The 57,671-nt window shown below is 54.4% G+C and carries 57 protein-coding genes, 1 riboswitch and 1 other annotated feature (2 of these 59 running past the window's edge); of the genes, 10 read left to right on the forward strand and 47 right to left on the reverse strand.

The features are described 5' to 3' along the window. A protein-coding gene (locus E5161_RS07630; RefSeq protein ID WP_136777126.1) for an ABC transporter substrate-binding protein/permease crosses the window boundary here: on the reverse strand, positions 1 to 1,457 show its 5' portion. It extends 31 nt beyond the left edge of the window; the window shows 1,457 of its 1,488 coding nt (coding positions 1-1,457); the start codon lies at positions 1,455 to 1,457; its stop codon lies off the left edge, out of view. Between the two features lie 95 nt (positions 1,458 to 1,552). Between E5161_RS07630 and E5161_RS07635 the strand changes: the two genes are divergently transcribed. Further along, positions 1,553 to 2,737, forward strand: coding sequence for a M20 family metallopeptidase (locus E5161_RS07635; RefSeq protein WP_211246707.1), 1,185 nt, complete (start codon positions 1,553 to 1,555; stop codon positions 2,735 to 2,737). Positions 2,738 to 3,651: 914 nt separating this feature from the next. Here the strand turns inward: E5161_RS07635 and E5161_RS07640 are convergent. Further along, positions 3,652 to 4,605: an aldo/keto reductase family protein gene (locus tag E5161_RS07640; protein WP_136777127.1), complete on the reverse strand. Its 954-nt coding sequence runs from the start codon at positions 4,603 to 4,605 to the stop codon at positions 3,652 to 3,654. 188 nt (positions 4,606 to 4,793) lie between these two features. Between E5161_RS07640 and E5161_RS07645 the strand changes: the two genes are divergently transcribed. Then, complete coding sequence (locus tag E5161_RS07645) at positions 4,794 to 6,524, forward strand: methyl-accepting chemotaxis protein (protein ID WP_169306613.1); 1,731 nt, start codon at positions 4,794 to 4,796, stop codon at positions 6,522 to 6,524. A gap of 48 nt (positions 6,525 to 6,572) precedes the next feature. On the opposite strand, the gene E5161_RS07650 is transcribed toward E5161_RS07645, so the two are convergent. From E5161_RS07650 to E5161_RS07705, 13 genes are all read right to left on the reverse strand, one after another. After that, positions 6,573 to 7,076, reverse strand: coding sequence for a GNAT family N-acetyltransferase (locus E5161_RS07650; protein ID WP_136777129.1), 504 nt, complete (start codon positions 7,074 to 7,076; stop codon positions 6,573 to 6,575). After that, complete coding sequence (locus tag E5161_RS07655; RefSeq protein WP_136777130.1) at positions 7,048 to 8,283, reverse strand: MDR family MFS transporter; 1,236 nt, start codon at positions 8,281 to 8,283, stop codon at positions 7,048 to 7,050. Before E5161_RS07655 ends, E5161_RS07650 begins: the two co-directional genes overlap by 29 nt. A 30-nt stretch (positions 8,284 to 8,313) precedes the next feature. Then, complete coding sequence (locus E5161_RS07660) at positions 8,314 to 8,787, reverse strand: GNAT family N-acetyltransferase (RefSeq protein ID WP_169306614.1); 474 nt, start codon at positions 8,785 to 8,787, stop codon at positions 8,314 to 8,316. Positions 8,788 to 8,998: 211 nt separating this feature from the next. After that, on the reverse strand, positions 8,999 to 9,400 hold the full coding sequence (locus tag E5161_RS21390; protein WP_211246717.1) for an Abi family protein: 402 nt from the start codon (positions 9,398 to 9,400) through the stop codon (positions 8,999 to 9,001). Further along, a complete protein-coding gene (locus E5161_RS21280) occupies positions 9,397 to 9,960 on the reverse strand; it encodes an Abi family protein (RefSeq protein ID WP_211246708.1) in 564 nt (187 codons plus the stop codon). Before E5161_RS21280 ends, E5161_RS21390 begins: the two co-directional genes overlap by 4 nt. A gap of 173 nt (positions 9,961 to 10,133) precedes the next feature. After that, positions 10,134 to 11,765, reverse strand: coding sequence for a chaperonin GroEL (gene groL / locus E5161_RS07670; RefSeq protein ID WP_136777132.1), 1,632 nt, complete (start codon positions 11,763 to 11,765; stop codon positions 10,134 to 10,136). A 63-nt stretch (positions 11,766 to 11,828) separates the two neighbouring features. Next, the gene (groES, locus tag E5161_RS07675; protein WP_136777133.1) at positions 11,829 to 12,113 is read right to left on the reverse strand and encodes a co-chaperone GroES; all 285 of its coding nucleotides are present in this window, start codon (positions 12,111 to 12,113) and stop codon (positions 11,829 to 11,831) included. Positions 12,114 to 12,379: 266 nt separating this feature from the next. Beyond that, complete coding sequence (gene tatC, locus E5161_RS07680; RefSeq protein ID WP_211246709.1) at positions 12,380 to 13,171, reverse strand: twin-arginine translocase subunit TatC; 792 nt, start codon at positions 13,169 to 13,171, stop codon at positions 12,380 to 12,382. Positions 13,172 to 13,260: 89 nt separating this feature from the next. After that, positions 13,261 to 13,491, reverse strand: a complete 231-nt coding sequence (locus E5161_RS07685; protein WP_136777134.1) for a twin-arginine translocase TatA/TatE family subunit — start codon at positions 13,489 to 13,491, stop codon at positions 13,261 to 13,263. Positions 13,492 to 13,515: 24 nt separating this feature from the next. Next, entirely contained in the window at positions 13,516 to 14,583 is a 1,068-nt protein-coding gene (locus tag E5161_RS07690; RefSeq protein WP_136777135.1) for a molybdopterin-binding protein, read from the reverse strand. Next, positions 14,580 to 15,074, reverse strand: a complete 495-nt coding sequence (locus E5161_RS07695) for a MogA/MoaB family molybdenum cofactor biosynthesis protein (protein WP_136777136.1) — start codon at positions 15,072 to 15,074, stop codon at positions 14,580 to 14,582. Before E5161_RS07695 ends, E5161_RS07690 begins: the two co-directional genes overlap by 4 nt. A gap of 34 nt (positions 15,075 to 15,108) precedes the next feature. Next, positions 15,109 to 15,612, reverse strand: a complete 504-nt coding sequence (gene moaC / locus E5161_RS07700) for a cyclic pyranopterin monophosphate synthase MoaC (RefSeq protein ID WP_136777137.1) — start codon at positions 15,610 to 15,612, stop codon at positions 15,109 to 15,111. After that, a complete protein-coding gene (locus E5161_RS07705; RefSeq protein WP_136777138.1) occupies positions 15,609 to 16,241 on the reverse strand; it encodes a 5-formyltetrahydrofolate cyclo-ligase in 633 nt (210 codons plus the stop codon). The genes moaC and E5161_RS07705 overlap by 4 nt, the downstream gene beginning before the upstream one ends. Positions 16,242 to 16,459: 218 nt before the next feature. On the opposite strand from E5161_RS07705, the gene E5161_RS07710 reads away from it, so the two are divergent. Continuing rightward, positions 16,460 to 18,382, forward strand: coding sequence for an ABC-F family ATP-binding cassette domain-containing protein (locus E5161_RS07710; protein WP_136777139.1), 1,923 nt, complete (start codon positions 16,460 to 16,462; stop codon positions 18,380 to 18,382). Positions 18,383 to 18,685: 303 nt separating this feature from the next. On the opposite strand, the gene E5161_RS07715 is transcribed toward E5161_RS07710, so the two are convergent. The 14 genes from E5161_RS07715 to E5161_RS07780 all read right to left on the reverse strand — a co-directional run bounded on the left by E5161_RS07715 (position 18,686) and on the right by E5161_RS07780 (position 32,623). Next, complete coding sequence (locus E5161_RS07715) at positions 18,686 to 20,269, reverse strand: 2-isopropylmalate synthase (RefSeq protein WP_136777140.1); 1,584 nt, start codon at positions 20,267 to 20,269, stop codon at positions 18,686 to 18,688. Positions 20,270 to 20,696: 427 nt separating this feature from the next. Then, positions 20,697 to 20,976, reverse strand: a binding site (T-box leader). Between the two features lie 275 nt (positions 20,977 to 21,251). Then, positions 21,252 to 22,781: a carboxypeptidase M32 gene (locus E5161_RS07720; protein WP_136777141.1), complete on the reverse strand. Its 1,530-nt coding sequence runs from the start codon at positions 22,779 to 22,781 to the stop codon at positions 21,252 to 21,254. 249 nt (positions 22,782 to 23,030) lie between these two features. Continuing rightward, the gene (gene tsaD, locus E5161_RS07725) at positions 23,031 to 24,095 is read right to left on the reverse strand and encodes a tRNA (adenosine(37)-N6)-threonylcarbamoyltransferase complex transferase subunit TsaD (protein ID WP_136777142.1); all 1,065 of its coding nucleotides are present in this window, start codon (positions 24,093 to 24,095) and stop codon (positions 23,031 to 23,033) included. After that, on the reverse strand, positions 24,092 to 24,625 hold the full coding sequence (gene rimI, locus E5161_RS07730) for a ribosomal protein S18-alanine N-acetyltransferase (protein ID WP_136777143.1): 534 nt from the start codon (positions 24,623 to 24,625) through the stop codon (positions 24,092 to 24,094). Before rimI ends, tsaD begins: the two co-directional genes overlap by 4 nt. A 1-nt stretch (position 24,626) precedes the next feature. Next, complete coding sequence (tsaB, locus tag E5161_RS07735) at positions 24,627 to 25,406, reverse strand: tRNA (adenosine(37)-N6)-threonylcarbamoyltransferase complex dimerization subunit type 1 TsaB (RefSeq protein WP_136777144.1); 780 nt, start codon at positions 25,404 to 25,406, stop codon at positions 24,627 to 24,629. Continuing rightward, positions 25,406 to 25,912 carry a tRNA (adenosine(37)-N6)-threonylcarbamoyltransferase complex ATPase subunit type 1 TsaE gene (gene tsaE / locus E5161_RS07740; RefSeq protein WP_246042143.1) on the reverse strand — a complete coding sequence of 169 codons (507 nt, stop codon included), beginning with the start codon at positions 25,910 to 25,912 and terminating at the stop codon, positions 25,406 to 25,408. The genes tsaB and tsaE overlap by 1 nt, the downstream gene beginning before the upstream one ends. Positions 25,913 to 25,917: 5 nt before the next feature. Next, positions 25,918 to 26,934, reverse strand: a complete 1,017-nt coding sequence (thiL, locus tag E5161_RS07745; protein WP_136777145.1) for a thiamine-phosphate kinase — start codon at positions 26,932 to 26,934, stop codon at positions 25,918 to 25,920. 107 nt (positions 26,935 to 27,041) lie between these two features. Beyond that, positions 27,042 to 28,121, reverse strand: coding sequence for a hypothetical protein (locus E5161_RS07750; RefSeq protein ID WP_136777146.1), 1,080 nt, complete (start codon positions 28,119 to 28,121; stop codon positions 27,042 to 27,044). Between the two features lie 265 nt (positions 28,122 to 28,386). Continuing rightward, positions 28,387 to 28,908, reverse strand: a complete 522-nt coding sequence (locus tag E5161_RS07755; RefSeq protein WP_136777147.1) for a GyrI-like domain-containing protein — start codon at positions 28,906 to 28,908, stop codon at positions 28,387 to 28,389. After that, positions 28,908 to 29,702, reverse strand: coding sequence for a VOC family protein (locus E5161_RS07760; protein ID WP_136777148.1), 795 nt, complete (start codon positions 29,700 to 29,702; stop codon positions 28,908 to 28,910). Before E5161_RS07760 ends, E5161_RS07755 begins: the two co-directional genes overlap by 1 nt. 19 nt (positions 29,703 to 29,721) lie before the next feature. Next, positions 29,722 to 30,519 carry a VOC family protein gene (locus tag E5161_RS07765; RefSeq protein ID WP_169306615.1) on the reverse strand — a complete coding sequence of 266 codons (798 nt, stop codon included), beginning with the start codon at positions 30,517 to 30,519 and terminating at the stop codon, positions 29,722 to 29,724. A gap of 75 nt (positions 30,520 to 30,594) precedes the next feature. Continuing rightward, a complete protein-coding gene (locus E5161_RS07770; protein WP_136777150.1) occupies positions 30,595 to 31,311 on the reverse strand; it encodes a hypothetical protein in 717 nt (238 codons plus the stop codon). Next, positions 31,308 to 32,201 (reverse strand): PhzF family phenazine biosynthesis protein, encoded by an 894-nt coding sequence (locus E5161_RS07775; RefSeq protein WP_136777151.1) that lies wholly within the window; start codon positions 32,199 to 32,201, stop codon positions 31,308 to 31,310. The genes E5161_RS07770 and E5161_RS07775 overlap by 4 nt, the downstream gene beginning before the upstream one ends. Continuing rightward, on the reverse strand, positions 32,198 to 32,623 hold the full coding sequence (locus tag E5161_RS07780; protein ID WP_136777152.1) for a GNAT family N-acetyltransferase: 426 nt from the start codon (positions 32,621 to 32,623) through the stop codon (positions 32,198 to 32,200). Before E5161_RS07780 ends, E5161_RS07775 begins: the two co-directional genes overlap by 4 nt. Positions 32,624 to 32,754: 131 nt before the next feature. Continuing rightward, positions 32,755 to 32,892: riboswitch (cyclic di-AMP (ydaO/yuaA leader) on the forward strand. Between the two features lie 6 nt (positions 32,893 to 32,898). Here E5161_RS07780 and E5161_RS07785 point away from each other — a divergent pair. Then, on the forward strand, positions 32,899 to 33,567 hold the full coding sequence (locus E5161_RS07785) for a CAP domain-containing protein (protein ID WP_246042144.1): 669 nt from the start codon (positions 32,899 to 32,901) through the stop codon (positions 33,565 to 33,567). Between the two features lie 68 nt (positions 33,568 to 33,635). On the opposite strand, the gene E5161_RS07790 is transcribed toward E5161_RS07785, so the two are convergent. The 3 genes from E5161_RS07790 to E5161_RS20725 all read right to left on the reverse strand — a co-directional run bounded on the left by E5161_RS07790 (position 33,636) and on the right by E5161_RS20725 (position 34,667). Beyond that, positions 33,636 to 34,199, reverse strand: coding sequence for an FAD-dependent oxidoreductase (locus E5161_RS07790; protein WP_136777153.1), 564 nt, complete (start codon positions 34,197 to 34,199; stop codon positions 33,636 to 33,638). Between the two features lie 121 nt (positions 34,200 to 34,320). Continuing rightward, a complete protein-coding gene (locus E5161_RS07795; RefSeq protein ID WP_136777154.1) occupies positions 34,321 to 34,506 on the reverse strand; it encodes an H-type small acid-soluble spore protein in 186 nt (61 codons plus the stop codon). Further along, positions 34,503 to 34,667: a hypothetical protein gene (locus E5161_RS20725; RefSeq protein WP_169306616.1), complete on the reverse strand. Its 165-nt coding sequence runs from the start codon at positions 34,665 to 34,667 to the stop codon at positions 34,503 to 34,505. Before E5161_RS20725 ends, E5161_RS07795 begins: the two co-directional genes overlap by 4 nt. A 154-nt stretch (positions 34,668 to 34,821) precedes the next feature. Here E5161_RS20725 and ku point away from each other — a divergent pair, with 154 nt between their 5' ends. Then, a complete protein-coding gene (gene ku / locus E5161_RS07800) occupies positions 34,822 to 35,742 on the forward strand; it encodes a non-homologous end joining protein Ku (RefSeq protein WP_136777155.1) in 921 nt (306 codons plus the stop codon). 624 nt (positions 35,743 to 36,366) lie between these two features. Here ku and E5161_RS07805 read toward each other — a convergent pair. After that, a complete protein-coding gene (locus tag E5161_RS07805) occupies positions 36,367 to 36,606 on the reverse strand; it encodes a hypothetical protein (protein WP_136777156.1) in 240 nt (79 codons plus the stop codon). 111 nt (positions 36,607 to 36,717) lie between these two features. Between E5161_RS07805 and E5161_RS07810 the strand changes: the two genes are divergently transcribed. Continuing rightward, entirely contained in the window at positions 36,718 to 37,404 is a 687-nt protein-coding gene (locus tag E5161_RS07810; protein WP_136777157.1) for a hypothetical protein, read from the forward strand. Positions 37,405 to 37,482: 78 nt separating this feature from the next. Next, complete coding sequence (ligD, locus tag E5161_RS07815) at positions 37,483 to 38,370, forward strand: non-homologous end-joining DNA ligase (protein WP_136777158.1); 888 nt, start codon at positions 37,483 to 37,485, stop codon at positions 38,368 to 38,370. Positions 38,371 to 38,375: 5 nt separating this feature from the next. Here the strand turns inward: ligD and cls are convergent, their stop codons facing one another. The 3 genes from cls to E5161_RS07830 form a co-directional block, all read right to left on the reverse strand. Beyond that, on the reverse strand, positions 38,376 to 39,803 hold the full coding sequence (cls, locus tag E5161_RS07820) for a cardiolipin synthase (protein ID WP_136777159.1): 1,428 nt from the start codon (positions 39,801 to 39,803) through the stop codon (positions 38,376 to 38,378). Positions 39,804 to 39,979: 176 nt separating this feature from the next. After that, positions 39,980 to 41,119 (reverse strand): glycosyltransferase, encoded by a 1,140-nt coding sequence (locus E5161_RS07825; RefSeq protein WP_169306617.1) that lies wholly within the window; start codon positions 41,117 to 41,119, stop codon positions 39,980 to 39,982. Between the two features lie 2 nt (positions 41,120 to 41,121). Then, a complete protein-coding gene (locus tag E5161_RS07830; RefSeq protein WP_136777161.1) occupies positions 41,122 to 42,060 on the reverse strand; it encodes a glycosyltransferase family 8 protein in 939 nt (312 codons plus the stop codon). 106 nt (positions 42,061 to 42,166) lie between these two features. On the opposite strand from E5161_RS07830, the gene E5161_RS07835 reads away from it, so the two are divergent. Both E5161_RS07835 and E5161_RS07840 read left to right on the forward strand, forming a co-directional pair. After that, complete coding sequence (locus E5161_RS07835; protein ID WP_169306618.1) at positions 42,167 to 43,468, forward strand: DUF4910 domain-containing protein; 1,302 nt, start codon at positions 42,167 to 42,169, stop codon at positions 43,466 to 43,468. Then, positions 43,465 to 44,334, forward strand: a complete 870-nt coding sequence (locus tag E5161_RS07840; RefSeq protein ID WP_136777163.1) for an aldo/keto reductase — start codon at positions 43,465 to 43,467, stop codon at positions 44,332 to 44,334. The genes E5161_RS07835 and E5161_RS07840 overlap by 4 nt, the downstream gene beginning before the upstream one ends. Before the next feature lie 170 nt (positions 44,335 to 44,504). On the opposite strand, the gene E5161_RS07845 is transcribed toward E5161_RS07840, so the two are convergent. From E5161_RS07845 to E5161_RS07875, 7 genes are all read right to left on the reverse strand, one after another. Then, complete coding sequence (locus E5161_RS07845) at positions 44,505 to 44,882, reverse strand: type II toxin-antitoxin system PemK/MazF family toxin (RefSeq protein WP_136777164.1); 378 nt, start codon at positions 44,880 to 44,882, stop codon at positions 44,505 to 44,507. Then, positions 44,883 to 45,161 (reverse strand): AbrB/MazE/SpoVT family DNA-binding domain-containing protein, encoded by a 279-nt coding sequence (locus tag E5161_RS07850; protein ID WP_169306619.1) that lies wholly within the window; start codon positions 45,159 to 45,161, stop codon positions 44,883 to 44,885. It abuts the gene before it with no gap. A 248-nt stretch (positions 45,162 to 45,409) separates the two neighbouring features. Then, positions 45,410 to 46,357 (reverse strand): GDP-L-fucose synthase family protein, encoded by a 948-nt coding sequence (locus tag E5161_RS07855; protein WP_136777363.1) that lies wholly within the window; start codon positions 46,355 to 46,357, stop codon positions 45,410 to 45,412. 187 nt (positions 46,358 to 46,544) lie between these two features. Then, positions 46,545 to 47,339 (reverse strand): ABC transporter permease, encoded by a 795-nt coding sequence (locus E5161_RS07860; protein WP_136777166.1) that lies wholly within the window; start codon positions 47,337 to 47,339, stop codon positions 46,545 to 46,547. Next, positions 47,332 to 48,255: an ABC transporter ATP-binding protein gene (locus tag E5161_RS07865; RefSeq protein WP_136777167.1), complete on the reverse strand. Its 924-nt coding sequence runs from the start codon at positions 48,253 to 48,255 to the stop codon at positions 47,332 to 47,334. Before E5161_RS07865 ends, E5161_RS07860 begins: the two co-directional genes overlap by 8 nt. A gap of 154 nt (positions 48,256 to 48,409) precedes the next feature. Continuing rightward, positions 48,410 to 48,904 carry a VanZ family protein gene (locus tag E5161_RS07870; RefSeq protein WP_136777168.1) on the reverse strand — a complete coding sequence of 165 codons (495 nt, stop codon included), beginning with the start codon at positions 48,902 to 48,904 and terminating at the stop codon, positions 48,410 to 48,412. Positions 48,905 to 48,959: 55 nt separating this feature from the next. Further along, entirely contained in the window at positions 48,960 to 49,967 is a 1,008-nt protein-coding gene (locus tag E5161_RS07875) for a copper amine oxidase N-terminal domain-containing protein (RefSeq protein WP_169306620.1), read from the reverse strand. Positions 49,968 to 50,188: 221 nt separating this feature from the next. Here E5161_RS07875 and E5161_RS21285 point away from each other — a divergent pair, with 221 nt between their 5' ends. Continuing rightward, positions 50,189 to 54,532 (forward strand): S8 family serine peptidase, encoded by a 4,344-nt coding sequence (locus tag E5161_RS21285; RefSeq protein ID WP_136777170.1) that lies wholly within the window; start codon positions 50,189 to 50,191, stop codon positions 54,530 to 54,532. Positions 54,533 to 54,719: 187 nt separating this feature from the next. On the opposite strand, the gene E5161_RS07885 is transcribed toward E5161_RS21285, so the two are convergent. From E5161_RS07885 to E5161_RS07900, 4 genes are all read right to left on the reverse strand, one after another. After that, a complete protein-coding gene (locus E5161_RS07885) occupies positions 54,720 to 55,322 on the reverse strand; it encodes a hypothetical protein (RefSeq protein ID WP_136777171.1) in 603 nt (200 codons plus the stop codon). Between the two features lie 210 nt (positions 55,323 to 55,532). Continuing rightward, positions 55,533 to 56,096, reverse strand: a complete 564-nt coding sequence (locus E5161_RS07890; protein ID WP_136777172.1) for a serine O-acetyltransferase — start codon at positions 56,094 to 56,096, stop codon at positions 55,533 to 55,535. A gap of 139 nt (positions 56,097 to 56,235) precedes the next feature. Beyond that, complete coding sequence (locus tag E5161_RS07895) at positions 56,236 to 57,075, reverse strand: polysaccharide pyruvyl transferase family protein (protein WP_136777173.1); 840 nt, start codon at positions 57,073 to 57,075, stop codon at positions 56,236 to 56,238. Beyond that, positions 57,029 to 57,671, reverse strand: partial view of a lipopolysaccharide biosynthesis protein gene (locus tag E5161_RS07900; protein WP_136777174.1) — the 3' portion only. The gene runs 674 nt beyond the window's last position; only the last 643 of its 1,317 coding nucleotides appear in the window; its start codon lies beyond the right edge, outside the window; it ends in the stop codon at positions 57,029 to 57,031. Before E5161_RS07900 ends, E5161_RS07895 begins: the two co-directional genes overlap by 47 nt.

Genomic DNA, 57,671 nt, shown 5'->3' on the forward strand with positions numbered 1-57,671 from the left:
AGACCGAGCAGCTTGGAGAGCGTGAAGGTAAGCACGAAATAAATCGCCGCGGCCACCAGCAACGGTTCCAGAGGCTGATACGTCGCCGCCCGGATCGCGTTGGCCTGATAAATGATCTCGCCAAACCCGATGACCGACAAAATCGACGATTCTTTCACGACGACCACGAACTCGTTGCCCAGCGCAGGGAGCACAGTTTTGAACGCTTGGGGAAGGATGATGAGCCGCAGCGCCATTCCTCTCGGCATGCCGAGCGAGCGCGCCGCCTCCATTTGTCCGCGGTCCACGCCCTGGATGCCGGCCCGCATAATTTCGGCGATATAAGCGGAGCTGTTGACGATCAGCGTCAGACAGGCGGCCCCGAACAGGCCGATGTCGAGACCCGCGAAGAGTGGCAGTCCGTAGTAAAAGAGCAGCAGCTGCACCAGCATCGGCGTACCGCGAATAATTTCCACATAGGCGCTGCCGATGAATTGTACGAGCCACAGGCTCGACAACCGAAGCAATGAAATCAGCGTACCGAAAATAAACCCGCCGATCACCGCAACCGCCGACACTTCGAGCGTTAACCGGATGCCGGTCCAGAAGTACGAACCGTACTCTTTTAAAAATGTGAAATTCCAGTTGTACGCGGGCCGGGCCGCTTGGCCGGTGCCCGTGTCGGGCGATTCCGCCAGCTCCGTCATCTCGGCTACCCATTGATCGATTTTCCCCTCGGCCGTCAGCCGGTCCAACGTCGTCTGGATGGCCGAAAGCAGCGAGGTTTCTCCTTTGTTCACGGCCACGGCGGATCCGCCGGCCTCGCTTTGCGGCTGAATCGCAGACAGGGCGAGATCCGGATTGTTCCGCACGTAGCCTTGGGCAACCGGAAGCTCCACAATCAGCGCGTCGACTTTCTTCGATTTCAGCTCCAGCACGAGTTCGGTCGTTCTTCCGAGGGCTCTTATTTTCGCGTTCGGAACAGCTTTGGCAATCGTTTCTTGGGTCGTCCCGATTTGCACGCCGAGCGTCTTGCCCTCGAGATCTTTCATGGTTTTGAATTTGCCTTGGTCGTCGGCGCGGACGAAAACCGCCTGCTTCGCTTCATAATAGATGTTGGAGAAATCGACGCTTTTTCTGCGTTCTTCATCCGGCGTCATACCGGCAATGACGAAATCGACACCGCCCGTCTTCAGCTCGGTAAGCAGGTTGCCGAACTCCATATCTCGAATGACCAGCTCCACGCCTAAGTCTTTTGCAATTTCTTTGGCAATGTTAATGTCGAATCCGACGATTTGATCCTTGCCATTTATTTTTTTGTGAAACTCATACGGGGCGTACTCCGCGCTCGTGCCCACTGTGATTTTGCCGGATTTCCGGATATGGTCGAGTTTTGCGCCTTGTTGTGCGCCGGCATGAGGATGCCCGAATACCGTTACGCAGGCTGCTAAGATGACAATCATCCACCATTTTTTCATGCTGCTGCACTCCGTTCTTCCCTAAAGCCTCCTCTTGATTGTTCCCCAGCGAAAACGATACGATGAAGATATTGTGAAAGAAGGAGTGCGGAGCCATGAACCCATTGAAAAACAAAATTCGTGAAACGATTGAAGCCCATGCGCCGAAACTGAAGGAGATCGCCGCTTTTATCGGTTCCCATCCGGAATTGGGACATGAAGAGAAACTCGCCTCGGCCAAGCTGACGGAAGTTCTGGAGCAGCTCGGCTATCATGTGGAACGCGGAACGCTCGGCTTGTCCACCGCGTTTATCGCGGAATACCGTTCTTCCAAGCCAGGACCGGTCATCGGCTTGCTGGCCGAATACGACGCCCTGCCGGAAATCGGCCATGCCTGCGGTCATCACCTCATTTGCACGATGGCGTTGGGCGCCGCAGCCGGACTTCGTGCGGTAGCCGACGAAACCGGCGGCACCATCCGTGTATACGGTACACCGGCCGAGGAAACCAAAGGCGCGAAAGTCGATATGGCGGCTGCCGGCCTGTTCGACGACTGCAGTGTGGCCATGATGATCCATCCGTACCATCAACACGAAAAGTCCGGCTCGTCGCTTGCCATGGATGCGCTGAAATTCGAGTTTTTCGGGAAAGCCGCCCACGCGGCCGCCAATCCGGAGCTTGGCATCAACGCGCTGGATGCCGTCATTCAGCTGTTCAATTCCGTCAATGCGCTCCGTCAGCAGACCCCGAGCCATGCTCGGATCCACGGGATTATTACGGACGGCGGACAAGCGCCGAACATCATTCCCGATTATGCCGCCGCCAGATTTTATACGCGTTCCGCCACCAGAGCCTATACCGACGAGTTGACCAACCGCGTGAAGGCTTGCGCGGAAGCCGCCGCATTGGCAACCGGGTGCCGGTTCACAGTCACCAACGATGAATATTCCTACGATGAACTCCGGACCAACCAAGCGTTGTCCGACGCATACACCGCCAATATAGTGGCGACCGGCGTTGCACCCGAGGACATCCATTCCGCGAACGACCACGGCTCACTCGATCTCGGCAACGTATCACTTCGCTGTCCGGCGGTGCATCCGTACATTCCCGTGGTGGATCAGCCTTACAACCTGCACACCGTGGAATTCCGCGACGCCGCTCAACTGGACCGCGCCTACGACGCCATGGTGTTCGGCGCCACGATGCTCGCCTTCACCGCCTGCGATGTGCTCACCGACCCGGACCTGGCGCGCCGCATTCGCGAAGAATTCGAATCCACGGTTGCCAGCGCTCGATAGTAGCGGAGAGCTACTTGTGAGCGGGCGATCAGGTGAAAGGCACGCGATTAGGTAGCGGAGAGCTACTTGTGAGCGGGCGATCAGCGAGGGGGCACGCGAATAGGTAGCAGAGAGCTACTTAAGGGCGGGCGATCAGCGATGGGGTACGCGAATAGGTAGCGGAGAGTTACTTAGGAGCAGGCGGTTACTGAAGAGGTACACGAACAGGTAGCGGAGAGCTACTTCTAGCAGGGGGCTACAAAAGCATCAAACAGATTTGTTAGTGAGCAAAGCCCAAGCGAAGGCGCGGGAGCCTAAGTAACTCCAACTCTCTGACTCCTTTCTCGGATCATCCGCCACTTCGCACCTTTTCTCGTTATCCCCTTCGCTCAGACGGCCGGGAGCCTTACTGCCACGCGAACCTGAGCGAAGGGGATATCGATAAAGCGACAAACTCATGATTGCACACCACAGGTTAAGCCGACGGCACCGGCTTAACGCCCACACACGAGACTGCGCAACACCCGGTTAAGCCGACGGCACCGGCTTAAAGCCCACACACGAGACTGCACACCACGGGTTAAGCCGACGGCACCGGCTTAAAGCCCACACACGAGACTGCACACCACGGGTTAAGCCGGCGGCACCCGCTTAAAGCCCTCGCACGAGACTGCACACCACGTTTTAAGCCGACGCCACCCGCTTAAAGCCCTCGCACGAGAATGCGTACCACGGGTTAAGCCGGCGGTACCGGCTTAAAGCCCACGCACGAGACTGCGTACCATGGGTTAAGCCGACGGCACCGGCTTAACGACCACGCACGAGGCTGCGCACCACCGGGATAAGCAGACGCCACCGGCTTAAACCCCTCGCGCGAGGCCGCGCTCCCAACAAAAAACAACCGGTTCCGCCCTGCGGAACCGGTTGTTTTTGCATTAAACTGCCTTGCCCCCGCCCACGATCTCTTCGATCGCGGCCAGCGTGTCGGCGGACAATTCTACGCCGGACGCCTTCACGTTTTCCTCCACTTGCTCCGGACGGCTGGCGCCAATCAAGGCGCTTGCCACGTTCGGCTGACGGAGAATCCACGCGAGTGCCAACTGGCCGGTCGTCAACCCGTTGTCTCGCGCCAACGCCGCCAGCTTCTGCACTTTGTCCAACTTTTCCTGCGTAATGCCTTTACGCACCCATTCCAGCTGTGCCGCGCGGCTGTCCGCCGGGATATTGTCGACCGAGTCGTATTTGCCGGCGAGCAAGCCTTGGGCAAGCGGCGAGAACACGATTTGGCCGATGCCTTTGGCTTCGCCGAGCGCGATGATGTCCTTCTCTATGTAGCGCTCGAAAAGGTTATACTGCGGCTGGTTGACGACAATCCGATCCAGCAAATAACGGTCGGCCACGCCGAGCGCTTCCGCCATTTGCGCGGCCGTCCATTCGCTCACGCCGGCGTACAGCACCTTGCCCTGCCGAATCAAGTCGTCGATGGCCCGCAGCGTTTCATCCACCGGAGTTTCCGGATCGAAACGGTGACAGTAATAGATGTCCACATAGTCCGTGCCCAGCCGCTTCAAGCTTGCATGCGCCTGCTCCATGACGTGTTTGCGGGACAGTCCGCGGTCGTTTGGCCCTTCTCCCATCGGCCAGAACACTTTGGTCGCGAGCACATAGCTGTCGCGCGGATACTCTTTCAAGATTGCGCCCATTACCTTCTCCGCTTCACCCCGGTGATACACGTTGGCGGTGTCGAAGCTGTTGATGCCCAACTCGTACGCTTTGCGAATCGCGGCGGCGGAACGTTCTTGTTCCACGTAGCCTCCGTACGTCAACCAGCTTCCCAGACTGATTTCACTTACCTTCAAGCCTGTGCGGCCCATGCGGCGATACTTCATTTTCGTTTCTCCTCCTTTTATGCTAGCTGTCTAACGAATTATTAAGCCCTAGGTGACATTTTAACGAATCGCATATAAAATGGAAAGGAACGAAACTTGTCTGATTTTGCCAAATGAGTCCTATTACTATGGCACCAATTTTTGCCGATATAATCTAGTACATAATGATGAAGGAGCCGACCCCCCACATGATAAGCCGCCTGTCCGTACGAAGCAAGTTGCTGACGATGCTTCTCATTCCGCTGTTGTTGTACGCCGCTACCGCCGTATATCTAATTCAAACACAAAACTCGAACATCGACAAACTTACAAAACTTTTGTATGACACCACGTACCAAACCGACTCCCTTGTGCTCAATGCCGACCGCGATATGTATCAGGCGCTCTCCGCTTACCAGACCATTCAAGCACAGCCAGCCGCTGCGGATCGCGACGCCGCCGTGAAAGACTTCAAAGAGAACGCCGCACAGGTGAATGACAGGCTGAAAAAGACGATCAACCTTCTGAATGAATACGGATTATCCGACGTCATCAAAGCAAGCAACGGAGCCACCGTCAAAGATACGATCACTCAGGTGGTCTTGAACTTCAACCAGTGGACGTTTGCAGTAACCGAACATATTGATAAAAATGAGTTCCCGGCCGACCAAGAAAAAGAATTGCTCGCAAAGTTCATGACTGCGCGAGAAGGAGTCAACCAGTTCGGCGACATTATCGATTTATATGCGACAAGCAAAGTTGACGAAATCAATAAGCAAAAAAATACGACCAGCATATCCACGCTCAGCTTTATTGTTCTTGCATCGGTCCTGCTGATCGGATTGGGATCCGTCATCATCCGTCAAATCAACCGCGTCGTGAGAGCCGTTCTGGAACGGACGCGCCGCGTTTCAGAAGGCGACCTGCAAACGCCGCCCGAAACCCGTTATCCGGAGGACGAGCTTGGCCAAATTTTGCAATCCGTCGATACGATGACCGGCAACATGCGCGAGCTGATCGGACAAATCTCGGACAACGCCCGCACGGTTGCGGCGGCCTCCGAAGAAATGTCAGTCGGAGCCCGCGAATCCGCGGCTTCCTCCGAACATGTCGCGCAGAACATCCAAGAAGTGACCTCGCTGGTCGAAGTCCAGTCCACCATTGCGGAAGAATCCGGCCGCGCTATGGAACAAATGACGATCGGCGTGCAACGGATTGCCGAAAGCACCGGCGTCATCTCGGAGCACGCCTCGCAGACGAACCGCAAAGCCGACGAAGGTCACGAAAAGCTGCTTGAATTGAAACATCAGCTGGACCAGATGACGCAATCAATCGAGGATCTGAGCCGCAGCATTACCGTGCTGAACGAGAAATCCGGCCAAATCGGAGAAATTACCGAGCGCATCACCGAGTTCGCCAATCAGACCGGCATTCTGTCGCTGAACGCCTCCATTGAGGCCGCACGCGCCGGTGAACAAGGCAGAGGCTTCGCCGTCGTTGCCGCGGAAATCCGCAAGCTCGCGGCCGGCTCCCTGGAGTCCGCTAACGTCATCAACTCCTTGATTGCCGATACCCGCAAAGAGATCAACCGGACATCGTCCCATATGCAAACGACAACGAAACAAGCGTCACAAAGTGCGGTAATCATGGAAGATGTGGCACAGGGATTCCAAACGATCGTAGAGTCCATTCAACAAGTCGCAGCGCAAATCCAAGACACATCGGCTGTGACGGAGCAAATGTCCGCCAGCTCGGAGGAAGTGTCCGCGAGCCTGGAGCAGCAGTCCAACTCCGCCCGCGAAATCGCCGGCAAAGCGCAAAACGTGGCCGCATCCACGGAAGAGCAGCTTGCATTGGTTGACAACATTGCGCGCACATCGGAACGTCTGCAAGACATCGTCGGCCAGTTGAACCGTTCGGTCGAATCGTTCAAGCTTTAATCCGAATCGCTACGAAGAACCCCGGATCTCCAGATCCGGGGTTCTCTGTTAATGCAGCGATTTTTCAAAGCAGTAATATGGCTTTTCCCGCCTGGTAAAATGAACTTCTCCACGCTTCTCATACCCGATCTTCGGATAAAAGGGGATCGCCCGGTGATTGCCGCTGTACGCGTCCAGCCGGATGGCATCATACCCCCGGTCCCGTCCGTACATTTCCGCAAACGCCATCAGCTCCCGGGCTGCACCTTGCCGCTGATAGTCCGGATGCACCGCCAACCGGTGAAGCATGAGCACTTTTCCTTCATGGCGCCAGGGCACTTCCGCGTATTCGGCGGCCTGATTTTCGTCCATCGTCAGACACCCCATCACGCCCCCCTGGTCGTTCCGCGCTACAAACAACGAGCCATCGGCACAATCCTGGCGGCTGATTTCGGGATTCGGATACGACTCGTCCCACTGATCGATTCCTCGATCCAACATATCCCGTACACAAGCCTTGAACACATCCGCCACCGCCGGCAAATCATCCTTGGACGCTTGTTCGATTCTCAATTTGGACAGCGCTCCTTTCGGTAAATTCGCGTGTTCCCACTCTATAGAAGATGGATGCGCACAATACAACGATGGCGATAACCGTGAACATGAACGCTCCGTTCGTGTGACCCAACAAATAACCCCCGGCCCATGGTCCGATAAATTGCCCCAGATTGCCGAACGTTTGCGCGCCGAAATACGTCCCTCTCATTCCCGCAGGGGCTAAGCGATCCATCAACACGCTTCCCGCGGGATAATTCAGGATCTCTCCAATTGTAAACACAATCATCGCGATGAACAACAACAGCCAGTGTCGGGAAAACGCAAACCCAAGCAACCCGGCCGCAAATAGAATGTTGCCGGCGTGAATCCCAATCAGCGGGGACCGTTTCTCGGCCCAGTGGCTGATCGGAATTTGCAGAGTAATCACGGTGATCGCATTCGCCGACATCAATGCGGCGAACAATCGAACGCTGTTTGCAAACGTCATGTCCAAATACTGCGACAACGTCACCATCACTTGAGAATAGCCGATCCCGACCGCGATAGCGCCGAGCAGAAACATTTTCAGGCAAAAATCCCGACGTGTCACTTGCCATGCCGAGCCGAGTGTAATCTTTTCTTTTTTGACACCTTCGATATTTTTGATGCCGAACGATACGAGAAGCAGATAAAGCACGGCGCCATAAGTCAAGTAGGTAAAACCCGTGATCCAAAAAGGAACCGGTCCATGGCCGACTCCGAGCCACGCGCCCAGCAGCGGACCGACCGAAACTCCGATATTGGAAGCCATGTAGCGCATCGAGAACACTTTATAACGCTTCTCCGGCACCGTTAAATCCGCCATCAAGGCTTGCGACACGGGTTCGAACCACGATTTGCACAACCCGTTTAACAAGTTGAGCAGCAAGAAAACCGCCGGCAGTTTCGCAACGGCGAATCCAATAAAGACGACAGTCCATAAAAAGAGCGCCGAGAACATGATGACCCGCCGTCCCACGCGGTCCGACAACGCGCCGCCGATGAACCCGCCGAAGGTGCCCGCGAGAGCGCCCGCCCCGGCGACAACACCGATCATCGTATAACTCATGTCGGTCGTGTTGGCCAGATACAGCGCAAGAAACGGCAAACTCATGGAAGAGCCGGTACGCCCTAAAACGTGCCCGATAAGCAGCGTGACAACGATTGGATGATAAGTCTGCGTAAAACTTCGGATGGCATTCATAGAAACACCTGCGGCTAATGAATTTTACCCTTATTCCATGACTTTCTCGTAAATCACAACCGGCCTTCCCTCGAAGCTGCTGCCGCCCTGAAGCGGCTGAAATCCTTGCTTCTTCCAAAAAGCGTGCGCCGGCGTGTTATCCGCGATGACACCGATTCGGAACGACTTGACTTTCCGCTCTCGCATGATCTCGTAAACCCACTCCAGCGCGCGGCTTGCGTAACCTTTGCCTTGCTCGGATTTCCGAATCTGAAGCAGCCCGAGCCAGGTACAACCGTCGGCAGGATTGCGCATGAGGAATCCCAACGTGCCTACGTACCGTCCGTCCGTCTCCTGGATTAAATATCTCTCGGCCCCGATTTCGGCATCGCTGCGAAGGTCTTCTTCCACTTCGTGCAATTCCAGCTTCTCTTTACCTTTGGACACTTGGTTAAAGAAAGGATCTGAATTGACGATCTCCAGCTCGACCGCCGCCAGCTCGAGTGAACTTTTTACGAAAATCATAAGTCTGCTCCTTGTGCAGCATGGTCTTTGACGTTTCACAGAGCGAAACGAAGTTTCAATATATGTATGATATTCCCATTCTACACCATCATTGAAAGATGCGCTAGGTAAATTGCCATATAACGAAATAAAGGACCCCGCCTGGTTTCCCTGGCAGAGTCCTTCGGTGCCGGCCGTGCGCGAGGCGCAGCTAGCCTGTAATTTATTCATGTCATTTTTGCGGCTTATTTTGTTGATTGATTCGTAACCGATAGGCTGCTGAACTAAATCGGCGTGTGATTACCGTGTCTCGAAGTAAGTTTCTCCAATCGAGGGGAAATCCGATCCGACCCAGTTCGATTACAGCGGCATACTCGTCAATCAGAGCTTCCAATGCTATTACAAAAGACGACCAGTCAGAGGAGGAAGGACACAGAATACCCGACACAAGAATTGACGCAAAGACTCGGGAGTTATCGATTCGAGCATTATCATCCGAATATAGTTTTGGCGTCACTGTCAGTCTCTTGTTATAAAAACGGGAATAATGTGCGCAAATGTTCCTCACAAGAGTAAGCGCCCGCAGCCAGCTTTGGAGATAGAAATCTGGAACACCATAGAAAGTTCCTGCTATCGTCTTTTCTTTCTATCTTTAGCCCTTAGATTTGAGTAAAAAATGGACAGCGTACTAAACGACATTAATTCCACAACCGACCAAATAGGTATCTTTCCAGCGTATTTTGCAACATGATGTTCAACAAATAATTCATGGCCTTTTCGAGCGTCTTCGATTGCCTTGCTCACTGTTGCAATAAACGCTTGATGCCGGGAAGGATCCTCAAAGACGTTACTGTCTTCGTAACATAAGGGTCCATATGTATGTGACATGTGGTACGCAATAGACGTTCTAGCTGAAATCTCTATGAGTTCTAAAATGCCCGAAAGAAGGTCTCGTAATTTGCGATCAAATTCGTAGACCTGAAATATCTGCTCAAAGGTTGAGCCGTTCTTAAACACATCATTTTCTTTAAAGGATAGCATGTATCCGGATAATCTATAGTAATTAATGCGCTGCAAAACCTTTAAAGCTGATTCTTCACTGTTTATGGTTAAATTCCTGCTTTTCAATAATTGAATTTGTTCTTGAAATGTTGTTGGAGGTTTAAGTGGTGGGGGGGTATCCAAAACATCCATATGAAAACCTCGAGAAATGAAAATGGCTCACCCTGGTTCGCATTGTTAAGAGGCGCGGTGAGCTCTGTTACCTGAATATTACACAATTTTGATTAAGTATGTCAAATACATTTTCTTATGGTTGAAGGAATAAAAAAGGAGGAGCCCTAAAATCGCGGGTTCCTCCTGTTTGATTACATCATGTCCATGCCGCCCATGCCGCCCATGCCCGGTGCGCCGCCGGCAGCCTTGTCTTTCTCCGGCTTGTCGGCGATGACCGCTTCGGTCGTGAGGAACATGGCTGCAACGGATGCAGCGTTTTGCAGAGCATAACGGGTAACTTTCACCGGATCGATGATGCCGGCGTCGAACATGTTGACCCACTCGCCGGTAGCGGCGTTGTAGCCCGTACCGATCGATTCTTTCTTCAGGCGCTCGACGATAACGGATCCTTCTTGTCCTGCATTCGCAGCGATCGTACGGATCGGCTCTTCCAGTGCGCGAAGCACGATGTTCACGCCTGTTTTCTCGTCGCCTTCCGCTTTCACTGCGGTAACTGCGTCAAATACGTTCACGAGTGCCGTACCGCCGCCGGAAACGATGCCTTCTTCTACTGCGGCGCGAGTTGCGTTCAGAGCGTCTTCGATGCGCAGTTTGCGCTCTTTCAGCTCGGTTTCGGTAGCCGCACCGACTTTGATAACCGCTACGCCGCCGGCCAATTTAGCCAGACGCTCTTGCAGCTTCTCGCGGTCGAAGTCGGAAGTCGTTTCTTCGATTTGTGCTTTGATTTGGCCGACACGTGCTTTGATGTCGTTCGGGTTACCCGCGCCATCGACGATGATCGTGTTTTCTTTGTTGACGCGCACTTGACGAGCGGAACCGAGTTGGTCCGGAGTCGTCGATTTCAGCTCGAGACCGAGCTCTTCCGTGATCACTTGGCCGCCGGTAAGAGCAGCGATATCTTGCAGCATTGCTTTGCGGCGGTCGCCGAAGCCCGGAGCTTTAACGGCCACGCAAGTGAATGTACCGCGCAGACGGTTAACGATCAAGGTAGCTTGCGCTTCGCCCTCAACGTCTTCCGCAATGATCAGCAGCTGTTTACCCGTCTGAACGACTTTCTCCAGCACCGGCAAAATCTCTTGGATGTTGGAAATTTTCTTGTCGGTGATTAGGATGTACGGGTTATCGAGCACAGCTTCCATTTTGTCGGTATCCGTAATCATGTAAGGGGAGACGTAGCCGCGGTCGAACTGCATCCCTTCTACGACTTCCATCTCGGTCAAAAATCCTTTGGACTCTTCGACGGTGATGACGCCGTCTTTGCCGACTTTCTCCATCGCATCGGCGATCAGCTGGCCGACTTCATCGTCCGCGGCGGAGATCGCAGCGACTTGCGCGATGTTGTTGCGGCCTTCCACTTGCTTGGAGATCGATTTCAGCTGCTCGACAGCGGCGCGAACGGCTTTGTCGATACCTTTGCGCACGACCATCGGGTTTGCGCCCGCCGTAACGTTTTTCAGGCCTTCACGGATCATGGCTTGCGCCAGAACCGTTGCCGTCGTCGTACCGTCACCGGCTACGTCGTTCGTTTTGGTGGCGACTTCTTTCACCAGTTGAGCGCCCATGTTCTCGAATGCGTCTTCGAGTTCGATTTCCTTCGCGATCGTCACACCGTCGTTGGTGATGAGCGGAGAACCGAATTTCTTCTCGAGCACGACGTTGCGGCCTTTCGGTCCGAGCGTCACTTTCACGGCATTCGCCAGGGCGTCTACCCCGCGAAGCATCGCGCGGCGCGCGTCTTCGCTGAATTTGATTTCTTTCGCCATCGTAAGTACCCTCCTTGATTTGCGTTACTTATTCATTGCATTATGTGTTCGGGCTGAAGTCATTCAGCCGATGACGGCATGAATGTCGCTTTCTTTCATAATCAAGTACTCTTTGCCTTCGTACTTGATCTCGGTTCCGGCGTATTTGGAGAACAGGACGAGGTCGCCGACTTTTACTTCCAGCGCCACACGCTGTCCGTCTTTGTTCAGGGAACCGCTGCCTACCGCTACCACTTTGCCTTCTTGCGGTTTTTCTTTCGCCGTATCCGGCAGAACGATACCGCTGGCGGTTTTCTCCTCTTTCGCGACCGCTTCGACCAGTACGCGCTCACCCAAAGGTCTGATCATGAAAATAGCCTCCTTTTGAATCGATTAAGCTGGTTGGATTTGGAGTTGTTAGCACTCAACCGAATTAAGTGCTAATAACCATTTCTTATGATACTGATTTTGAGATGGGTTTTCAAGTCCTTCGCACATAAAAATGTGGAAACATGGAAAAACGACTTCGTCGTCCAAGAGGCACTGAGAAAGTCGTTAAAAGTAAAAGACCCGCGTCAGCGCGGGTCCTCATTCCGAGCGGGCATGATTTCCATTGTAACCCATTCGGATATCGGTTAGTCATCAAGCGTTTCCTCTTCGAATGCCGCCTCGCGGGCGGACTTGGCAGCCAACCGTTTCCGATGGGCCGACACGGACAGCAGCACACTGAATTCGTAAAGCAAGATCAACGGAATCGCCACGAGAGAATCGGAGATGAAATCCGGAGGCGTGACGACGACACCGATAAAGATCAAAATGAACCAGGCCAGCCGCCGCATCTTTTTCAGAAGCTGGGGATTCAGGATGCCGATTCTCGTAAGAAACAAAATCAAGAGCGGCAGCTCGAACAGCAGGGAAATCGGGAGCAAAATGTTCAGCAAAAAGGTAAAGTATTGCGTCACGCCGTACATCTGTTCCAAGCCCATGCTTTTGGCTACTTTATCCGTAAATTGATAAGCCATGGGGAACACGACGAAATAAGAAAAAGCGAGCCCGATCAGAAACATGAGCAGGGCGTAGGGTATAAAACGAAGCGTCGCTTTGCGTTCCTTAGGACCGAGCGCCGGGCGGACGAACAACCAGAGCTGATAAAAGGTGAACGGGATCGCAGCGACGAACGAAATGACAAAAGCCAGCTTCATATAGATGCCGATGGCGTCCCACGGAGAGAACACCTTCAGCGACAAATCTTCGGAAGGAGCGGCTTGGACGAGATAATCGAACACCGGCTGCGCGAAAAACAGGCCTGCCACGAGACCTAGAACAAGAACGACAGCCGAATAAATAATGCGTTTGCGCAGCTCGCCGATATGGTCCCATATCGACATCCAGCCTTCTTGGGGCTGCGTATCGCGAAATTCTGCCATGAGAAGCCTCCTGTTCATTGTCATGCGAGACTCCCGTGCCTCACAACAAAGGCGGCTGCACGTGCAGCCGCCTAAGCTCGTTCTCCCGGTTATTCGGGAAGACGCCGTTCCGTCGCCGTTTGTTCTTTCTCTTGCAGAGAAACGTCTACGCGCTTAGCCTTACGGTCTTGATCGTCATCCATCAAGTCGTTGGCGCCTTTCTTGAATTCGCGCAGCGTGCGGCCGAACGCTCTGCCGAGCTCAGGCAGCTTGTTCGGTCCGAATAACAGCAAGGCGATAAGTACCAGCAGAATGATTCCCGATGCTCCGATACCGGACATTCGCTTTCACTCCATTCGTTATGTTTAACCGCGGTATAATCCGCCGTATCCCATCGTGATGATGTCTTCCCTTACAATGACGTCTCCGGCCAGTACCCTGGGCAGCAGCACGTCGAAGGACGTGTACGGATCGTGCATCACACAGCCCGGCAAGCCGAAGATCGGCACCCCTTCCAGATAGCCGAACAACAGCATAGAACCCGGAAGCATGGGCGTACCGTAACTGACGATATCCGCGCCGGCCGCCGCGATGGCGCCGGGCGTGCGGTCGTCGGGGTCGACGGACATGCCGCCCGACACCAATATCATATCATACCCTTGCCCCAGGAAATAGCGAATTTCCTTGACAATTGTATGTCGGTCGTCCGGCGCGAAACGCTGCTCCGCTACTTCGGAACCGAGCGATTCCAGCTTCGCCCGCACCGCAGGACCGAATTTATCGGCGATCCGGCCGGAGAACACCTCGGTGCCGGTCGTCAGCAGCCCCGCTCGCATGCGCCGCAGCGGACGCACGGCCACGGGTGCACGGCCGCCGTGTTCGTTCCGGTACTTAGCCGCAAGCCGTTCCACATCGGCGACCTTGGCCTCCGGCACAATGAGCGGGATCACGCGGGTGGCGGCCAGCGTATCGCCTTGGCGCACCACCTGATGATTGAGGATGGTGGCCAGCGCAACCTCGCCCGCCGCATTCACGGTATGCACGAAATCCGGATCGATGGCGGCAAGGCCGTTGATTTCGGACTTCAGCGACACTTTTCCTTCGTGCGGATCGCCGTATGCGACATGTTCGCCGGCCAATGCGACGGCCATCCGCAAAGCAGCGTCATCCTCGTGCAGATCGCTTGGCGCAAGATCAATAACGTAGAGATGCTCTTTGCCGATATCCTTGAGCTTCGAAATATCTTGTTCCGATATGCGGTGTCCTTTGCGAAACAGCCGTCCCTTGAACGTTCCGGGCACAATTTGCGTCAAATCGTGAGCCAGCACCAAACCGACGGCGTCCTCCACCTTGACCTCGCGCAGTACCGAGGAGCTGATGACGCTCGTCCCGTGTTCCGCCGCGGTTTCGGCTTCACGATCGGGGAACGTCATGCCTCCTGCTCCCTTCCGGCGCCGGATACTTGCCGCAGCGCCTCGGGCAGCATATCGATCACAGCCATCAAATGATCATGTACGCCCTTCGGGTCTCCGGGCAAGTTCACGATCAGCGTGCGTCCCCGGATGGCACATACCCCGCGAAACAGCATATTCGACCGAGTCCGCTGCATCGCTGAAGCGCGCATAGCTTCTGCCATGCCCGGCACGATCCGCTCGGCGACCATGAGCGTCGCCTCCGGCGTCACGTCGCGCAGCCCAAGCCCGGTGCCGCCCGTTGTGAGAATCAAATCCGCCTGATAATAATCCGCAGTCTCGATCAGCGCGGCGCGGATCTCGTCCTGCTCGTCCGGCACGACGCGATAATCGATGATCTTTCCGTGAAGCTCTTCTTCCACCAGCTCCCGTATCACCTGGGCGCTCGTATCTTCTCTTTCGCCCCGGGCTCCTTTATCGCTGGCCGACAAAAGCGCGACCTTCCAACGCATGATTCTTCCCCCCGCTCCCATGAGTTCGAAGACCTTACTCGTTCTCTGTATCGCTTGCGGTGAAATCGCCGTTATTGCCGCCGGTTTTGGACAGCAGCCGGATCGTGCCGATGATCATATCCTTCTGAATCGCTTTGCACATATCGTAGACGGTCAGAGCGGCAGCCGACACTGCGGTCAGCGCCTCCATTTCCACTCCCGTTTTTCCCGTCGTTTTCACTTCCGCCGTTACCGTCAGCTCATCTGCTCCGTTATCCGCGAACCGCACGTTCACGCCGGTCAGCGGAAGCGGATGGCACATCGGAATCCAGTCCGAGGTTCGTTTGGCGGCTTGAATGCCCGCCACCTGCGCGACCGCGAGCACATCTCCTTTGGCGACGGCACCTTCGCGTATACGCCGCAGCGTCTCCGGTGCCATCTGAATGCGGGCTTCCGCAACTGCCGTGCGCGCGGTGACCGGCTTATCGGATACGTCCACCATGGCGGCGCGGCCTTGCTCGTTAAAATGTGTCAGCTTGTCCCGCGTGCGAACCATCATTGTCCCCCTCCAGACCACCAAATAACCGTTTCTTCCGTAACCAGAGCGTCCAGTCTCAGATCGTGCGGCTCCCTTGGCAGCGGCCGCTCGGTCAGTTGGATCGACCATGCGAAGCCGATCCAGTAGATTTCCTCGTGGCCGAGAGCGCGTTGGGCGGCATAGAACCGGTCGTAATAACCGCCGCCATAACCGAGCCGGCTCCCATCCGGATGAAAAGCGAGTCCGGGAACCAGGACGACGTCCGGCGCATGCGTGACCGGCAGTGCGTCCGTCGAGGACGGATCCGGTTCCGGCACTCCCCACCGGCCCGGACGCCAGTCGCCGGGACTGCGGACTACGCGCAATTCCATGCTCCCGTTGGACATTCGGGGAGCCGCCACCGTATCGCCGAGCCGCCAACAGCTTCTTGCGAGCGGCAGCGGATCGGCTTCGGATCGGAACGCGCCATAGGCACACAAAGTGAGCTGCCGGCCCAGCCGGCTTCGTAAGGGAGCGAGTATTTCACTCTCCACATTCCGGCATAGCCGCTCCGACCATTGAACACGGGTCTCAAGCGGAACCGCGTCCCGGGCAGCGGCCATTCGCCGGCGCCATTCCGATTTGTCCATGCCGTCCGCATGGGAATCCACCGCGGTCACCCGCCTTTTGCGGACATCAGCGGTCCGTATTGAAAATGGCTGAAATATAGTTCAAGTGTACCATTTTTCCAACGTATTCGCTATGCTTAACCGAAACGAATGTTCCCCTGCGACTCCGGCACACGGGTTTTGGACGGTTTTTCGGATTTACGGTACACTTGTTCTAAAGCTTCAGCACCCACGATTAACCGTCAAACGGAGGGATTTCCTTGCTTTTGCAAGCATCCGGTATTCATAAATATTACGCGACGACCCCCATTCTTACGGGGGTATCGATCCAAATTAACGAGCGCGACCGCATCGGTCTCGTCGGCGTCAACGGCGCCGGCAAATCGACTTTTTTGCGCATTTTGGCCGGCGAACTGCAGGCGGACAACGGCTCGGTATCCAAAGCGAAAGAGCTGCGAATCGGGTACTTGGCGCAAAACGGCGGTCTGCAAGGTCATCGAACCTTAATAGAAGAAATGCGATCGGCTTTCGGCCCTCTGCTTGAGCAGGAAAAGGAGCTGCAGAAGCTCGAGTCCAGAATCGCGGATCCGCGGGAACAGGACGATGCGGTGCAGTACGCCCAGCTGCTCTCCCAATATTCCGATCGCAGCGAGCGGTTTCGCGAAGCCGGCGGATACGAGATGAACAACCGGATTCGGAGCGTGCTGCACGGCATGGGCTTCGGCGGCTTCGCTCCCGACACGCCCGTCGCTTCTTTAAGCGGCGGCCAGCGGACGAGACTCGCTCTCGCCCGGCTGCTGCTCGTTCAACCGGATTTGCTGCTGCTCGACGAACCGACCAACCATTTGGATATCGACACGCTCGGATGGCTCGAACAATATTTGCGCACGTATGCAGGCGCGATGGTCATCGTATCCCACGACCGCTATTTCCTGGATGCCACGGTCACTTCGGTCGTCGAGATCGAACGGCACACCGCCACACGTTATACGGGCAACTACAGCCGGTTCATGGAGCTGAAAGCCGCCGATTTCGCGCAAAAAGTAAAGCAGTATGAGCAGCAACGCAAAGAAATCAGCAAAATGGAAGAGTTCATTCAGCGCAATATCGTCCGTGCCTCCACCACCCGCCGCGCTCAAAGCCGCCGCAACGCGCTTGAGCGCATCGAGCGGCTGGAGAAACCCGGTTATTTGCGCGAAGCCAGTTTTTCGTTCACGACCGAGCGCCGCAGCGGCAAAGACGTTCTTCAAGTTTATGACGCCTCGGCGGCTCCTTCTCCAGACATGAAACCGTTGTTTCGCAACGTTTCCCTAGAGGTAAAAAGAGGAGAGCGCCTCGCTCTCCTCGGGCCTAACGGCGTCGGCAAAACGACGCTTCTCCGCGCTCTGGTCGGCAGCCTGGAGCTGCGGACGGGGTCCGTTCGTTGGGGAGCGGGCGTCTCACTTGGCTACTACGATCAGGAACAGCGGGAATTGACGCCTTCCAACACGGTGCTTGAAGAAGTATGGAGCGTGTACCCGCACAAGCCGGAGGCGGAGATCCGAACCGTCCTCGGCAACTTTTTGTTCAGCGGCGAGGACGTCCGCAAAACCGTCGGATCTTTAAGCGGCGGAGAGAAAGCACGCGTCGCCTTGTCCAAGCTGATGCTCAAGCAGGCGAACGTGCTGGTGCTGGACGAACCGACCAACCACCTGGACCTGATGAGCCGCGAAGTACTTGAAGGCGCGCTGGAAGAGTACGACGGCACGTTGTTGTTCGTCTCTCACGACCGCTATTTCCTGAACCGGATCGCGGACCGCATCGTCGAGCTTCAACCGGATGGCACACAGCAATATCTCGGTAACTACGACGACATGGTTCAGAAGAAGCGCGATTTGGCCGAATGGGAAACCGCGGGAAGTGCCGGGGCGTCCGGCGTCTCCGAGCCGGCGGTGCCGGCCGGCGACTACGCGGCGGAGAAGCAGGCCAAGCGTGAGGAAAGGGCGAAAGCGCGCAAACGGGAACAGGCGGAGAACGATATCGCCAGACTGGAGGCGGAAATTTCCGCCCTGGAGGAAGAGATGGCGTCACCCGGCGTCAGCACGGATTATGTGCTCCTCCGCGAAAAACAGACCGCGGCGGACGAGCTTCGAGCCAAGCTCGAAGACGCCTACGCGGCCTGGGAAGCCCTCTTGGAGGAATAATCGTCTTTCCTCAACTATCCACTTTGTTATCCACATAAGCTTGCGTCGAACACCGTCGATTGGGTTGCTTTTGTCGAAACCTGTAGACGGCATCGGCGTAAGCTTTTTTTGTTAACCGGATGTAAAGTGGATGAGTTTTCCACCGAGTTATCCACTTTATCCACAAAATATCCGTGGAAACTGTGAAAAACCCATCCCCATTTCATCATTTTGCACAACTTAGAGTCCCAACGGTTTGCCGGTTTTGTCCACATTATTCACAGGAGGTGTGGATAACTTTGTGCACACCTCCTTTTTTCGCTGTTATTGAGCTGCCACGTTCTGTGTCGGTTCGACAGAATTCCGTCCGGACAGAAGCACGCTGTTGCAAGCCGACACATAGGCTCTCGCCGCCGCCAAAATAATGTCCCGGTGAATGGCCGTGCCTCGATAACGTTCACCTTGGTACATGACCGATACGACGGCTTCGCCCGAAGCATCCTCCCCGGTGGAGAGGGAGTGCAGCTCCAAGTCCTCAAACACCGCTTCAATCGGAATCGCTTGCCGCAGGCAATGAATGACCGCTTCCAGCGGCCCTTCTCCCGCGCCCGCGAACGTTTCTTCCCCGCCGTCTTCCGCGCGGCGCACCGTGACGGATGCGATCCGGGAACGATTAGTGCCCGCGATCACCTGCAGATCCATCAGCGTGTAGGGCTCAAGAAAGCTGTCGGTGGACTCGCTGACGAGTTTCAGCAGCACGTCGTCGGTAATGATTTTCTGTTCGTCGGCTTTACTTTTGAATCGCGTATAGAGATCGTCCAGTTGTTCGTCCGCCAGTTGGATTCCGTATTCGGCGATCCGGTGTTTGATGGCATGTCTGCCGGAATGTTTGCCGAGCACGATCATGCTGCGCGGAATGCCCATGGCTTCCGGGTCCATAATCTCGTAGGTATTGCGATTCTTAAGCAGGCCGTCCTGATGGATGCCCGACTCATGTTGAAAGGCGTTACGCCCGACAATCGGCTTGTTGAAGGCGATCGGAAAATGCATCATCCGGCTCACCAGTCGGGAAGTCTCGTAAATGTGCTCCGGGTTCACGCCGGTTTCCACGCCGATCGCGTCGCCTCTGGTTTGGATGGCCATGACCAGCTCCTCGAGCGAGCAATTGCCCGCTCTCTCTCCGACGCCGTTCACGCTGACTTCAACCTGCGTGACGCCGTGGCGGATGGCGGCAAGACTGTTGGCGACGGCCAATCCCAAATCGTTGTGGCAATGGGTGCTGTAGACGACTTTATCGCCTCCTCGTACATTGTGCCGGATCCGGGAGAACAAGGGACCGAATTCCTCCGGCATGGCGTAACCCATCGTGTCGGGGATGTTGATGATCGTGGCTCCCTCTTCGATGGCCGACTCCACGACCCGGAAAAGGAATTCTTCGCTGGAACGGGACGCATCCATCGGAGAAAATTCGATTTCGTCCACGAATTGCTTACCGTAGGCCACCATATCCCGGAGCACGCGGATCACTTCGTCCTGCGATTTGCGGAGCTGGAAGTCGAGATGGATTTGTGACGAGGAAATGAACAGATGCAGCCTGCGCCGCGCGGCGTCGCGCGTGGCGGCCACAGCCGCATCGATATCCTCCTTCATGCAGCGGGCAAACCCGCAAATCTCTACATCGTGCAGCTCTCGGGAGATTTGTTGAATCGCGTTGAATTCTCCGGGGCTCGAAATGGCAAATCCGGGCTCGATTACGTCTACGCCGAGCCTTGCAAGCTGCCGGGCGATGACGACTTTCTGTTCCGGCTTCATGGATGCGCCGGGCGCCTGCTCTCCATCACGGAGAGTAGTATCAAAAATGCGGATGCGGCGTTTGGACTGCTGGTCGGTGGATCGTTGGGTTGACATAGGTTGTACCTCCTCGGATTGTGGTTTCGGAGACGGCAAAAAGCCCGCCGTCTCCCCTACTGCAAGAGACGACGGGCTTAAGCGCTAAGCCGCCGCGGTACCACTCTGCTTGGAGGGCTTCGCTTTCCGGAAGCGAAACGTTCCTCCCCCTCATACGCCTGTTCATGCCGTCCGGACGGCGTGAACCCAGCGAGCGCCCGATATCGGGGGCCGGCCGCGGCGGATTATTGTGGAAGCTGTTCAGCCGGCCTTTGGCCTGCCGCTTCGCGCCACGTTCATCCGCCTCGCTCCCGGACGAGTTCGGGTTCCCTTCGGCTGCGTCGCACCAACCCGCAGCTCTCTGATTTCCGGGCGTTACCCTACTGCTTCCGTTCATCGCGTTGTGCTTATAGGTGAGCGGGGGCAACAAAAAGCCCGCCGTCTCCATAGAAGAGACGGCGGGCATTTCAGCCGACCGCGGTACCACTCTCGTTGACGCACGAAGCGTCCACCTCAAGCCGAAAGCTCCGTTGTTTAAGCGAAACTTCCCGCACCCTGTCACGGGGGTTAACCGTATCGGCGTACTATCGTGACGGAACCTGCTGTCCGTCTCGTATTTCCACCGATCCGCTCCCAGGCGAGCTTCGGATTTCCCTCCGCTGCGTTGCACCGACCCGCAGCTCTCTGATTCCGGGCGCCATCCTACTGTTCCTGTTCTTCACGTTTTTGCCGTTATGTTCCCTCACGGGATTGGTTCTTATTATATTCACTTCAAAATATTCTGTCAATTCGTTGACTCAGTTTACATAAGCGGGCTTCTCCACGCACCCTCCATCACCCGCGCTTCTAACTCACTCTGACCGACTCCACCCTGAACGAAGGGGATAACGATAAAAGGTCAGCATACCGACACAGCGTGCAATGGCACATGAGCGAAGGGGATAGCGACAAAGGGATAAAAAAAGTCCCGGGTGCCCGGGACTCAATGAACAAACTATATCGTTTACAGACCGTACACGTCGGAGTATTTCTCTTCGAAGTAGTCGACCAGGTAGTCCGGGTTCAGCGGTTCGCCCGTGACGCGTTCGATGAGCTCCGAAGGTTGATAGAGGCTGCCGTACTGGTGGATGTTCTCGCGCAGCCATTCGCGGATTTTGGAGAATTCGCCGGCGCGGATGATGTCGTAAAAGTCCGGGAATTGCTTCAGAATCGTTCGGCGGATTTGCGCCGCGTACAGGTTGCCGAGCGAATAGGTCGGGAAATAGCCGAAATTTCCGTACGACCAGTGCACGTCCTGAAGCACGCCAAGCGTATCCGTCGGAGGTTCGACGCCGAGGTACTCGCGCATTTTTTCGTTCCACAGTCTCGGCAAATCCTTCACTTCCAGCGTACCCTCGACCAGCCCTTTTTCGATCTCGTAACGAATCATGATGTGCAGGTTGTAAGTCAGTTCATCGGCTTCCACGCGAATGAAGGAAGGCTGCACGATGTTAACGGAACGGTAAAAATCCCGAACGGATACGTTGTCGAATTTGCCGGGGAAGAAGTTCTTGTAGTCTGCCAAGTAACGCTCCCAGAACGCCTCGCTGCGGCCGACCATATTTTCGAGGAAGCGGGATTGGGATTCATGGATGCCGAGTGACACCCCGCCGCTGATGACCGAACCCTCGTAGTCGGGATTGACGCCTTGCTCGTAAAGAGCATGACCGGCTTCGTGAATGGTGGCGAACAGCGAGCTTTTGGGGTCGTCCTCAAAATAGCGGGTTGTAATCCGCACGTCGCCCACGTTGATCGTGATCGCGAACGGATGAGCCGTGACATCCAGGCGTCCGGCTTCGAGATCGTAGCCGAGAGACGGCAGCAGATGCAGGTTAAACTTCTCCTGCTGCGCCACGTCGAAGTTGCCTTCGAACACGTCGCGCGGCTCGTTCCCCGAATTGCGGATGCGCTCCAGCAATTGAACGGTTCTCTCCCGCAGCTTGCTGAAAATCCGGTCGAGCTGCTCCACGGTCAAGCCCGGCTCATAGTCGTCGAGCAACGCGTCGTAAGGATGCTTCTCATAGCCGTACAGCTCCGCGTACTGACGCACCAACTCTACCGTGCGCTCTAGGGTGGGGCGGAATTTTTCGAAGTTGTTTTCTGCTCTTGCTTCTTCCCACACCGTGCGCGCGTTGGCCGTGTGGATCGTGAATTCTTTGTGCAGCTTCTCGGGAATTTTTTTGTTTTTGTCGTAGCTGCGCTTGTATTCACGAACGGCCGCCTTCACCGATTCCTCCAGATGCTGCTGAACGTCAGGCTGCGTAAGCGCATTCAAAAGCTCGCCCATCCGGTCCGACGTTCCGAGCCGGAACAGCTCCGTGGACAGCGTGCCGCGCACCTTCGCGAAATAAGCTTTGCCTTTCTTCGGCGCCATGACCTGCTGGTCCCAGCCCGCCAAACCGAGGATGTCCGAATAGTGAGTCATCGTCTCGTCGAGCTCTTTGAATTCCCGGACGACCTGCTCCAATTTCTCAAGGCTGTCAACTACGCTCATTTTCATCATCCTTTGCCGCAGATTTCTACAAATCTATGATACCGGATGATCGGTCGGTTTTAAACAAAAAAGAAACGACAAAAACCGACCGAAGTCGGGGCATCTGGTTGGGAGAGGAAGAGCCGAAGGCAAAGTCCCGGTGGGTCAGCGCGAAGTCCTGGTGGATCAGCGCACAGTCCCGATGAGTCAGCGCAAAGTCCTGGTGGTCACGCGCAGTCCCGGATCCCTCACCTGCCATAAGTCAGCGAGTTACTTCCCTACAGACCAATCTTCTAAGGAGAAAACGGGCTCCGCTTTCAGTTCGAGCGACGTAAACTCTCCCCGCCGCCATTTCAAGTCGGCAGCAGCCCCGATCATCGCTGCATTATCGGTACACAGTGACAGCGGCGGGATAAGCAATGGCACACCGCTCTCCTCACAAAGCCGTGTCAACCTCTCCCGCAATCCGCGGTTCGCCGCTACGCCGCCGCACAGCAGCATCTGCCGCACGCCGAACTCGCGGGCCGCGCGCATCGCTTTGCCGGTGACGACGTCGATGACCGACTCCTGAAATCCTTTGGCCAAGGAGGCGAAAGAAGGCGATTCGCCTTTCATGCGGGCGCGGTTGATCTCCGCCAGTACAGCAGACTTCAAGCCGCTGAAGCTGAAATCGTAGGAATCCGGCTCCAGCCAAGCCCTCGGCAGCTCGATTTCATCGTCGGCTTCGTGTGCCAGTTTATCGACGTAAGGACCGCCGGGATACGGAAAGTTGAGCGCCCGCGCCACTTTGTCGTACGCCTCGCCCACCGCGTCATCCCGCGTTCTGCCGAGAATGCGGAACACGCCCTCGCTTTCCAGCAGCACGATCTCGGTATGGCCCCCTGACACGACAAGTGCCAGCGCAGGATACACGATTTCGCCGATCAGCCGATTGGCGTATATATGTCCGGCAATATGGTGCGTACCAATGAGCGGCACATCCAGCGCCATCGATAAGCTTTTGGCCGCTACGACGCCGACCAGCAGCGCCCCGACGAGACCCGGCCCCTGTGTTACGGCTACCGCATCCACCTGGTCCAAGCCGATGCCGGCCGTGCGAACCGCCTCCTCGAGAATGACGGTGATGCTCTCCACATGTTTGCGCGAAGCGATCTCCGGTACGACGCCGCCGAAGCGGCGGTGCGTCTCGATCTGGCTCGATATGATGTTGGATAAAATGTCCCGCCCGTTCCGAAGCACCGCAACCGACGTCTCGTCGCAGCTGGTCTCGATGGCGAGCAAATGATAAGGCCGCTCCGAATTCGCCGAATTCGAAACCTGCGGCGTTCCGTTCATTCTTGTTCTCCTTCCGGGCTTTCGGCGGCGCCTGCCGCTTCTTCTGCCCCCGCAGCCAGCTCCGCCCACATGATCAGAGCGTCCTCGCGGTTATCCGAATAATAACCCGGCCGTAATCCGGACGGCTGGAAACCGAGCTTGCGGTACAGGGATTGAGCTGTCTCGTTCGATACGCGAACCTCCAGCGTCATGCGCCGGGCACCCAGCCAAACCGCAGTTCTCATCAATTCACGCAACAGCCGCTCTCCGAGGCCCATGCCCCGAAAACGCTCTTGTACGGCAATGTTGGTAACATGCGCTTCGTCCACGATGATCCACATGCCGCCGTAACCTAAAATGACACCCTCCCACTCCATCACCATGTAGCGAGCGAACAAATTTTGCGTCAACTCCGTGCGGAACGCTTCCTCAGACCATGGAGAGGTGAACGATTCCCGCTCGATCTGTACGATCTGGCCGATATCGTCGAGCGTCATACTCCGGAACACCGGATTGATCGCGTCCGATGGCCGTATTCTCGATTCTTTCATGCTATTCCCTCCGGGCAGCTGCCTGCAGCTTCGCTTCCGCTTCCGCCAGCTGGGTGTAATTCGGGACGAAGGTATGGACATCGTCCTTCTCACCCCGTCCATGCCGCAGCATGGCCAAGCTGCCAACCGCACCCGCTTCCATGGCGAAAGGTATTGCGCGCACCGGGACGCCGCCGGCCGTATCGGTCGAAACAAGCGCGAGTTCATGTACGGTCGTGTCGCCGACGAACCAGATTTCCGAGACGTCGCCGAGCGTTGCGGCTTCATTGCGAAGCAGGAGGGCCCACTCCGCCGCCATCCGGATTTCATCCGCATCCAGCGTTTGCCAGTGGCCTGCCGAATCCGCGGTGTATCGTGACGTATACACCTGTCCCCGCCGCGCATCCATCACCGGTACGACCCACACTTTGCCGCCGGGCTTATCACTTGATTGCCAAGCTCCGAGAGCCAGCGCTTCCAGGCTGGAGACGCCGATCAGCGGCTTGTTCCAGGTCCAGGCGAGCGTTTTGCCCGCCGTTACGGCAATACGGACCCCCGTGTACGAGCCGGGGCCTTGTCCGACCGCCACGACATCCACGTTTTCCGGCTTCAGACCGCACTGCTCCAGCAAACGTTTCATTTCCGCGACTACGTGAACCGAGTGATTGCGCTCGGTAAACAACTGCGAAGAGGCCTCCACCGCGCCGTTACGCAGAACGGCAGCCGCAAATACGGCAGTAGAGCTGTCAAAGGCAAGCACCGTGACCGGAGAGGACGCCGGCGCTGCGGATTTATAAGTCATTATGGCGTATCCTCCTCCGGGGCCAGCCCCATTTCCCGGCACCAAGCCGCATATTGTTCGCCGACCGGACGGCACCGCAATCGCCGCGAAGTCGGACCGGTATACTCCAGTAAGAGATGCAGCCGTTCCGCCGGCAGCAACGGTTCGATCAGAGACGCCCACTCGACTAGCGTCACGCCTTCCCCGTGAAAATACTCGTCCAGTCCCAGCTCGTCCGCCTCGGGAAGCGACAGCCGGTATACGTCCATATGGTAAAAAGGCAGCCGTCCGCCTTCATATTCCTTGATAATCGTAAAAGTAGGGCTGTTGACGACACCCGGGACGCCGAGCGCCGCCGCGAATGCTTGGGCAAACCGGGTTTTCCCCGCGCCGAGATCCCCGTCCAGCGCCAGCACGGTGCCGGTTCCCGCCCTGCCGGCCAACTCCGCGGCAAATGCCGCCGTATCCGCCTCGCTATTCACTTCGCGCACATACCACATCGGACGGTCGTTCGTCGCCTGATCCATCGCCGCTATCCCTTCGCAAAATGATTATAGCCTCGTTTGGCCAGAGGCTTTCGTAAGCCGCGCTCTGTCTCCAGCTCCACGCCGGGCGGCCCTTCTTCGGTTTCTCCGATCACGAAAAGGGGGATTCCCTCCTGCCGGAAAACTTCCCTCATTGCCGCCTCATCCTCACCATTCGCCGTTCCGAGCAGCACGTAATCTTCTCCGCCGTACAACATCCAGTCCAGCGGGTCCACACGGCAATCGGCCGCATACGAAGCCAATTCGCCGGACAAAGGCAGGCTTGCTTCTTTCAGCACAAGTCGCACACCCGAAGCTTCGGCGATTTCCCACGCCTCGCTGGCTAACCCGTCGCTCACGTCGTTGAGCGACTTGCCCCAGCCGCGTTCCAGCAACAGTCTGCCGGCTTTTACGGAGGGAGCAGGCCGACGGTGAGCGCGGATCAGCCGCTCCGGAGGCTTCGGCCTAGCGGTGTCGGAAGGCAGCATGCCGTGCAGCCCTCCTGCCGACAGCCCGACCGGTCCGGTCACGAACACAATGTGCCCTGCTCGGGCACCCGCGCGTGTAATGGCACGGCCGGCCTCGACCGTACCGAATACGGTCACCGCTACGACCAAATCGGAAGGCGCGGCGGTCGTATCGCCGCCGACTACGGCAACACTGTACCGCTCCGCACACTCATAGAAACCGTCATATAAGGACTTCATCCGGTTGAAATCCCAAGCGGGCGGAACACTCACCGAAATAAGGGCATGGGCGGGAATCCCGCCCATTGCCGCAATATCGCTGATGTTGGAAGCCAGCGCTTTGTAGCCGACATCGGCATCTTCCATCGTTTCGCTCCGAAAGTGGATTTGTTCCACCATCGTATCGACGGCTAGCAGCCATTCAATTCCTGCAGGAGCTCCGACGACCGCTGTGTCGTCTCCGATGCCGAGACGGACGCCTGAGGCTAACAAGAAATCCGCCGTTTGGCGGCTTTCCGTCCACAGTCGGATCCGCTCAAATTCGTCCGGTAACGGCACGGCCGGCTCCCCTTTTCCCCAGTTTGTCCTTATTATATCGGGGTGTGTGCAAACATGCAAAACCCGCCCGGACTATGCCGGACGGGTACGTTGCGGGAAAGAGCTTCTTATTGTAAGGAGCCGAACTGCCCGCCGAGCGAAGAGGTCATGCCCTGTTGGCCTGCGCCGTAAGGACCTTGGCCGTCCGGACCAAATTGCGTGCCGCCCGCGGATGTGATGGCACCGGAAGCTCCCATGCCGCCCATCGATCCCATGGAACCCATTCCGCCCATGGAACTCATACCGCCCATCGATCCCATCGAGCTCATGCCCGACTGGCCTGCGCCGCCCATCATGCCGCCCATCGATCCCATCGAGCTCATGCCGCCCATCGATCCCATCGAGCTCATGCCGCCCATCGATCCCATCGAACCCATGCCGCCCATCGATCCCATCGAACCCATGCCGCCCATCGATCCCATCGAGCTCATGCCCTGTTGGCCTGCGCCGCCCATCATGCCGAATTGCGTGGAATGGCCTCCGTTGGCTTCACCGTAATTACCGGTTCCCAGCATGGAAGAGCTCAGGCTTTGCTGCGATTGGCCGTAAGGTCCTTGACCGTCCGGACCGAATTGAGCCCCGCCTGCCGACGTCATCGATCCCATCCCGGATTGCCCGAAAGCGCCGAATTGGGCGCCGCCGCCCAGCGAGCTCGTCATGCCGGATTGGCCGTAGGAGCCGTATTGTCCTGCTCCGCCCATCATGCCGAACTGCGTGGAACGGCCTCCGTTGGCTTCGCCGTAGTTACCGGTTCCGAGCATGGAAGAGCTCAGGCTTTGCTGGGATTGACCGTAAGGCCCTTGACCATTAGGACCGAATTGCGCGCCGCCGCCCATCGAGCTCGTCATGCCGGATTGACCGTAAGAACCGATTTGTCCAGCTCCGCCCATGCCGAATTGCGTGGAACGGCCTCCGTTCGCTTCGCCGTATTGTCCGGTTCCCATGACGGAGGACTGGTTTGACTGGTATTGCTGCCCGTAAGGCCCTTGGCCGTTAGGACCGAATTGCGCGCCGCCGCCCATCGAGCTCGTCATGCCGGATTGGCCGAAGGAACCCGATTGTCCGAATGCGCCCGCTTGACCCATGGAGCCCATAGCGCCCATGGCACCGAGTTGTCCCGTTTGACCGCCTTGCTGAAACATGTTCATCTGTCGACACAGCCCTTCGATTTGATTTAGTTGTTGAATAGCAATTTCATGTACGCGGATCATGTTCTGAATCGTCTGAGCCGTTTGCCGTTCTCTCCGGGCCAGACTTTCCAGCTGCGCCTCATAATAAAGTCACCGATACACCTCCTCCTAGATGGGTTTTTTTCCAACATCCGCTAGTGTTGTTTGGCAAAACCCGGATTATGCATCCAAAATGAAAAAAATCCCCTTCCCGGAGGAAGGGGTTCTGCAGCATCATTTCGCCTTAGTCCTCGCGATCTACGCCGGAACCGTCTACGCCCGCGGCAACCTTGATCGGAGCGTAAATGTCGTACTCGAAAAAGTCGATTTTGTCTGCCGGAATTTCGAACGGATTGACCGGTTGGAGGGGGTTCATTTCGTACCCTAGCGAGCCTTCGCTCATGTCCCTTTCATACGGACCGGTTCGGAACCATTCGGACAAAAAGCTGTACGTTTCCCACATCCGGTCGCGATCGCCTTTGACGGCAATTTTGGCGAACTTGCGGGGCGGAATCGTAATCTGCTCCAGTCCCGGCGGGAGCGAATCGAAGCCCGTGACTTCAACGCCCACCCACAGCATGATCACTTCGGTTTCCCACTGCCACTCCGGAATGAACACGAGCCCATGGTGCCGGTCCGCCACAGCCGGGTGACCTTCCATCTTGGCCGTCACTTCCTTCCAAGCCTCCCGCACTTTGTGTCCGTCCCGCGGAATTCGGATGACAGCCGCCTTCATTTCCGGCCTTTCGACGATGGTTACTTGCATCACAACCCATCCTTTCGATTTTCCGGATGATTCTGCGCGACCATGATGATGTTCCCGTCTTCGTCCCGGATGTTAAAGTAAGAGACCGGTTCCAGCCGTACAATTCCGTGCATAATCTCAAATCCGAGCTCCGTCGCTTCCCGCGCGGCCTTATCGATATTAGAGGTGCCTATTTTAAACAGAACCGGACCTTTCGCCGGAACCGGCACTTCGTCCATCCCGTTCGAGTCGAGCATCAAATGGGTGCCGTTATCAAAATGGAACATATGGAGATGCCCGAGCCGGTCCTCCTGCCGCACTTCAAGCCCCATAAGCTTGGAATAGCGATCCACCGCGCGCTCCAGATTCCTCACCCACAAAATCACGGAATCGATATGCGGGCTGATGGTGCGATGCGCCGGGTTGCCGTCGACCCCGCCGAACGCCAAATGGTACCCGTCCGGGTCGGCGACGATAAATTCTTTCCACGGTCCGCCGTCCGCGTAGACGACAGGCTCCCGCGCGATAACGGCTCCCTTCGCTTGAAACTCGCGGTACAGTTCATCCAGAGCCGTCCAGTTCTCCACATAGGCGTAAACGTCCACGCCCGTGTCCGATCCTGGCTCCGGCGGGTTTGGCCGCACGGCCGACGGTTCCGGCGCCTGCAGAAGCTTTAGGGCAAGTGCCTGCAATCCATCACGCTCCGCCCACCAATCCGTCACGTCGAACCCGAGTACTTCCCGGTAATACCGCTGCGAACGTGCCAGATCCGATACCATGAATACCGTTAAAGAGCTGCCGATCCGTTTCCCCATCTCCGCCCATTCCTCCGCTTCAGTTCATTTGCGCAACCATGATCCGGTTTCCGTCCGGGTCTTGAACAACGAACATCGCCCCGTTTTCAAAGATCTCCGGCTCAACAGCTAAAGCCAATCCTTGTCGACGGACGTAGTCCAACGCTGCATTCCAATCCTTCGTCTCAAAATAAAAAGGTACCGTATACGTCTCCTGCTTCAAAAAGCGATTCTGATCCAGCAGCAGTGCGGCTCCGCGCGTGACCGGAACCGAATAGACGGATTCGGCCGCAGCCTTCTCGTCCAACGGCACCCCGAGCAAGCCGGAATACCACCGGGCAGCAGCCGCCATGTCCTTCACATCGACGAATACGCCTCCGATCCGCGCAAGCACCGGACTCTCCGTCTTCTGATCCTCCCAGTCGGGTCCGGGGTGCTCCGTCCAACAAACCATATGCGCGCTTCCTTCCGGGTCGCGGAAGTTGAAGAACGCCATGCTGCCGTGCCTTTCCGGCTCGAAAAACGGCTCGGCCTTCTCTTGTATGTATCGATAAGCCTCATCAATATCCGAGGCCGGGAACATGACGCGAGGGAGCATGGATTCCCGCCATTCCGGACTTTCCCGGTTCCCTCCGTTGTTATCGAGAATCAGATGCGTCCCGGGGAAATCGAACCAGTAGACCGGCCCCCCGTTCAAACGTTCCTCCATTATAGGAAGTCCAAGCAGCCGGCTGTACCATTCCGCCGCCCTGCGAAGATCCGTCACATGTACGAACACGCTGGCTGCGCGGTTCTCCAGAGGAACAACCTGACGTCCTTTTTCGATCGTTTTATCCAACCTGCACCGTCTCCTTTTATCCGTCATCAATAGATTATGCGAATATACATTCGCCTTTTGGATGAAAATTCCTGCTTATGGAACCAACAAAAACTCGCCGTTTTTCCACTGGTACGTTTCATCCGAATAATTACCCTGATCTCGGTTGTAAGAGGAGAAAGTCACGAACCCCGCTTTCGGCTTGCGGAGCTTGACCGAATAACTGCTGCCGCCTTCTTCCCCCTTGCTGATGTACAGAAATTCACTGCCGCGAACGGGCAGCTCGCGGATGGTCAAATCCTCGGCGAACGTGAGCATTTTGTAAAATCCGCCGTTGCTGTCTGCCCGCTGCCCCAGCGTAAAGTCGGGAAGTCCGTCGTTGTTGTAGTCGTCAAAAGTCAAGGAGAAATGCCGGTTGAATATAAGCGGATCGGGAAACAGCTTGTCGAGCGGGGTGGCGCTTAAAATGCGTCCTTCGGAGTCGGCGATCACTAGCTGAAAATAACCCTCGTACAACGTGCCACGGTAAGCCCCCGGCGCCCAATTTTCGGAGTACGTGCCTCGTACGAGCTGCAGGCGCAGGTATAGGTCTTTCCTCAACGTTCCGGGCAAAAGGTTGTTGGACAGTGTCATGGGAGAGCGGATCGTGATGGAGGTGGAGGATCCCGGTTCGGAGGATTTAGAAGAAGGCTTCACAGCTGCAGCTTGAGTTTGCGTGGGCGGGACATTGGCGGCCGAATCCGCACCGCAGCCGGCCAGCAAAGCACAAAGCATGGCGAGCAGCGTCCATTTCCCCATGCCTGTGCGTCTCATAACGTCATTTCCCCTACATAGACCGCGCCGCCTGTGATCCGAACCTCCATCGAGCGGTCTTCGTTAGGAGTCCGACTCACTTCCACCTTCACCCGCCCGTCATAACCGATCTCCATCCCTTGCTCCACGACGAAAGAGATGGAATCTCGATGCGGCTCCATATACTCCAGCGCATAGGCGCCCATAACGCCGGACGCGGTGCCGGTCACCGGGTCTTCGACCGTCCCGGAGTAAGCGGAGGAGAAGTGGCGGGCATGCATGAATGCCGCCGGATCCTCAGTCTCCATACAGAAAGGATGGACGGAGGCACGGGGCAGCTCGGCTAAAATGTCCGGAAAAAGCCGGTTTTGCGGCTTCATTCGGGCAAAGCTTTGTTTGCGGGCGATCGGGACGAGCAGCGTCCAAATGCCCGTGCTGCCGTAAACGATGGGCAGTTCGGGGTGCAGCTCGTCTGCGGTCAGTCCGATCGATACGGCCAACCGCTCCCGATCTCCGGCGAAGGGCACGAAACGGGGGCGGTCCTGCGTCATGCGAATCGACCATTCACCGTCCGGCTCCCGGACAAACTCCATGGGCAGCACGCCGACGTTCGTTTCCACGGTTACCGTGTCGCGGTCTTTAAACCACCCGTCGTGTTTCAAATGATATAAAGTCGCCACCGTCGCATGTCCGCACAAATCCATTTCGTGGCCGGGGGTGTAATATTTCAGCTTGACGTCCGCCGTTTGGCTCGGGAGCACGAAGGTCGTCTCGTTAAACCCAACCGCGGCGGCTATTCTCTGCATGTCCTCGTGCGTCAGTCGTTCGGCGTCCCGCACAATCCCGGCCGGGTTGCCTTTGCCGGGGATGCGCGAGAACGCTTCGTAATGCAGCACCTTCGTTCCGCTCATCTCGCTCCCTCCTCCCGCGGTTTTCTCATCACCTTTTCCGGTTCCCTGCGAAAACCAAATTTTTCATATAACCCGTGGGCGTCGTCCGTGGCGAGATAACCGAATAACCCGCGCAGCTCCTCGGATTCCACGATGGACTGAACCAATTTCGTGCCGATGCCCGAACGCCGGTGAGCCTCGTCCACGATTACATCGCAAAGGTAGTACGCGGTGGCGGCGTCCGTAATGGCGCGGGCGAAGGCCACTTGCCGGCCCTGACGGTCATAAACGCCGTAGCAGCGGGAGTTTGCCACCGATCGTTCGATCGTTTCGCGCGTCCGGTTGTTGGCCCAGTAGCTGCGATTCAGCATGGCATGCACGGCGTCCAAATCGAGCCTCTTTTTATCGTCCGAAATCTCGTAATCTCCGAATGGAATGTTCATACCGTCAGCGCCTCCCTATCGTCTTTCTCTATCATATCCCAACCCGCCGAGTTAAGGAATCTATTGGCAGTGTAAGGCCCGCTGTTAATATTTGTGGAATGAACCCCCTTGCCGACCGTGTTAGACTTGTACCATATTCCAAGCCGAAGTCCCGGTCATCGGGACACGGGGGACCCATTTGTGGGGTGAAGCCGCATATTTATGCGGCCGGGGCTACTCTTTGACCCGAACCCGGCAGCTAACCTCGCAGGCAAACAAAGGGAGGAAATAGGCAAGTGAAAGGTTTCAAGCAGTTTGGCAAAATGTTGACTGTCGGCGCTTTGGCATTGGCGATTTCCGCACCTGCGGCCACCGCATCTGCAGCTACTACGACCAACGTCCAATATAAAGTTTACTACTACACGCAAGGCAGTAACGCGGATGTGAACGCGTGGATTCAACAATATTTGCGTCAAGTTCAAGCGCAATACCCGCAATACCGCTGGACTTACCAGCCTGTCGCTCAGAAGCCGGCCGCAAAACCGGTGACGACGAAGCCGTCTGCACAACCGGCAAAAACGGGTACGACAGCGCAAGTTTCCAATTTTGCTTCCCAAGTGTTCAACCTGGTCAATCAGGAGCGCGCCAAAGCCGGCCTGAAGGCCCTGAAGCTCGACTCCGCTCTGTCCAATATGGCCTTGGTGAAAGCTAAAGACATGAAAAACAATAACTACTTCAGCCATAATTCGCCGACTTACGGTTCTCCGTTCGATATGATGAAGAAATTCGGAATCAGCTACGGTTATGCCGGCGAGAACATCGCCATGGGCCAAAAGAGCCCGCAAGAAGTCATGACCGCTTGGATGAACAGCCCGGGGCACAAAGCCAACATCCTGAGCCAAAACTTCTCCAAGATCGGCGTCGCCTACTACAACGGCGAATGGGTACAAGAATTTACAGGCTAACTACAGTAAAAAAGCTGACCGGCGAGGACTCGCCGGTCAGCTTTTTTATGGTTGCACCTTGCGTGCTATTAGCTCTTCAGCACATCATGGTCGACATAACGCTCGCCGTTCAGTTCGCTGATGACGTTAATCGCGACTTTCGCTCCGTCGCCCGCAGTGACGATGGTGTGCATGCTGACACCGGCCACCGTGCCGGCCGCCCAAACGTTGGCGATGTTGGTCCGGCCTTCGGGCGTGCAGTCGACGATTGTTTTGATGCGCGGTTCCGTGCCCGGTTTCGTGTTGATGCCGCTGGCTTCAGCCAGATCGGCCATCATGCCCGTGGCCAGAATGACGTGAGCCGCTTCATAGGTTTGGCCTTCGGTTTCGATCTTGATCAATCCGTCTCCGGCGGTGAGTTTGGTCGCTTTGGCTGTGACAAATTCGGCGCCATGCTTGGCCGCTTGCTTCTTGCCGGTCTCGACCAAATCCGGTCCGGAAATTTCCGGCGCTCCGTAGTGGTTTTCAATCCAAGCCCGTCTGGTCACGCTTTGGTCGCTGTCGAGCACAAGCGTCTTTTTGCCTGCTTTCGCGGTGAAAATGGCGGCGCTAGCGCCGGCGGGACCTGCTCCGATAATGGCGATGTCGTACAAATTTACTCACTCCTTCGATGAATTGTGCGTTCGTCCGTATTTTATCACAATTCATAAGAGGCTTTCAAAAAGTAAGGGCGATCGCCATGGAGGAAACGGCGCATCGCCCTTCGTATGGTTGTTAATGTACTTCGCGCAGCCGATCGACGTCGACCGTTTGCGTATTCCCGGGTTTGGTCCCTACTTGTACGGTTGCCACCCCGTTCGCCTTGTCCACCTTTTCGATCCATACCGATTGCCCGTCATCGAGATGTACAGGAATCGTGTCTTTAGACTGGATTATTTCTTGGGCGCGCTCCGCGTTCAATGGTTATCCGCCTCCATCGTGTCGGTTGTTGATTCGGTGACCAATCCGTTCTGGATCTTCACCTGTCCGCCGGCCAGTCCTTCGTTCACCATCCGGTCGACGTCCATGTCGAATTCGTCTCTGCCTTCCACATTCGCATCTTCCCGGGGCTGTTCGGCCATCTCGTTCTCACTCCGTAAGCAGAAATGCGACCGGCCCCGTGCCAAAATGCGGGCGGGTCCTCCACAATATGCCCGAAGAGGTTGCGCTTCATGCATTTGGGGCATGCTGATGGTATCCGATTTCTGTTCACGGAGAAGGAGAGGAGACGATCTCATGCATACGGTGTGGAAAGGCGCGATCAGCTTCGGTTTGGTCCACGTCCCCGTCAAAATGTTCACCGCCACCGAAGACAAGGACGTTCATTTGCGTTATATACACAAAAAGTGCGGTACCCCGATTTCCTACACCCGCTCTTGCCCTCACTGCAACGAGGCGGCACAATGGGAGGAAATTTCGCGCGGGTACGAGTACGAGAAAGGCCGGTTTGTTTTGTTCGAGGAGGACGAGCTGGAAGCGATTAAGCCGGAGAACACCCGAACCATTCAAATTCTCGACTTCGTGGATTTGACCGATATCGATCCGCTCTACTTCGAGAAGCCGTATTATTTATCGCCCGACCAGGCCGGTTCCGGCGCCTATAATTTACTGCTCGAAGCGATGCGCCAATCCGGCAAAATCGGTATCGCCAAAATCGCCATCCGCAGCAAAAGCAGCCTTGCCGCCATTCGCCCGCTGGAAAACTGCATCTGTATGGAGACGATGCATTTTCCCGACGAAATCCGTTCCCTGCAGCAAGTGCCGAACCTCCCCTCGCAGACCAATGTGAACGAACGGGAGTTGAGCATGGCGCGCATGCTGATCGATCAGCTTTCGACTTCTTTTGAACCGGAAAAATATACGGACGATTACCGCACCGCCTTGCTGGACGCGATTCAGCGCAAGGTCGCGGGACAAGACGTGGTCACCGTTCCTGCCGCCGAACGCACCAACGTCATCGATCTCATGGCCGCCCTTCAGGCGAGCTTGGAAGCGGTCAAAACGACGCCGACCGATGCCGGACCGGCGGCAGCGGCTGCAGCTCCCGCCGCCCGGGGCCGGGCCGCCCGCACCCGCGCGTCCGGCGCCGAAGACACGGCCGGCGGCCCGAAAAAGCCTCGCGCCCCGCGCAAGCGCAAAACCGAAACGGCTCCTTGAGGGAGCCGTATTGTTGCAAAAGCCCCTTTCGGGGCTTTTCTTTGTTAAGCCGATGGGACCTGCTTAAGTCTCCTCACAGCCTCACACTGGGTGCCAAAGTGCACTCGAATCTGCTCGCTGTGTCGGAAAAACGCTCACGAATTGCTAAAATACACCCGAAAACCGACGAATTAGCGTTCAACGCGGTTTTTGACGAAATTTGAGTGCACTTTGGTTCTTCAGAGGAGAAAAATCGAGTTACTTAAAGGATTAGCGTGCATTTTGGCACCTCGCCGAACAATCGGCGTACCGCGGCGCGCTGCAGTTACCTTCCAAATCACCACCCGCCACCCCGAACCCGTTCGATCACGCCCAAACGTCCTTCTAAGAACCAAAGTACAGTTATTTTTGTCTAAAAATCCTCCCAGGTTGCTCGATAACAACCAAAATACATCTAATTTCAGCTGGGGACAAAGGAATGATCCGATCTCCCGCAGAATAACTGTACATTAGCCTTTAGGTCAGCAAAAACGGCTGTAATTTCTAAAAATAACTGTACTTTAGCCTTTACTAACCACATATGCACCCGCGACGAACCATTTGTGTTTGAAAACAAAGACAGCACCCGAGGGTGCCGACTTTGGATTACGTATACAAGTCGCTGAGAAGAATCAATACAAGCCCGACTGCTCCGTAAAACAAGGCGCCACGCCTCAAAGCCCGCTGGTCGAAAGCCGGCGCAGCGTCCCCCGCATCCGTGCGGCGGATGATGCTCCACACAAATTTCGGATGAAGCGCAATAAACCACGCCGTTCCTGTCCAGACGACCAGAAACATGAGCAGCATGATCGAAAGCAAAGGAATGACCGACGCCCACTCCATCATTCTTTTCCTCCCGGGTGCAGTGGCTTCCTCTCCTCTTTATGTCACAACGATACCAAAGGTGCAGGATAAATTCTATAACCAGTTGCCTTGACTATGTATGGGGGGGTTACAATGCGAAATCATCGCAAAATGAAAAAGATTGCCATTGGCGTTGGGGTGTGCGTTGCCCTCTTCTCACTTGGCATCATTGGCTACTTCCTATATGGTCCGTCGAAACCCCCTCTTCCCAACCACTCGACGAATATAAAGCCCGTCGACATTACAAGCACCCCTTCCACCTATGCGCTGACGAATGAAAAGACACCGGTTGACGTTGAAGTGGAAATGAGCCGTGAATATGCCGCAGCCATCACAACAGAAGACCAGTTTACCGCCCTTTTGAACGCGATCGACACGCAGCAGAAAGCAAGATACATCGTGAAAAAAATCCACCAGTCGTTGAATGAACGTACCGGCTTCGGGCATTACAGAGCGTTGCTCAAGAAAAGCTCATCCGGCTGGGACTCCCTGCAAACCGCATCGTTCATGGACGATCGTCTTTACGCAAAGCTGGCGGAAATCATTCCGGAGGATAAATTCGTCCAAGATATGAATCATGCGGCTGCACTTTCCAACATCGCGAAGAAGAAGCACAGCGTGGCAGCCCTGTTATACCTTCATCGTATTTTTCACGACTTGGATTATTGGGCGTTCAGGGACGGAAGTAAAGGCGGGGATTTTTGGGGTGTCACCGAAACCGTCAAATCCGATAAGGCGGATCACGTGGATGAAGTGACGAAATTCATCGCCAAGCATTGAGGGCTCGGTTGCGCGGTCCGCGATTGGGCAAAATGGGTAAAAGGGGGAAAAGCGCACCTGGCGAGGAGGCCGAGCGATATGCCCGCCGGAACGATCATTCTCAAACTGGGAGAATACGAGTTAAAAGTGACCCATCCCGATAAAATGATCTGGCCCGACATGAACATCACCAAGCTGGATTACATCCAGCGCATGGCGAAGCTTGGGCCCTATTTGCTGCCGCACAGCGAGAACCGGCACCTCACCACCATCCGGTATCCTGAGGGCATCCACGGCGTGTCCTTTTACCAAAAAAACTGCCCAAAACCTGCGCCGCAATATGTGCGGACCGCCAAGGAAGGCAACATCGAATATGTCGTGCTCGACTCGCTCCCTACGCTGGTATGGCTGGGGAGCTTATACAGCTTGGAGCTTCACGTCTCCTGCGAGCGAATCGGGGATCCGCTGCCCGACCGCTGGATCATGGACATCGACCCGTCACTCGAAGAAGAGCCGCGCATTATGGAAGCGGCCTCCCTCGTCGGCGAGCTTCTCCACTCGTTGGGTCTCGATGCCGTGCCGAAAACCTCAGGCGCAACGGGCATCCAGATTGTCATGCCGATCGAACGGGGTCCCACGTTTGACGACCTTCGCGCGTTCGGCAAATTCATTTCCGAATACCTCACCGTCCGGAATCCGAAATTATTTACGGTGGAGCGGCTCAAAAAAGATCGGGGAGCGCTCATCTATCTCGACTACTTGCAGTTCTACCCCGGCAAAACGCTCGCCGCGCCTTACACAACCCGAGCCAGACCGGGAGCGCCGGTGTCCACGCCCCTGACATGGGAAGAAGTCGGTCGCAACCCGCATGCGACCGACTTCAATTTGCTGAATATAGAGGAGAGGCTGCGCACCCGCGGCGATCTTATTTCGAAGCTGAAACCCCAGCCGCTCTCCCGTGTGCTCCAATCCATCTCGGCATTATAGACCGATTACAGCAAGGGCGACAGCATCCGGGCCAGCGCCTGCTTCGCTTTCTCTTTGCGCGGCCTGCTGCGGAACGCGGTCAGCTCCAGCTCCTGGCTGTCCTTCAAATCCTGCAGAAAGTCCCTTTCCAGATCGGCGATGCGGTCTTCGTGAAACAGCAGTGCATTCGTCTCGAAATTGCTGAAGAAGCTTCTCAAATCCATATTGGCCGTCCCTACGGACGCCATCAGGTTGTCCACGATGACGACCTTGGCGTGGATAAACCCTCTTTTGTACTGCCAGAAGCGAACGCCGTAGCTCATCATCTCATCCACGTATGACAGCGTCGCGTGCATGACCAAATACGAATCCGGAACGAACGGCACGATCAAGCGGACATCCACGCCGCTCATCGCCGCGATTTTCAGCGCCATCAAGATGCTGGCGTCTGGGATGAAATATGGCGTCGTGATCCAGATTCGCTCCTTGGCGACGGACAGCGCGGCGAACAGTGTCTCGTGAATGGCGTCGTCACGCCGGTTCGGACCGCCGGCCACGATTTGAACCGCTTCTTTCCCTTTGCAATGGTGCAAGGGCAGAAAACCGGGATCCTTCGGATTTTGCCCCGTCGCGGTCTGCCAATCTTTCAGGAACACTTCCTGCAGGCCGTATACCGCGTCCCCTTCGAGCTCCAGATGCGTATCCCGCCAGAAGCCGAGCCGCGGATGCTTGCCGAGATACTCGTCCCCCACGTTAATGCCGCCGACGAACCCTTTCGTACCGTCCACCACCAAAATTTTGCGATGATTGCGGTAGTTCATCCTTTTTTTCATAAAGGCCGGCCGAAGCGGAAAAAAGCAGGCGAACTCCCCTCCCGCTTCCTTCAGAGGACCAAAGTAACTCCGCTTCAGCTTGATGCTTCCGATTCCGTCGTAAAGCAGCCGCACTTGCACGCCTTCCTGCGCTTTGCGGACCAGCTCGCTGCGGAACAATCGTCCCGTTTCGTCGTCGCGGAGAATATAAGTCGAAAAATGAATATGATGCTTGGCCGATCGGATCGCGTGCAGCATCGCTTCGTACGTCGCCTCTCCATTAGTGAGCACCCGGGAGCTGTTGCAACCCGTGATCGGAGCCGCGCCCGCCTTGCGGAGCAGCTTGAACAGCCTCTCCTGATGCTCGAATTCGGGACTCGGCATATCCCCCGGCTCCCCGATCAAGTGGCTTTTGCTCATTATTTCCGCCCGCCGCTGCTCATCGATCCCTCCGCGTCTCCGTACTCTTCTCCGTCTGCGGTATTCGTGAGCCAGGAAGTAGTAGAGAATAAAACCGACAATCGGAAACAAGAACAGGATGAACAACCAGGCCATCGCATTGGCGGGGCGTCTGTATTCCAACACGAGGATCGTTCCCGCCTGGAACACGAACACGATCAGAACGACGAGCAGCCAATGCATCCGTATTCCCCTTTTCGCGCAATATGTAGAAAATGCATGCTTAGGATGAGAAATTCCTCAGCATCATATTACCCTTCGAGCAAGCATGCCGCAATTATATCCTCCTTACCCAAGTTTCGTGGGAATAAAAAAACGAGACAGGCGGGTGATGCCCGCTTGCCTCGCTTCAACCGTATTTAAGCCAAAAACCTGCCGTAACGCTCGCCGAACAGTTTCTCGTTGCGGAGCATTTGCGCGAAAATGGACATGTGAGACGCCGCCGGCGGTTTTCCCGCTTCCTTCATCCGGTGCAGCAGCAGCTTCATTTTATCCGCCAAATCTTCCGGGTTTTCCGCCTTAAAGGTGGCGCCAAGCAAGTACGTATCGATCGTATACCCCATCTCGCCGTAACGCGGACCGACAATGAATTTCCGGTGAGCCGCCGCTTCCGCCAGCGGACTGCTGAGACCGGTATACATCCGCCGGTGAGGCAGCACGACGGCATGGCACTGCTCGAAATAGTACTGCTTCACCCGCTCAGGGATATGCCGAATGTCTAGATACAGCTTGTCCCGTACGCCGTAGTGCTCCGCCATCCGGTCGAGATCCGCTTGGGTGTAATCCCCTTCCGGACCGGCCACGATCACGGTGAACTCATAATCCCGCAGCACCGTGAGCGACTCCAGCAGCACATCGATCCCTTTTTCGTAATTCAACGTCCCCAAACAGAGAAATAACGGATGCCGTCTGCCGGACAACTCGCGCCGGATTTTCTCGAGCTGTCCCGACGATTCCAGGCTGTGGCGTTTAAAATACGGAATATGGATATTGGCGACTTTGGACTCGTCCAAGCCGTCCATCAGCATTTTTTGATGGGTGTAGTTGCCGTGGACCACCACTTTGTTCACAATCCCGAGCTTCAACAGCAGCAACAGTGCCATTCTTTTCAGCCATTGTTCCGGATATCCGTGCAGCGTACCCGTCACATGGATACGCCACGCGAAGGGAAGCAGCAACAACAGGCTGAACACATTGCTGTCCAAGTGGAACAGGTGCACTTTGCGGTACCCTTCTCTTCCGGCCAATAAGAACATGCCTAGCAAGAACAGCGTCCGCCGCCATAAGTTTACGCGCCCTTGGGGACGGTGCTCCGGCTGCAGGTGGTGGACTTTGACACCCGATTCCGTCAATGCCTCCACAATTCGCTCGTTGTCTGTCATGGTCAAATAGCCGACTTGTTCGAAGTGTTCTTGTTTCTTGATATGCTGCAGCACCGTTACGTTATACAAATCGTCCTGCTCGTCTCCCGACAAATCGTAGCCTAGAATGCGCGGCATGCTCAGAACCATTCCTTTCGGTCAGCTTTCTCAGTCAGCATCGACTTCAGTTTGGTCAACCACGAATAGGCAGCCGTAGGGAAAAGTTGCTTTTTTAAACGCTTTCGAAAACGTTTCATGACGAGCGACCGGTTTTTCTCCGGCTCGTATGATCTCCAACCGGTCATCCGGAGGTACCGGTAATACTCGCCTTGGAACGGGTGATCGTTATCGTAGTGCCACGGCTTGGACTCCCCTGCAAAATGGATGATTGCCGGCAGTCCGGCCATCGCCTGCTTCCGCGTAATCCGGTCCGTATGGCAATTCCAGCCGACCGGCAGTTCGAGCCATTCGGCTTGAAGCACCGCATTCAAAGCATCCTGGTCATGATGCAGCAGCTTATCCGGGTAACGCCGAATGAATGCCCAAGCTTTCTCCGTAATTCCCCTCCCTCTCCATTGGTCCATGTCGATCAGCAGCACGCCCGCATTGAAATAGGGCCAGCCTGCCGGCAGGTTCAGCTCTTTGCGCCTCCCGGCCCCTCTGAAGTCCCTTACTGCGCCGATGACCCGGCCGGCGAGATCGGTCGCCCAGAGCGTGCTGATATCACCCGTTACGACGATGTCGGAGTCCAGATAGATGGCTCTGCTTACGGACAACAGCGAAGGAAGGCTGGGTATCGAGAGCTTCCGGTACGCAGCTTTCAAGTCCGGGTTGACGTCTCCCGCATGCAGGTCCGTCATCTCTTCCCAACGATGGAAGCGGATTTCCGCTCCATATTGCTCGGCAATCAGCTCCAGCCTCATTTGATTGACCCGGGTCAAATCATCGTGGAGCACATGCAGGCATACGCGGGATTCCGGCGCCTTGTTGATCAGGAGAGAGCATATGGTGACAGCCAGATGCTGGACGTTACGACTGTCCGTAATCGATAAGACGTGGATGTTCTCGTCGATTCGCATGGGATCATCCTATCCGCGGCAGTATGATACAGAAGGTATACTTGATTCCTAATTTATGATACAATTGGTATCGTGTCAAGAAAGCCGGAGGAGGATTTACGCATCAATGCTCATGGAACTTTTCGACCGCCTGTCTTTAATTCCTCAAGGGGCTGCCGGGCCTTGCGTCCGGGAGACACTCCGCACCCTCGGCGAAACGGTTCCGATTCGGCAACGGGAATATCCGACGGGAACAGCGTGCTACGACTGGACCGTCCCCCAGGAATGGAGCGTCCGCCAAGCTTATATCCTAGACGGACAAGGGCGGAGGCTTGTTGATTACCGCGATCATCCGCTGCATCTGGTGGAGCGAACCGTGCCCATACGAAAAGTCGTCTCCCGTGAAGAGCTGCTGCGGCATTTGCATACCCGCCCTGATTTGCCTGATTCGATTCCTTATGTCAGCGCACTTGGCGGTGAGGATTGGGGTTTTTGCCTGGAGCACCGACGTTTGGCGGAGTTCACGGAGGATCTGTACGAGGTCGTCATCGACGCCGAGCTGGCGGAAGGGACGATGACGATCGGGGAAGGGTTTATTCAAGGGAAAACCGATCGGGAAATTTTACTGTCCGCGAATATCTGGCCTTCTTCCTTGGCCGTGAGCGGGCTGTCCGGCCCGATTGTTCAAACGATGATTTACCGCAAGCTGCTCGAAAGAACGAATTTGAAGTACAGCTACCGGTTTCTCTACCTGCCGGAGACGATCGGATCCATTCTTTACTTGAGCCGGCACGGCGAACATCTCAGAAGTCGAATGGCTGCGGGTTATGTGGTTGCTTGCGTGGGACACGGCGAATCGTATACATACAAAAAAAGCCGGCGTGGCCACTCGCTTGCCGACAAGGCGGCGCTGCACATTTTGAAGCAATCGGGCGTGCCTTATCGGGTGGTCGACTGGTCCCCGATCGGCGGCGACGAGCGTCATTACGGCAGTCAGGCTTTCGATCTTCCGGTAGGCAGCCTGATGCGGACGGCGTACGCCGATTATCCGGAGTACCGCACGTCTCTCGACAACCGTACGCTGATCTCTGAGGTGGCGATGCGGCAGACGGTCGATCTGTACCTCGACGTGTTGATGACGATCGAATCGAATGAAAGATATCAAGCCATGCAGGTTCACGGCCAACCGAAGCTGGACCCGAAGGCGTTGTATCCGTTCGGCGGAGCACCCCGGATCGAAGCGCTGGAACGGTTAACCGCCGTCTACTCTTACCTGCTCGCGTTCAGTGACGGAACGCATGATGTGATCGATATCGCCGACAAACTTAATTTAACGGGCAAGGATATCGCGGAAGCCTGTTCCGCGCTGGAGCGAGAAGGGCTGCTTCGTCCGGTATCCGATGCCGCTGAAAGAGCTGGTGTGCTATGAAACTTGCGATCGGATCCCAGTTGTTCGGCATGGACCCTGACACCCGGGGTGACGCACGCATATCCCCGCAGGAGGTACAAGCCATCCTGGCCTATGCCCGGCGAGCCGCCCTCGATATGGTCGACACGGCGCCCGATTACGGCCGAAGCGAGTTTGTGCTCGGCGCGGAAGGCGGCGAGGCACTCCCCCGCAAAATCGTCACCAAGACGCCGGTCTTCCACTCCGACTCGATCGGCTACGAAGACATGCTTCTTCTGACGACCTCGTTCTCCCGCTCCTTGTGGCGCCTCCGCACAAGCCGGATTTACGGCCTTGTCGTACAGCGGGGTTTCGACCTGATGAAGCCGGGCGCGGAGGCCATATACGCCCAACTGAAGCAGTGGAAAGCAGAAGGCAAAGTCGAAAAAATCGGCGTTTTCGTACGGGATGCGCAAGAGTTGGATGCCCTGTTGTCCCAGTATGCGTTCGACATCGTGCAGCTCCCCGTTAACGTATTGGATCAAAGAATGCCGGACAGCGGAGCTCTTCGCCGGTTGAAGCTGAAGGGTGTCGAAATCCACGCGCGCTCCGTTTTCTCAGACGGGCTGCTGCTGACGAAGCCGGAAGAGCTTCCGTCCCGCTACGCGTCCTATCGGGATCATCTCGAGCAGTACCACGGCAAGCTGCAGGACCGGAGAATGCAGCCGGTCGAAGCTGCCCTGCTGTTCATCCGCAGCGTCCCGCAAATCGACTATGCCATCGTCGAGATCAACAGCTTGGCGCATCTCAAAGAAGTCCATGCCGCCTTCGCGGTGAGGGCCGGCCTCGACTTCCCTTTCCGCCGGTTCGCCTTGAACGAAGAGCTGAATTTGATGGATTCGATGTAGTAAATTCGCAACCCCCGAGACCGGCGCCTTAGAATTTGATGTACATCCCCAATCTGCTTTCGGATTGTGAATGAGAATAAGCTCACGAGACCATGTCTCGTGAGCTTTTTTGTTCGCGTACCTTACGTTAGAAAAAGACCCCTGGTGGGGTCTTTCTTGATGCGACACTGTCACGCAAGAATGGAACGTACGTTAGTGATAACCTGTATGAAAAACTGTGATGTTGGGTCGACTTGACCAACCACCTCAGCATTCCTCGCACTTAGATCGAGTGATTTACATTGATCAGTTAATACTGCGCCGCTGAGTTCCGGTTGCGTAACCCATGTCCCAGCTGTGGCGATTCCTGAAGGAACCGGAACTTCAAACGGATAACCTTTTGTTTGGTTCGTTACTGGAACGACAAAGGCAAACGACGAATTGTGCGGATCGATAAGTCCGTCTGATAGCACGATTGCGGGACGATAACCAGCTTGTTCGTGTCCAGCCTGAGGGCTTAGGCGCATCCATACTACGCTTCCGCGTTGAACGGTTCCGGTAATAGCCATTTAAAAATTTTCATCCCCCATAGGCTCAGCAAAAACTTCTTCATGTGCGACCATACCTGGTTTACATTGCGCCCGCAGCGCTAAAAAGTGCTTACGTAAAGCGTCTTGATCGTCAACGGCCGGAACAGCCGGACGCAGAATGACTTCCTTATTTTCCGTGACGAGCATTTCCACTTGAACCCCATCATCGAACTTCACTCGCTCTACGACTTCGTGTGGAATACGGATGGCCAGACTGTTCCCCCATTTACGCACGGTTGCAGTTGTAATAAAGACCAATCCTTTCTCCTTTTCTTGGGGCAAGTATACCACAGCCTTTCTTATATGTATATACACAGTTTATACACAAGTATTTCAATTGATACTGCGCGATTCGCTTTTGCACGTTAGCCTAATCCTCCAAACCCGTCTGGCCTCTGATATGGATAAAATGAGATCAAAAGTTACAAGCCTTTTCTCAAATACATGAGTCAAGGACCCACTGAATCGTGGGTCCCTGCTTATTTTCCGTGAATATACTTAACCAATCACCGGCTCACCGTCGCGTGAGCATAATGCTGCGAGAACCACTCATAAGTACCCGCCAGCCCGTCTTTCAGCGGGATTTGCGGTTGCCATCCCAAGCTTTCGAGTTTGGAAGCATCCAATCGCTTGCGCGTCGCCATGTCCGGCTTGGACGTATCAAAACGGATATCCCCGCCATAACCGACCGCCTGCGACACTTCAAAGGCGAGTTCCGCCACGGACCCATTTTGCCCGGCGCCGATGTTGATGATGTCGCTTTCCTCATAGCGGTTCATCAAAAACAGACATGCATCCGCCATGTCGTCCGCATGCAAATATTCACGCCGCGGCAAACCCGTGCCGTGCATCGTGACCCATGGATCTTGCCGTACTTTGGCTTCGTGAAAACGGCGAATGAACGACTGAAGAACGCCGCTTCGTCCCACCTCGAATTCATCGTTCGGCCCGTACAGGCTGGCCGGCACCGCAGCGATGAATCTCGCGCCGTATTGCCGGTTATAGGCTTGGCACATGCGGATTCCGGCGATTTTGGCGATTGCGCGCGCTTCATCGGCGGGTTCCAGCGGACCTGTCATCAAAGCCTCCTCTTTCACAGGCTCGGGCGCCGTCTTCGGATATACGCATTCGCTTGCCAGGAACAGCAGCTTTTTCACCCCGAAACGATAAGCCGCATCTATCACATTCGTCTGGATCAGCAGATTATCGCGAATCTGATCCGCCGGATTCAGACCATCCGAGAAAGATCCTCCCTCATCCCCCGACGACAAGAAGACGTAATCGATCCGGTTTCTTTGAAAAAAGTCCGCCACCGCCCGGGGATTCCGCAAATCCAGCTCGAACGAAGTACGCCGGAGCAAGGACCGATATCCTTCCCGCGTCAATCTCCGCACAATAGCGGATCCCGCCAGCCCGTCGTGGCCGGCTACAAAGATGTTCGCTTCTTTACGCATCATGCTGCTCCTCACCCGTTTCCTTCGTATTTTCTCCCCATCGCGATACAACGCGTATCTACTTTTTCATTTTATCAATTCGATACATACCGTATCAAGTTAAGGCCGCCAAAAGCACGAAAAAACCCTCGCCACCGCACGCTGCCGCGTGAGTACCGAGGGTTCGTTAAAGTTGATTGGCTAAGAATCAAGCCGCAATGTCCCGCTTGGTAAACACGGACCAGGACACGAGATTAAATATCACAAAGTAAACGGCGAGCACGGCGAGCGAAAAGCCCAGCGTGGTCGGGTGGCCGGGGATCGGACTGTTTCCTTCCAGATAGGGTGTAAGAGACAGATGCGGGAACAGCACATATTTCACCCATGCTTTGTCAAAGGCGACCAAAATGCCCGATATGATGCCGCCTGCGAACAGAAGGAACATCGACAGCCCGATGGCAAGCCCCCCGCTTCGAAACGCCGACGAGAGCATGAAGCTGAACGACACGATCAGCACCAAGCTGATGTATTTGTACAAGTAGAACAACCCGATATAAGTCCAGGGATGGCCTACCCAACTGGGATCAAGATCACTCGGAGAGCCTGTGTATCCAAAGTACAGGACGTTCACCAGAAAACTCGTGATAAACGTGACGGCCGAGAAGAACAACCCGAACAACAACAGCGACACGAACTTAGATAACAAAACGGAAGCCCGGCTCCACGGACGAATCAGCAGCAGCTTGACCGTGCCCCACGAAAATTCCCCGGCTACGGAATCCGCTGACGCAACTACAGTAAATAACGTCACAAGAGCCAATGTGACCGTAGATTCAAAGCTCATCACGGACCAATTCGACGCCGTATGAACATCCGATGAACCATAGACGATCGTGGAAAAGATCAGCGGACTCACGATCACAATGCCGAGCATGATCCAGGTGCGCAGCCGGCGGTAAATCTTCATATTTTCGTTCTGAACCAGTTTCCAAAAATCAGCCAATGGTATCACCCGCCGTCACTTCGAGGAATTGGTCTTCCAACGATTTGGATTTCACGCGGATGCCGTAGACGTTAATGCCCGCTTCCACGAGCCGTCGGTTGATCGACGCCACCGTCGAGCGGTCGGCGGTCACGATCAGCGCCCCGTCTTCCACGCGTCCGGAGCTATGCCCTTCCAGCACACCGAGCGCCGCATCTGGATGATCTACTTCGAACAGGACGTTCTCCGCCGTATGAGTTGTTTCTTCAACCGCCGCGCGAATCGAGCGGATGTCGATGATCTGCCCTTTTTGCAAAATCGCCACGCGGTCGCACATCAGTTCCATCTCCGACAACATGTGACTGGAGACGAATACGGCCGTGCCTTCCTCCCTCGCCAGAAGGCGAAGGTAATCGCGAAGCTCACGGATACCGGCCGGATCGAGACCGTTCGTCGGCTCATCCAGCACGAGCAGCTTGGGCCGATGAATAACCGCTTGGGCTACCCCGAGCCGCTGGCGCATGCCCAGCGAATATTTGCTCACTTTGTCGTGGATGCGCTCACTCAGGCCGACCAATTTGACGACCTCGTGAATGCGCTGTTCCGTTACGCCGGGATTCATTCTCGCGTAATGAAGCAAATTCTGATACCCAGTGAGGAACTTGTACATTTCCGGATTCTCGACAATCGCTCCCACTTGGGTGATCGCCTGCGGGAATTCCGTTTTGATGCTGTGGCCCGCGATCTGGATATCTCCGCCGCTTAGCGCCATCAAGCCTACCATCATGCGGATGGTCGTCGTTTTGCCGGAACCGTTGGGACCGAGAAAGCCGAACACCTCGCCCGAATTCACTTCGAGGCTGACGCGATCGATGATCGTGCGGCCTCCGATTCGTTTGCTGACATCCATCAGCCGTACGACAGGACTTTGCGACATATTCTCCCTCCGATTCACAAAAACGTACAAAGCTATTATACCAGTTTACTCTCGTCAAAAAGGGGTTTTCTGTAAAATTATGAAACACTTTAGGTTGTTCCCGGAAATAAAGAAAAAACCCGCCCAGAGCAGCTCGATGCTCCGGACGGGAAAGTTATGTCAGGTCCCTCTTCTTCAATTGCCGTCTGCCGAACCTTGCCGCTAACAAGATCCCCACTGCCGCCCCGCACGTATCTAATAGAACGTCGGCCGCCCTCGGCGTCCGGTCCGGCACGAATCGTTGGTGCCACTCATCCGACGATGCAAACAGGGCCGCGCACAGCAATACCGTCACGCCGATGGTCCATGGACTTGTGCGTTTGTTGAACAATCGCCGAGCAGCCATGAACAACAGGAACCCGAGTATGGCGTACTCCGCAATATGGGCGGCTTTGCGAATGAAAAATTCCGCGAAAGCCGCTTCTCCCAGTTCGCGAATGCTCACTTCACGGCCGCCATAGTTTAAGCGGACATGTCCCGCTACTTCCGTCAGCCGGCCTTCGGGAATTGTTTTCCGAATGACCGGACGCAAATCTTGTTTGGCATACGGTTGGGAAGAAAATAGAAAGATGAACGCCATGCAAAGCAGCACGGGTACCCAGACGACCACACGCTTTCTCCTAGCCCGAGCCGATCGCACGGAGTAATCACCATCTTTTAGTCATTTATTTGAAGAAAGATTCCAGGATCGCCTGGCCTGCCGCCAGCTGTTTATTGAAGTAATCTCTGAACTGTTGAATGATGCCGGTTGAATATTCGTTCGTTTTCAATAGCTGCTCTGTGTCGTTCACGATTTGATTAAAACTAGCGGTACATTGGGAAACAACGGCCTGCCCTTGGCTTTTAAGCTCCTCTTTCTTCTCAGCGCTGGCGCCTGAAGCCGAAGAGGCGATCCCCATCAACTGGTTAATGCAGCTATTCTCCAGAGCATGCAGCTGACTCTCTGCATTTCCCGTAATCGATTCATAGCTCGGTTTGGCCGGAGTGCCACCGCCACCGCCTGCTCCTCCGCCGGCACCGCCGCCTCCAATGGTACCTCCGTCTCCACCTGCGGAAGGTGGATCACCGGTACCTTCCCACGGATCCTGCTGTCCTTCTAGCTTTTCTTTCTTATAAGCAGCCGATTCCGCCGTGATTCGGCCCGCTTTGCCGTCCCATTGGATATTCGTTCCGACCGATTCGGACATGAAGCGGATAGGCACATACATCGACCCATTCACGATATAAGCCGACTGCCCCTTGGGCAGCACCTTCGCTTTCCCTTCAAATATAAACTTCGCCTGGATCGTCGAAACTTTCAACTGCACGCCGCCCTTGGAAGACAGCTGTCCTTGCTTGGCAACGGAGGCTAAGAAGTAATCTTGCAACAACACCAGCTCTTCAGCCGTCGGCTCGTTCACCGTGACCGTTTTCGTCTTTGCCTCCCATTTTACACTTTTTCGCAAGGCATTCGAGAAGAACTTCAGCGGCACATAGTTTGTGTTATTCACCATGAACACATATTGGCCTTGCGGGAGCGCCAACGTTTTGCCGTCAAACACGAGCTGCACGGATTTGCTTTGGACTTTCACTTGCGGCGTTGCCGCCCAAGCGTTTCCGAACATTAGGAGGAAAGCCATAACCCCCAGCAATAAGGCGGGCAGTCCTCTACCGTTCCAACCGAGTTTTTTCATGATCACGATCACCTTTCGTATGTAGTCCATGCTTGGCGAGCATTAAATTTTCGTCAGACTCTGCTAAACCTCATTGCGCATTTTGAAACGTCGTATTTTCCACCTCCAACCATAAAAGTTTGTTATTGTGAATTAATAGGCGCAATAGTATAATTCATGATACAAAATGTATCACTCATAATCAATTGTTTTTTCAGTCTTCTATCAGGAGGGAATAGGTTTTGAAAAATCGGCTGCTCCAACGAATGGCACTCATCACGACCGTATCATTGGCGGTAACCTCATGTATCACTGTGCCGGTATTTGCCGCGGATACCCACGCTGCGTCGAAAACGGCTATCGCACAAAAAAAGGATAAGCTTCGTGCTCCTTCCGCCGATCTCCGGAATACGCTGCAAAAAACGCTGACCGCCAAAGGACATCCATCCGTTCAACCCGCCACGAATCCAAAAGACAAAGCGCCGATGAGCAAGCCGAGAAAGAGTACTTGGAAAACCGCGCCGGCCAAGCAATCTACGGAGACGGTTGCCCCCATTCAAGTGCAAAGCGCGCCAAGCGATAACGCCAAATCGACTTTTCGTTCCAAGCCGTCCAGTACAGCTCAAACCCGGTATGCTCCCGATGAAATCATCGTCAAGTTCAAGCCCGGTGCAAAGGCTGATCAGCTGTTGACCAAATTCATGCTAAAGACCAAGAAGAAATTCCCTTCTATCGGAGCCGAGCTGCTCCAAACGCCGAAAGGCGCGCAAATTGACTCGCTCGTTCAATCTTTGAAAAATGACGCCTCGGTTGTATACGCACAGCCTAACTACATCGTCCATGCCGACCAGGTCCCGAACGATCCGAATTTCACCCAGCTGTGGGGACTGGATAATACCGGGCAGACGATCGGTACTTCCGTCGGTACGCCGAACGTAGATATCAATGCTCCGGAAGCTTGGGATATTTCCAAGGGAAGCTCTTCGTTGATCGTTGCGGTTATCGATACGGGCGTCGACATCAACCATCCCGAGCTGAAAAACGCCATCTGGACGAACCCGGCTGAAATTCCCGGCAACGGCAAAGACGACGACGGCAACGGCTATGTGGATGACGTCAACGGATGGGATTTCTACCATCAGGATAACACGGTATTTGATCCTCTTGACGGTGATGAACATGGCACCCACGTGTCCGGCACGATCGCTGCGGCGTTCAACAACAGCACCGGTGTCGCCGGCGTTGCGCCCAACGTGAAAATTTTACCCGTCAAGTTCCTGGGACCCCATGGCGGGAGCACGGCCGACGCGATCCTGTCCGTAGAATATGCGGCCAAAATGGGGGCTAAAATCTCCAATAACAGCTGGGGCGGCGGCGATTTCGACCAAGCGCTGAAAGACGCCATCGAAGCTTCGAAAATGCTGTTTGTTGCGGCTGCCGGCAACGACAGCTTGAATAACGATGCGAATCCCCACTATCCTTCGAGCTACGACAGTTCGAACATTTTATCCGTTGCGGCTGTGAATAACAAAGGCAATGTGGCTTCTTTCTCCAACTACGGCGTCAATTCCGTAGACATCGCCGCGCCGGGCCAAGCCATTCTCAGCTCCGTTCCGAAACAAGCAAGATTCGGCGCAGCGGCTCAAATTGACAACGGCGTATATAAAGCCATTTTCAACGGGTTCGGCTTTGAGAATATGACGGATGCCAATGAGCGGCAAGACGCATTCAATAAGGCCATCACGTTCCTCAAAGGAACTGCCACCAATAACAACGTATTGCTAGTCGATGACGACTCTGTGACCTCGGGCTCGGGAGACTATAAAACGGTTTATACCAATCTGCTGACCACATCCGGTAATGCGCCGGCCAATACGATTTCCGTTGTCTCTACGGCGAATGGTCCGGATCTGGCCACTTTGAACGGCTATAAAATTGTCGTGTGGTTCACGGGCGATCAATTCAACAATGCCCTCACCGATACGGACCGCAGCAATCTTACCGCTTATTTAAATGGAGGCGGAAAATTGCTCCTGGCCGGTCCCGACTCCGTGTACGGCAACGAATCGACCGCATTCGTAACGGACATTCTTCATTTGGATGTCATCTCAGAAGGACTGCGTTCTCCTGCAGTCGGGGTTAACGGCACTATTTATTCCGGCGTTAGCTATCAATCCGTGTCCCACCCGTATTCGGACTACGTTGTGTCCCTTGATCCGAATGTAACGAAGATCAATCTGGAATATTCGGAGGATCCGGACTACAGCGGCGCTTACGCTTATTTTAACGGAACGTCCATGGCCACTCCGCATGCAACGGGTGCTGCCGCACTGTTGTACAGCGTGAATCCGGGGCTGACCCCGCAGCAAGCCATCACCATTTTGAACAATACGGGAACGCCACTATCGTCTCTTACGGGGAAAGTCGGCAGCGGCAAAATGGTGAATGCGTATCAGGCACTCACGGCGAGTGCGGAATCGTTGGATAACGATATTCCCGGCCTGCCATTGAACAACCCGGTGGTTCACGGAACATTGGACGAATTGAATGATCCGGATGATGTGTTCAGCGTCTATTTGAACGCCGGTCAAATGATTAACATCTCACTCAGCGGCGCGGCAGGTACGGACTTCGATTTATATCTGTTCGACCCGTCGGCGGCAACCGTCAATAACAGCGCGGGAATGGTCGCTTACTCCGAAGGCGCAGGCACTTCCAATGAAGCGATCAGCTATATCGCCACTGTACCCGGCACTTATTATATCGACGTATTCGCTTATGCCGGCTCCGGCAGCTATGATTTGAACACCGGCAATGGCCCGGGAACGTACGAAGATTCCGACGCACGAGTGTCCTTCGGCGGGAATTGGACTTCCATATCTGACAGCGGATTCTCCGGAGGCACGGCTAAACAAACGAATTCCGTAGGCTCGACTGCGAAATTCTCCTTCGTCGGCAGTGAAATTGAATGGATCGGCTTCAAAGACAGCGCGCAAGGTGTCGCCAATGTGTACCTCGACGGCGCTCTCGTTGCATCGCCTTCTCTCTACAGTGGTACCAAGGTGACAAAGCAATCCATTTTCAAGCGTTCTACGAGCTTTGGCTCCCATTCGATCAGGATCGAATGGACGGGGCAACGTGATCCTGCAGCGCGCAAGAGCGGCACCAACATCAACGTGGACTCTCTCATTGTAAGCAAGGATACGGTGCCTCCGACAGTACCGGCCGGATTGTCCGCATACTTCGATATGGCCTATATAGCTCCACGCGTGCAATGGACGGCCAATTCGGATGATACGAGTGCGTACAACATCTATCGCAAAGCCGCGGGACAAAGCGACTTTGTGAAAGTCGGGCAATCTTCAACGCCTTCCTTCTACGATACGCAAGCGGCGGCAGGGACCACTTACCAGTATGCCGTCAGCGCAGTAGATGGCGCAGGCAATGAATCCGCATTGTCCGCACCGGTCACTTTCGTGCATGATGACAATATCCCCGGTGTGCCGGCCGCAAGCAATTTCATTGCGGGATCCTTGGATTATGACTTGGATGGGCTGGATATCTGGAGCGTCAATCTGCAAGCCGGCAACACCTACAGCTTCAGTGCCAACGGCCCTGCGGGAACGAACTTCGATTATTACTTGCTCTCGCCTGATTCCACAAATATTTATTCCATGAGCGGTTACACCATTGTCGGTGGTACCGATCTGGCAGGTTCAGAAGAATATTTCACCTTCCCGATTACGACATCCGGCAAGTACTATCTGCTCGTCGGTTCCTCTTCCGGATCGGGTAATTACACGGTGAACATCGGCCAAAAAGCAACGGTAGCAGATGATGACATCCCGGGTACGCCTCTCAGCGGCAATGCAGTCAGCGATTTCCTGGACAGCCAAGACATCGACGATGTCTACTCCGTCCAATTAAGGGCTGGCGACACGATCACCGCGAACTTGAGCAGTTCGGCCACCAACGGCAACGACTTCGACCTGTATCTCTTCGGACCCGGCGCAACGACGGTAAATCCCGATAAGCCTGGATACACCGAGAACGTGGCTGTCTCCAACAATGCCGGCACATCGACCGAAAGCCTCACCTATGTCGCCGATGCAACTGGAACCTACTACATCGATGTCTACAACTGGGCGGGAACCGGGCCGTATAATTTGTCAGTGAATGTGGTGCCTAGGCAGTCGGTGACAACGGTGATTGAGGATAATGATCCGGCGGTAAGATATAGTGGCACGTCTTGGAGATCAGGCACTGACGCTAAAAACAGCGGCGGTAACTATCATATAGCAAGTGTAACGGGAAGTTTTTCCCAGTTAACATTCAATGGGAATTCGGTGAAATTGTTGAGTAAGACGGCGACGAACCGTGGATTGGCAGACGTTTATATAGACGGAGTATTAATTAAAACCATCGATCAGTACTCGTCAACTACGAAATATCAGGTAAAAGTTTTTGAAGCAACCGGCTTAGCTGATGGACAGCACACAATTAAAGTAGTGCTCACAGGACAAAAACAGCCGGCATCAACAAGTACGGAAATCTTAATTGATGCTTTTGTCGTAACTCAGAATTAAAATACAGCAACAAAAAATGACCCCCTGAAATATCAGGGGGTCATTTGGGCTTATGCAAAATTATCTATATATACCGCATAATAGGAGCTGCATGTGTAATACTAACACCAATTTTAGCACCACCTATGAAAGCTCAAAAATAAATTGAGCTTTCATAGGTTAGGTTACCGGCTAACATTATTATACTCTATTGCGTTGACTGTTCCTCTTTTACAACTTCTGAATAAGTCTTACCTCGACTTACACCGTATTTTTTAGCAATACCGGATAACTTGTCGTATTCTTTCGGTGTCAATTTCCCTAAAAGAATTTTGCGAGCCTGCCGCTTCTCCTCTACAGTTAATCCTCCGCTGGCCAATGCTTTTAATTGGTTGATTTCATGCATCGTCAAATGTGCCATGAGAATGGAGGTCACCACTGCCTTGTCGGATAAAGTGACACTCTCGCTGATCGCCTTCGCTTTACTCTTTGTTACTTGGGAGTCGTAAACGCCAGGCCTATCATCCTGTGCTGCCGCTTGTCCACCCGACTTCACTTCATTATTGTTCTGCTCTGAATTTGTACCAATAGAAATAGCAGACTGGCCTTTTTCATGGGATGTTGAGGAGGAATTCGGCGGCTTATCGGAAGCCGATACATCTGCCGTTTCCGAAAACAAACTCTCCGACATAGACTCTAACACTTTATTGGCTAAATAATTGAAAGCAGCCAATCCTGAACTTCCAATTAAAAGAAATAATATAAGCGACCACAACATAATTCTTTTCCATTTCTTGCTCTTTTTTTTCATCGCCACACCTACTCCTAGTTGGTTAAAAAAGAAATACCCGATTCATGGAATCGGGTATTGTTCTACATTATGAACCGCTGTCCATTTCTGTACATCGTATATTAATCTCCGAGGCAATTACGGATATACGCATTATCTACCACAAGACCCGACCTTAACTCAACCGTTTTCGAGAGCGCCAATGTATACCCTCCTTTTATTTCAAAGAATTCAGCCCATGTCTTCAAGTTGTATGGTTTTAATCCTTCTGTCACTTATAATTTTCGCCGGTATCCCCGCCACTGTCACATCGCTCGGAACATCCTTGTTTACTACGGCATTCGCGCTAATCCGCACGTTATCGCCAATGGTGATCCCTCCGAATATCTTCGCTCCAGGAGCGATATAAACGTTGTCTCCTATTACCGGAGTTTCTTTGTTTCCTTCCCCAATGTTTACAGCGGAGTGAATGCGGCAATTTGCTCCGATCCTTGCTTTACTGTTGACCACGATGCTGCCATAATGTGCGATGCTCAATCCCGGTCCGAACACATTAGGCGGTATGGTAAATCCGAGGTGTATGGAAAGCTCTCTGAATCTGTTCAAGAGCCAGTAAAAATATATCCGCCCTAATAAATCTTTTCTGCAATTTTGGTAGTATTCCACTTTTCGCAGCATCAGTTGAAAGTTCATTACCTGTCGAGAAAAACGGTATCGCCATTTCCACTTGTTCATGCCGTTTGCTTTTAAATCAGATTGGACATAGTGATTGTAGGATTTTTTGTCCGAGATCATTAATCCCACCATCTTTCATAATTGGCTTTACACGGTATATCATCATGTCCAACCAAAAAAGTTGCACCGTACCCGATATCCCTGCTGGTATGGTTAGTTTGAGCAGCCTTTACGCCGTGATAAAAGTTGTATCAATTGATCAAAGATACTTTGAAAAACTTGCAATTAAATCTTTTTTCTTCTGTTCAACCATCGGAACCGTGATCTTGTAATCGTCGATAATGTTATTGACCTTTGGATATCCTGGTTTATTTAGATCAAATACCTTTGAGGAAATCTTAAATGCTGAATAATAGTCATCAAACTTATACCCATCCCCCAACAGTTTATCAGTGTATACTAAACGTTTATTTGGTATGCCAAAACTGTCTGCCACTATTAGCCCATGTAAACTACTAGAAAGTATCACTTCACACTGGGACATAGTTTCCACAACGCTTAATGGGGCATCAGTTAGATCGATAAATACTGAATCTTTATAATTTTCTTGGAGTTTTTTGAATCTTAATTCATCCTTTTCTTTAAAGTGTGGTATTATTCCCACCGAATATTTTTTTCGTAAAGGCGGTTTTAGTAAATACGATGCTAGCAACCCACCGTCACCCGTTGGTATGTTCAATTCTTTATTAAGTATTTTTTCTAGTCTTAACCTTGTGAGTTCGCCCCTAACAGATGCGATATGATTTTCTTTCCTTATAGAAACATGATCTTCACTTGAATAATTGATAAATCCGGTAGACCAAATTTGTAATGGTGGCTGCATTTTACTATAGAGTGTTTGAATTAATCTCTTCGGCATAGAGGGTAATTTAGATTTTGCAGAAAAAAATAAGTTTAAACTACTTCCTATGCCCGATGTCTGACATTCAAATCTACTACAATGTATTACTTTGTAGCCCAAAACTTTTTCAATAATTAATTCATTGAGTAAATCACCCATATTGTTGATTTTCGAGTAAAACACTTTTACTTGTTTCACTAGTGTCGCCTCCTGATTTACTGGTATAGAACAAAACTATTAATATCACCATATAATTAATAAAGTATGCTATATTAATGAACTCCAAAAATGACTCGATTGGAAATTGATAAATTTTCGCAAAGTAATATATTGCAGTTGCTTCTACAATAAAAAAGCCTTGTAAAATCAACTTTAACAACTGCTTTCCAGAAATAATAAACCCATATATTAACGCTTGTGCGATAAATCTAATTGCATACATCGGTATAAGAATTTTCACAAATGTTCCACTTTTTATCCATTCATTGCCGTATAAAATCGAAAAAAATGGTTCAGCAACAAACCATAATATAACAAAACCAATTCCTGAAACGAGTGTTAACAAAAATAGTGTAATTTTAAATGATGCATAAAAATTTCCTTTGTTATTCTTTTCCAGTGTGGCGTTTCTGAAAAAAATTTTCGCAACGCTACTACTTATTAATGATAATGGTAGGCCAAGCATTGTCGTAGACACAAAAAAATATCCGGATTCTTTGATGCTATATAGGGAGTTGATAAAAAGCGGAAGAATTGAAAATGCATAGGTAGTCATAAATAATCCAGGCAATGAA

The organism is Cohnella pontilimi (genome assembly GCF_005049045.1).
Lineage (GTDB): Bacteria > Bacillota > Bacilli > Paenibacillales > Paenibacillaceae > Cohnella > Cohnella pontilimi.

What these genes read in the sequence shown, in the direction of transcription:
- E5161_RS07635 (WP_211246707.1), top strand. Translation starts at nt 1,553, where the DNA reads ATGAACCCATTGAAAAACAAAATTCGTGAAACGATTGAAGCCCATGCG.
- E5161_RS07640 (WP_136777127.1), bottom strand. Translation starts at nt 4,605, where the DNA reads ATGAAGTATCGCCGCATGGGCCGCACAGGCTTGAAGGTAAGTGAAATC.
- E5161_RS07645 (WP_169306613.1), top strand. Translation starts at nt 4,794, where the DNA reads ATGATAAGCCGCCTGTCCGTACGAAGCAAGTTGCTGACGATGCTTCTC.
- E5161_RS07655 (WP_136777130.1), bottom strand. Translation starts at nt 8,283, where the DNA reads ATGAATGCCATCCGAAGTTTTACGCAGACTTATCATCCAATCGTTGTC.
- E5161_RS07660 (WP_169306614.1), bottom strand. Translation starts at nt 8,787, where the DNA reads ATGATTTTCGTAAAAAGTTCACTCGAGCTGGCGGCGGTCGAGCTGGAG.
- E5161_RS21280 (WP_211246708.1), bottom strand. Translation starts at nt 9,960, where the DNA reads ATGGATGTTTTGGATACCCCCCCACCACTTAAACCTCCAACAACATTT.
- groL (WP_136777132.1), bottom strand. Translation starts at nt 11,765, where the DNA reads ATGGCGAAAGAAATCAAATTCAGCGAAGACGCGCGCCGCGCGATGCTT.
- groES (WP_136777133.1), bottom strand. Translation starts at nt 12,113, where the DNA reads ATGATCAGACCTTTGGGTGAGCGCGTACTGGTCGAAGCGGTCGCGAAA.
- tatC (WP_211246709.1), bottom strand. Translation starts at nt 13,171, where the DNA reads ATGGCAGAATTTCGCGATACGCAGCCCCAAGAAGGCTGGATGTCGATA.
- E5161_RS07685 (WP_136777134.1), bottom strand. Translation starts at nt 13,491, where the DNA reads ATGTCCGGTATCGGAGCATCGGGAATCATTCTGCTGGTACTTATCGCC.
- E5161_RS07690 (WP_136777135.1), bottom strand. Translation starts at nt 14,583, where the DNA reads ATGACGTTCCCCGATCGTGAAGCCGAAACCGCGGCGGAACACGGGACG.
- E5161_RS07695 (WP_136777136.1), bottom strand. Translation starts at nt 15,074, where the DNA reads ATGCGTTGGAAGGTCGCGCTTTTGTCGGCCAGCGATAAAGGAGCCCGG.
- moaC (WP_136777137.1), bottom strand. Translation starts at nt 15,612, where the DNA reads ATGATGGTTCGCACGCGGGACAAGCTGACACATTTTAACGAGCAAGGC.
- E5161_RS07715 (WP_136777140.1), bottom strand. Translation starts at nt 20,269, where the DNA reads ATGTCAACCCAACGATCCACCGACCAGCAGTCCAAACGCCGCATCCGC.
- E5161_RS07720 (WP_136777141.1), bottom strand. Translation starts at nt 22,781, where the DNA reads ATGAGCGTAGTTGACAGCCTTGAGAAATTGGAGCAGGTCGTCCGGGAA.
- tsaD (WP_136777142.1), bottom strand. Translation starts at nt 24,095, where the DNA reads ATGAACGGAACGCCGCAGGTTTCGAATTCGGCGAATTCGGAGCGGCCT.
- rimI (WP_136777143.1), bottom strand. Translation starts at nt 24,625, where the DNA reads ATGAAAGAATCGAGAATACGGCCATCGGACGCGATCAATCCGGTGTTC.
- tsaB (WP_136777144.1), bottom strand. Translation starts at nt 25,406, where the DNA reads ATGACTTATAAATCCGCAGCGCCGGCGTCCTCTCCGGTCACGGTGCTT.
- tsaE (WP_246042143.1), bottom strand. Translation starts at nt 25,912, where the DNA reads ATGGATCAGGCGACGAACGACCGTCCGATGTGGTATGTGCGCGAAGTG.
- E5161_RS07750 (WP_136777146.1), bottom strand. Translation starts at nt 28,121, where the DNA reads ATGAACATGTTTCAGCAAGGCGGTCAAACGGGACAACTCGGTGCCATG.
- E5161_RS07755 (WP_136777147.1), bottom strand. Translation starts at nt 28,908, where the DNA reads ATGCAAGTAACCATCGTCGAAAGGCCGGAAATGAAGGCGGCTGTCATC.
- E5161_RS07760 (WP_136777148.1), bottom strand. Translation starts at nt 29,702, where the DNA reads ATGGGGAAACGGATCGGCAGCTCTTTAACGGTATTCATGGTATCGGAT.
- E5161_RS07770 (WP_136777150.1), bottom strand. Translation starts at nt 31,311, where the DNA reads ATGAGACGCACAGGCATGGGGAAATGGACGCTGCTCGCCATGCTTTGT.
- E5161_RS07775 (WP_136777151.1), bottom strand. Translation starts at nt 32,201, where the DNA reads ATGAGCGGAACGAAGGTGCTGCATTACGAAGCGTTCTCGCGCATCCCC.
- E5161_RS07780 (WP_136777152.1), bottom strand. Translation starts at nt 32,623, where the DNA reads ATGAACATTCCATTCGGAGATTACGAGATTTCGGACGATAAAAAGAGG.
- E5161_RS20725 (WP_169306616.1), bottom strand. Translation starts at nt 34,667, where the DNA reads ATGGCCGAACAGCCCCGGGAAGATGCGAATGTGGAAGGCAGAGACGAA.
- ku (WP_136777155.1), top strand. Translation starts at nt 34,822, where the DNA reads ATGCATACGGTGTGGAAAGGCGCGATCAGCTTCGGTTTGGTCCACGTC.
- E5161_RS07805 (WP_136777156.1), bottom strand. Translation starts at nt 36,606, where the DNA reads ATGATGGAGTGGGCGTCGGTCATTCCTTTGCTTTCGATCATGCTGCTC.
- E5161_RS07810 (WP_136777157.1), top strand. Translation starts at nt 36,718, where the DNA reads ATGCGAAATCATCGCAAAATGAAAAAGATTGCCATTGGCGTTGGGGTG.
- ligD (WP_136777158.1), top strand. Translation starts at nt 37,483, where the DNA reads ATGCCCGCCGGAACGATCATTCTCAAACTGGGAGAATACGAGTTAAAA.
- cls (WP_136777159.1), bottom strand. Translation starts at nt 39,803, where the DNA reads ATGCATTGGCTGCTCGTCGTTCTGATCGTGTTCGTGTTCCAGGCGGGA.
- E5161_RS07825 (WP_169306617.1), bottom strand. Translation starts at nt 41,119, where the DNA reads ATGCCGCGCATTCTAGGCTACGATTTGTCGGGAGACGAGCAGGACGAT.
- E5161_RS07830 (WP_136777161.1), bottom strand. Translation starts at nt 42,060, where the DNA reads ATGCGAATCGACGAGAACATCCACGTCTTATCGATTACGGACAGTCGT.
- E5161_RS07835 (WP_169306618.1), top strand. Translation starts at nt 42,167, where the DNA reads ATGCTCATGGAACTTTTCGACCGCCTGTCTTTAATTCCTCAAGGGGCT.
- E5161_RS07840 (WP_136777163.1), top strand. Translation starts at nt 43,465, where the DNA reads ATGAAACTTGCGATCGGATCCCAGTTGTTCGGCATGGACCCTGACACC.
- E5161_RS07845 (WP_136777164.1), bottom strand. Translation starts at nt 44,882, where the DNA reads ATGGCTATTACCGGAACCGTTCAACGCGGAAGCGTAGTATGGATGCGC.
- E5161_RS07855 (WP_136777363.1), bottom strand. Translation starts at nt 46,357, where the DNA reads ATGCGTAAAGAAGCGAACATCTTTGTAGCCGGCCACGACGGGCTGGCG.
- E5161_RS07865 (WP_136777167.1), bottom strand. Translation starts at nt 48,255, where the DNA reads ATGTCGCAAAGTCCTGTCGTACGGCTGATGGATGTCAGCAAACGAATC.
- E5161_RS07875 (WP_169306620.1), bottom strand. Translation starts at nt 49,967, where the DNA reads ATGAAAAAACTCGGTTGGAACGGTAGAGGACTGCCCGCCTTATTGCTG.
- E5161_RS07885 (WP_136777171.1), bottom strand. Translation starts at nt 55,322, where the DNA reads ATGAAAAAAAAGAGCAAGAAATGGAAAAGAATTATGTTGTGGTCGCTT.
- E5161_RS07890 (WP_136777172.1), bottom strand. Translation starts at nt 56,096, where the DNA reads ATGATCTCGGACAAAAAATCCTACAATCACTATGTCCAATCTGATTTA.